Source organism: Winogradskyella pacifica, from assembly GCF_013403915.1.
GTDB lineage: Bacteria > Bacteroidota > Bacteroidia > Flavobacteriales > Flavobacteriaceae > Winogradskyella > Winogradskyella pacifica.
Window position 1 is genome coordinate 1 of record NZ_JABFDI010000003.1, and the last position, 57,671, is coordinate 57,671.

Consider the following 57,671-nt stretch of genomic DNA (forward strand, 5'->3'; position numbering starts at 1 on the left):
TTAAGATACGAAAATCAATGCTTCTTTGAAAATATAAAATATAAAAAAAGAGACTGCCTTTTTAGACAGCCTCTTTTAGTATTTGTAACTGACCTAAGTCAATAATTTATTTGTAGAGATAACATATCTACTACATCATGCCTGGCATACCGCCTCCGCCCATTGGCATAGCAGGTGCATCTTCTTTAATGTCTACTAAAGCACATTCGGTCGTTAAGATCATACCAGCTACAGAAGCTGCATTTTCTAAAGCGATACGAGTTACTTTCTTAGGATCAATAATTCCAGCTTTAAGCATATCTACATAAGTTTCAGATTTAGCATCATAACCAAAGTCTTTTTTGCCTTCTAATACTTTATTGATAACTACAGAACCTTCACCACCAGCATTTTCTACGATGGTTCTTAATGGAGATTCAATCGCTTTGTTTACGATTTGTACACCAGTTGTTTCATCTATATTCTCAGTAGTGATTTTTTCTAAACATTTCTTAGCTCTCACTAAAGCAACACCACCACCAGCAACAATACCTTCTTCTACTGCAGCTCTTGTTGCATGTAAAGCATCATCAACTCTGTCTTTCTTTTCTTTCATTTCTACTTCAGAAGCAGCACCAACATAAAGAACAGCAACTCCACCAGCTAACTTAGCTAAACGCTCTTGAAGCTTTTCTTTGTCGTAATCAGAAGTCGTCGTTTCAATCTGAGCCTTAATTTGGTTAACTCTCGCTTTAATATCATCAGCTTTACCTGCACCATTAACGATAGTTGTGTTGTCTTTATCAATAGTTACAGTTTCAGCTGTACCTAACATTGTAAGATCTGCATTCTCTAATGAGAAACCTCTTTCTTCAGAAATAACAACACCACCTGTAAGGATAGCGATGTCCTCTAACATTGCTTTACGTCTGTCTCCAAAACCTGGTGCTTTTACAGCAGCGATTTTAAGTCCACCACGTAATTTGTTAACTACTAACGTAGCTAGTGCTTGTCCGTCAACATCTTCTGCGATGATTAATAATGGACGTCCAGATTGTGCAACTGGTTCTAATATTGGAAGAATTTCTTGTAAGTTAGAAATTTTCTTATCAAATAATAAAATGTATGGATTCTCTAAATCAGCAATCATTTTATCAGCATCTGTAACGAAGTAAGGAGATAAGTAACCTCTGTCAAACTGCATACCTTCAACAACGTCAACGTAAGTTTCCATTCCTTTAGCTTCCTCAACAGTAATTACACCTTCTTTACCAACTTTAGCGAATGCTTTAGCGATTAAATCACCAATAGTATCGTCATTGTTTGCAGAAATTGCAGCAACTTGTTTGATTTTATCAGAATCGCTACCTACTTTTTGAGCTTGTTTTTCTAAATCTTTAACAATTGCCTCAACAGCTTTGTCAATACCACGTTTTAAATCCATAGGATTTGCACCAGCAGCAACGTTTTTAAGACCTTCTTTTACAATTGCTTGAGCCAATACGGTTGCAGTTGTTGTCCCATCACCAGCTAAATCGTTAGTTTTAGAAGCAACTTCTTTTACCATTTGCGCTCCCATGTTCTCAAGCTCGTCTTCTAACTCAATCTCTTTTGCTACAGAAACACCATCTTTAGTCACCTGTGGTGCACCAAATGATCTTCCGATAATTACATTACGACCTTTTGGTCCTAACGTTACTTTTACAGCGTTTGCTAATGCATCAACACCACGTTTTAGTCCGTCGCGTGCTTCAATATCAAATTTTATATGTTTTGCCATTTCTATTTTAGGTTTTAGCCATTAGCTTTTTAGCTTTTGGCTGCGTTTTAATTTTAAATTTTTGTGCTATAGCGAAAAGCCAATAGCGAAAAGCAATTTAAACAATCGCAAGAATATCACTCTCACGCATCATTAAATAATCTTTACCTTCTAACTTAAGTTCAGTTCCTCCGTATTTCCCATAAAGTACAGTGTCTCCAACTTTAACCGTTAAAGGTTCGTCTTTTGTACCATTACCGATGGCAACAACAGTTCCTCTTTGTGGTTTTTCTTTTGCATTATCTGGAATAATAATACCTGAAGCCGTTTTCGTTTCAGCTTCCTTTGGTTCTACAAGAACACGGTCTGCTAATGGTTTAATGTTTAAGCCCATTTGTTATATGTTTTTTTGTTATTTAATTAATAATATTACGCTTTAGCGTAGTTCGAAAATTATGCCAAGACACAAAATCTGACAAAGTTTCAGACCCATCTGCCGAAAAGTTTTTAAATAAAAAAAGCCAACTTAAAAAGTTGGCTTAATGTATTTGGTAATAATAAGTTTTGTATTATTCGCCAGATGTAGTATCTGTTGCAGGTGCAGTTGGTACTACAGGCATTTCAGTAGCATCATCAGCATCGTAAGCTTTAGATTCCGCAGAACCACCAGAACTGATAGTTAAATTAGAAGCTAAGATTAAAATAATTAATCCGGTAGCTAAGAACCATGTACTCTTATCTAAAAAGTCACCAGTTTTTTTAACACCTCCCATTTGTTGGGTGCCACCACCACCAAAAGATGATGATAACCCTCCACCTTTAGGGTTTTGTACCATAATTACTACAACAAGTAAAAAAGCTACGATTACGATTAGGACTAAAAATATTGAAAATGCACTCATTTTATATGGTATTATTATCTTTTAATTCTTTCACCAATTTTATTTGGTGTGCAAAGAAACTACTTTTTTCTGGATATTTCAAACTTAAAATTTTGTAAGATTGAATTGCTTTATCATAATTTTTTTGTTCGAGATAAATTCGTGCCAAAGTTTCAGTCATTAAACTATCAGAAACGGGGTTGTCATTGTTAACTAACTTTGGTTTTGGTGAATTGCTAGAAACGGGTTTTATCTTTGGATTTTCGCTTATAAACTTATCTATAATAGCAAGTTTTTTCTGAAGAGGAGATTGGCTTTCTTGTTCAGGCAGCTCTGTTTCAACGTTGTTTTTGGTTACAGGTTTAGCGTCTTTTTTAGTTTCGGCTTTAACGTCGTCGCGCACAATAGGTTTAAAACTGGTAATTTTTAACCATTCTGTAAATGAATGATTTTCAGTTTTATCAAATTCTAAAGGTGTACCAATTTTAAGCTCCTTTTCTGCGGTGATATTTTTAACATCAACAGCGATAATGGAATCTTCAATTTTAGCTTCTAACCTAGGTTTTGGCATTGGTTTTACCTCAAATAAACCTGGGTCTAAAACACCTTCTGTTGCTTTAATATGTTCTTTTAAAGCATCATCGATTGTAACACTTTTATTGACTGAAATATCATCTACAGCATTAACCTCAATAGATTTGATATACTCTGTGTTTTGTTTAATCTGTTCAGATATTTCATTTTGATTGAAAATGTCTGAAGTAATGTAATCAAACAACACGCTGCGATCTGTGGTGTGGGCAGCTGTGATTTTTAACGCGTTATTGTACTTGTAACTCTCCTTTTGTTTTAATCCTTTAAGGTATAAAGCTCTTAAGGATTGAAAATAAGGGTATTCTTTAATAGCAGAAGAGAGTAGTTCGGTTTGAGCTGCTGTAACCGCTTCTGGATGTTGTAATAAATATGTTATATCTTGAAGCTGCATAGTTTACCAGTCTGCTAAAGAAGCATTAAGAATATCTTGTGTTAAACGTTCTAATATTTCGTCGAAGGCGGTATCCTTTATACCACCTGAAAGTTGTTCGCTGGCACCATAATCATAAAAGAAGGAGAATGTGCGTTCAAAATCTTTTTCTTCATCTTTTGTGTTAATATAGCGCACTCTAACACCAATAGTTAATCGGTTTTGTGCAGCTGTATTTTCGGCCGTAGCGGTCATTGGTGCAATACGGTATTCTACAATCTCTCCTTCATAAATAACTTCACCCCCTGAATTTACTAATTGTGCACTGGTTTGATTTACAATAAGATCTTGAAGGGCATTTGTGAATAATTGATCCAAACCAGGTTCTACCAAATCCGCATTATTTTGAAAGAAATTAACTTGAAACGTTTCTGGTGTTTCTGTAATTCCTGTAAACGAATAATTAACCTTACAACCGTAGCATGCAAGGCAAATAGCAACGATGAAAATATATTTTAATGAATTCATTTAAATTGTGTTTGTTTCTTATTGATGAGGTTTTTGGCTCGTTAATCCGTTTTTAGTAAACGACTTATGGTTTAAGAATATTTCTATAGTTCTCCTAAATTTATCTTAAAGATCAAATTGTTTGATTTTTCTATAGAGTGTTCGCTCGCTTATACCTAATTCCGCTGCTGCTAATTTGCGTTTTCCACCATGACGTTCTAAGGATTTTTTAATCAATTCTAATTCTTTGTCATGTAAAGACAGCGTTTCCTCTTCTTCAATTTCTTCAGCAAAATGATATTTATCTTCGGTTTCTGAAGCCACACTCTCATTTACGTCAGAATGTTCAGCAAGAGATAACACCTCTAAATCTTCAACGGCTGCTTCAAATTCTTCATCTTTTTCCTCACCATAAATTTTCTGAATTAAATGTTCGTTGTCTTTTTGAACATCAGAATCACTTCCTTTTTTCATGAGTTCCATGGTCAGCTTTTTAAGATCGTTTAGATCGCTCTTCATGTCAAATAAGACTTTATATAAAATCTCACGCTCACTACTAAAATCACTTTCTGATTTAGAATTTTTAACTACAGCTGGTAAGTTGCTGCCTATACTTGGTAAATAGTTCTGAATTGTAATACCATCGATAGTACGGGTTTGCTCTAAAACGGAAACCTGTTCTGCAACATTTCGTAATTGTCTAATATTACCATTCCACCTATACTTTACTAACAAATTAACAGCATCGTCTGTTAATTTAATTGTTGGCATTTTATATTTTAAGGCGAAATCACTAGCAAATTTTCTGAATAATAGGTGAATATCTTCTTTTCGATCTCTTAAAGGTGGCAAGTTGATTTCTATAGTACTCAGTCTGTAATATAAATCTTCTCTGAACTTCTCTTTTTTAATAGCGTCAAACATATTAACGTTTGTAGCCGCTACAATCCTTACATTGGTTTTTTGAACTTTACTAGAACCGACTTTTATAAATTCACCATTTTCTAAAACACGAAGCAAGCGTACTTGCGTAGTTAATGGTAATTCTCCAACTTCATCTAAAAAAATAGTCCCTTCATCTGCAACTTCAAAATAGCCTGAACGCGTTGCTGTGGCTCCTGTAAAAGCGCCTTTTTCGTGCCCGAATAATTCACTGTCAATAGTACCTTCTGGTATAGCACCACAGTTAACAGCAATATATTTGCCGTGTTTTCTATGTGATAATTGATGAATAATCTTAGGAATACTTTCTTTACCGACACCGCTTTCTCCAGTCACTAAAACTGAAATATCCGTAGGCGATACTTGAATTGCTTTTTCTATGGAGCGATTAAGTTTTGTATCGTTTCCTATAATACCGAAACGTTGCTTTATAGCTTGAATTGATTCCATAATTAATTTACGTATGAAAATCTTTCGTTGAATTCAAATGATAACTCAGGTCCAAAATCATAAGCGATATCTCTACTTACTATTCGTCCTGCCGAATTATATTCTAAATCAAAATTGAATGCAGTACCACTGAAAGTGGCACCATTCCAATTATTTGTAGAAAGAAATTGTGCTATTTGTCCGCCGATTTCATCAGAATAATCATCCTTTAAGAAAGTTAAAATATAATTGTCTTCGTAAATGACTTGCAAAGGGTTTGTTTCGTTGTCAAACTGATAAGTGGTGTTGCTTTGTGTTTCTCCAGTTGTTGTGCTGCTTGTAATATTACCTGCTGCATTGTACGATACGGTTTCAACCTGAATAGAAAAATCACCATCAAAGGATTCTTTCTTAATAACACGGTCAGAACCATCAACGGTAAATTGCGTAGAAATAGTAGAACCAACTTCTGTTCTTGTAATAATGTTTCCGTCGTAAGTGAAATTGTAGTTATAATCGTCTTCGTCATCTCCGTAATACTCATAAGTGATATTAGATACTACGCCATTTATATAGGTTATTACAGTTTCGTTAGTAGTTGCCCCTGATGAATTCACAGATTTATCGTTAATAATTTGTCCAGAGCTATTACGCGTAATGATAAGATTTTCGGTTTCAAACGGACTGCCTTCTGCAGATAACGCATTAGTGCCAGATATAATTTTATCGTTAGCAATGTTGAAATCTGAATTGGTGATTGTTTCAATAGGAATACCAAAAAACACTAAATTAATCTGCGTGTCTAGCTCGTAAGTAGACATCGTTAAGTCTGCACTCTCGCTACCGTTGCCACCTCCTTGACTACCACCTCCTTGAGTGTAAGCAGGATCTAATGGTTCTACATCACAAGAGGTTATAAGAGTTAACGTGAATAATGCTAAGGCTAATTTCTTCATTTGTTTTTTTTATTAATTGTTCTTAGAATAGTCAATAGCTTTTCCAATAAGCGTTGCACTTGTGCAATCTGTTATAAGTACATTAACTAAATCACCCACTTTATAATGTTCTTTAGGGAAAACGGCCACTGTATTATCAGAGGTTCTTCCAGACCATTGCAAATCTGATTTTTTAGATGCTTTTTCTATTAAAATTTCTACTGTTTTATTGAGATGCGCTCGGGTATTAATTTCGCTATACTTTCGTTCTAATAGAATAATTTCCTTTAAACGACGCTTTTTAATATTTTCTGGGACATCATCTTCCATTTTACGACCAGCCAAGGTTCCAGGGCGTTCAGAATAGGTAAACATATAACCAAAGTTGTACTTTACATATTCCATTAAAGATAAGGTGTCTTGATGATCTTCTTCCGTTTCTGTTGGAAAACCAGCGATTAAATCGACACTTATAGAACATTCTGGGATGATACGTTTTATATTATCAATAATCTCAAAGTACTCTTCTCGTGTATGCAAACGATTCATTTCTTTTAAAATACGATCGCTTCCACTTTGTACTGGCAAGTGAATGTGATTACAAATGTTATCGTATTTCGCCATGGTTTCAATAACATCCATAGTAAAATCTTGCGGATTAGATGTCGAAAATCGAATACGCATTTTTGGTTGCGCTTTAGCGCATAACTCTAAGAGATTAGCAAAGTTTACAGCAGTTGCTTTCTGAAGTTCTGAAGCATTGTTAAAATCCTTTTTCAGGCCACCACCATACCATAGATAACTATCAACATTCTGTCCTAAAAGCGTAATTTCTTTAAAGCCTTTAGTCCATAGGTCGTTTACTTCTTCAATAATACTTTGTGGGTCTCTACTACGTTCTCTTCCGCGTGTAAATGGTACAACACAGAAGGTACACATGTTATCACAACCACGAGTAATAGAAACGAAAGCCGTAATGCCGTTGCTGTTTAATCTAACAGGTGAAATATCTCCGTAGGTTTCTTCTTTAGAAAGTATAACATTAATAGCGTCTCTTCCTTCTTCAACTTCGGCAAGAAGATTAGGTAAATCCTTGTAAGCATCAGGGCCAACAACTAAATCTACAATTTTTTCTTCCTCTAAGAATTTAGTTTTTAAGCGTTCTGCCATGCAACCTAAAACCCCAACTTTCATTTTTGGGTTTATGCGTTTTACGGCATTGTATTCTTGTAATCGTTTTCTAACAGTTTGTTCAGCTTTGTCCCTAATAGAACAGGTGTTTACTAAAACAAGATCTGCTTCTTCAAGGATTTTTGTAGTATTAAAACCTTGCTCAGACAGAATAGAGGCTACAATTTCGCTATCGCTAAAATTCATAGCGCAGCCATAACTCTCAATAAATAATTTGCGTTGGTTACCTTCTTTCTTGTCTATGATTAAGGTTTCCCCTTGTTTGTTTTCGTCTATAATTTTTTCCATCAGCTGTAGTGAATACTTCAATTCTCAATAAGTATGCAAAGGTAATATTATTTTATAGATTGTGACAAAGTGGCAGTCATAATGTTTAATTATAATTTAAAAGGTGTTTCGAGTAGTGTTTTTCTTGAATATCTAATAAAAATAGATTTCTTTTGGCGAACTAAATCATAAGACTAAAAATGAGCAGCACAGAAATTAAAAGCAAAATTCAAAATGCGAATGCACTAGATTTTGGAATTATCTTTAATCAATCCATAGAATTATTTAAAAAAGTTTGGGTACAAGGATTGGTAATGTTATTACTAAATATTGTTTTGGCGATACCAATAATAATGATTGTTTATATACCCTTGCTGTTTTTTGGTTTTGCTAATGCTTTAACTGTTGGTAGTAGTTATGACTCATATGGGTTTTATGGGGACTCCGGAATGGGGTTTGCTTTTGGGTTGGTGTTTTTTGTAGTTTATATTTTTCTCATTGTAGCTATGAGTGCAATTGGACTTGGTTTAAAAGCTGCCTTTTATAGAATATGTAAATTCAAAGATTTAGAGCAATCAGGGAAAGAAGACTATTTCTATTTCTTCAAAAAACCGTATTTAGGTAAAACGATTAAGTTGGGGGTTGCATTTACGGGGATTGCGCTTTTAGCAACGCTATTGTGTTTACTTCCTATAATATACGCAGTCGTTCCTTTGTCTTTTATTGTTGTTGTTTATGCTTTTAATCCTGATTTATCAGTTTCTGAAATTATTGGATTAGGTTTTGATCTTGGTAATAAAAAATGGTTAATTTCATTTGGGTTAATGTTTGTAACCGGATTTTTAGCCATGATAGTAGGATTCTTAATGTGTGGACTTGGGGTGTATGTTACTTCTTCATTTGGTTATTTGCCTTCGTATTTTATATATAAAGATGTTGTTGGCTTTGATGAAGAGGATGATCAAATGCGACGAATTGAACAATTGTCTACATTTTAACGCAACCCTTTAATCCGTTTTACATCTATACAATAAACATACTCTTATGAAACTTAGAAAAGTTATAATGTTTTCGTTGACCTCAATGTTATTGATGAATTTTCAATGCAATGAAGATGATGTAGTGCTATTACCATGTGGATTAGAAGTCGTAAGCAATAATGAAGCCTATGAAACAGCAGAGTCTGATAATTTTGATGTGTTAAATGTTGATTTGAGTGGTGATTGTTTAACAGTTGATGTGACCACTAGTGGTTGTGATAGTAACGATTGGGTGTTAACATTAATAGATTCAGGGAATATTGCCGAATCCATGCCGCCTCAGCGTTATTTAAAATTGACACTTTTTAATAATCAAGTTTGCTTAGTAGTGCTTGAGAAAGCTGAGACTTTTGATTTGTCTTCATTACGAGTCGATGGAACCAATGAGGTTTTGTTAAATATTGAAGGTTTACCAGAATCCGTTTTATATGCCTACTAATTAAGATTTAAAAATTTTTATAAATCGAAGAAGCCTTATAATTTGTAGGGCTTCTTCTGTTTTTTATAACATTTTAATCACGATAAAATGTATGGTATTTACGACCAAATTAGGATTGTAACTTAATTTTCATATACATTTGTAAACGCAAAAATTTAAGAATGTCAAAGAATCTCGTTATTGTTGAGTCACCTGCAAAGGCTAAAACTATTGAAAAATTTTTAGGAAAAGATTTTAAAGTGGAGTCCAGTTTTGGACACATTGCAGATCTACCTTCAAAAGAATTAGGAGTGGATGTAGAAGGAGACTTTATGCCTAAGTATCAGGTTTCTAAAGATAAGAAAGATGTCGTTAAGAAATTAAAAGAATTAGCAAAGAAAGCAGATATTGTTTGGTTAGCAAGTGATGAGGATCGCGAGGGAGAAGCAATTGCTTGGCATTTAGCCGAAACTTTAAAATTAGATAAAGAAAAGACGAAACGTATTGTATTCCATGAGATTACAAAAACGGCGATACAAAAAGCAATAGAGAATCCAAGAAGTATAGATTATAACTTAGTAGATGCCCAACAGGCAAGACGTGTTTTAGACCGTATTGTAGGTTATGAATTATCTCCTGTATTATGGAGAAAAGTAAAAGGTGGTTTATCTGCAGGTAGAGTACAATCGGTTTCAGTTCGTTTAATTGTAGAGCGCGAACGCGATGTGCAAGGGTTTAAAACAACCGCATCTTATAGAATAGATGCTGAATTTACAAACGAAGACGGAAATTCATTCAAAGCAAAACTGCCTAAGAATTTTGATTCTGAAAAGGAAGCATTAAAATTCTTAAATGATAATATGGGTGCTTCATACGAGGTGTCAGATCTTCAAAAGAAGCCTGCTAAAAAATCACCCGCTGCGCCATTTACAACATCAACACTTCAGCAAGAAGCGTCTCGTAAGCTAGGCTATTCTGTTAGTAGAACGATGACCAATGCTCAACGTTTGTACGAAGCTGGTTATATCACCTATATGAGAACAGATAGTGTAAACTTATCTGATGAAGCTAAAAAAGGAGCAGAAAACGAAATTACTTCGGCCTACGGTTCTAAATTTAGTAATCCAAAAAATTACAAAGGGAAATCTAAAGGAGCGCAAGAAGCTCACGAAGCTATACGACCAACAGATTTTTCAAATCACACCGTTAGTGCAGAACGCGACCAAGCACGGTTATACGATTTAATCTGGAAACGTGCTATTGCCTCTCAGATGAGTGATGCTAGATTAGAAAGAACCAATCTTAAAATTCAGATCAATTCTAAAAATAAAATTAGCGAACAATTCACAGCTAACGGGGAAATCATCACGTTTGAAGGGTTTCTAAAAGTATATTTAGAAGGAACAGATGATGAAGATGCAGAACAAGAAGGGATTTTACCAGATTTAAAAGTTGGTGAACCTCTTAAAAATAAATACATCACAGCAACTGAACGTTTCACAAGACCTCCTGCAAGATTCACAGAAGCTTCATTAGTGAAGCAATTGGAAGAGCTAGGAATTGGTCGTCCGTCTACTTACGCACCAACTATTTCTACAATTCAAAATAGAAACTACGTAGAAAAAGGAACGAATGAAGGTGATGAAAGAAGCTACAAACAATTAGTATTCGAAAATCAAACGATTAAAGATAACACGCTTTCAGAGCAAACAGGTTCTAATAAAGGGAAATTGGTACCTACAGATATTGGTATTATTGTTACCGATTTCTTAGTTAACCATTTTGAAAGTATTCTAGATTATAACTTTACAGCAAGAGTAGAAGATCGTTTTGATGATATTGCTGAAGGTAAGGAAGATTGGCGTGAAATGATGAAGGATTTCTACAAAGGCTTTCATCCTCAAGTCGAAGATGTACAGGAAAATGCAGAACGAGAATCTGGAGAACGGGAATTAGGTATCGATCCAAAAACAGGACGAACAGTTTTAGTACGACTTGGTAAATTTGGACCATTAGTACAGTTGGGTAAACCTGACGATGAAGAAGAGCCTCAGTATGCAAGTTTATCACCAGATCAACAATTAGGTTCTATAACTTTTGAAGAGGCTATGGACTTGTTTAAGCTTCCAAAAGCATTAGGTCATTATAAAGACGAGGAAGTTGAGGTTAATAACGGACGATTTGGACCATATGTAAAGTTTGGTAAAAAATTCGTGTCATTACCAAAAGGTGTTGATCCATTGAGTGTAGAGATGGACGAGGCTTTAATATATATTAAGGAGAAAGAAAAAGCAGATGCTCCTATATATATGTATAAAGATATAGAAGTTACAAAAGGAAAAGGGCGTTTTGGACCATTCATAAAATGGAACAATATGTTTATTAATGTGAATAAAAAATACGATTGGGATAATTTATCTGAAGATGATATCATTACTTTGATAGAAGAAAAAATTCAAAAGGAAATTGATAAGGTCATCCATAACTGGGAAGATGAAGGAGTAAGAGTAGAGAAAGCAAGATGGGGAAGGCACAACATTATAAAAGGCAAGCAAAAAGTAGAGTTGGCCAAAACGGTAGATGTGACTAAAATGACTTTAGAGAAAGCGCAAGAGATTCTCGAAAAAAACGCACCTAAAAAGAAGGTTGCAAAAAAGAAAGCCCCTAAGAAAACGGCGACGAAGAAAACTGCAACAAAGAAGAAAGCTACAACTAAAAAGAAATAATTGGATATGAATTTTAATTTCCTTACGCCTGTATCAGATGCGGTTTTAGCTCATAATGAACTAATAGCGCAACAAGCGCTAGGGAAAAAAATTAAGGTACATTCGCGTCAAAACGGTGTTCCAGATTTGGAAAACGTACAAATGGCGATTATTGGAGTTCAAGAAAATAGAAATGACGTCAATTTTATTGGTGCTCATGTTAATTTTGACTCTATTCGTAAAACACTCTACACGTTGTTTCCGGGTAACTGGCATACAACATTAGCGGATCTTGGTGATATTGAACCAGGCGAAACGGTTGAAGATACGTATTTTGCAATCCGTACGGCGATATCTGTTTTAGTAGAAAAAAGTATCATACCTATTGTTTTAGGAGGAAGTCAAGATTTAACTTATGCAAATTATCGTGCTTACGATTCACTCATGCCTATGGTGAATGTGGTAAGTGTGGATAGTAATTTCGATTTGGGTGATGCAAATCTTCCAATTAAGAATAATAGTTACGTAGGTAAAGTCATTGTAGAAGAGCCTTATAATCTATTCAATTATTCTACAATTGGCTACCAAACATATTTTAACTCCCAAGAAGAAATAGATCTTATAGAAAAGTTGTACTTTGAGGCCTACCGTTTAGGTGAAATATCTGGAGACATCAGTAGGGTAGAGCCATTAATGCGAGATGCCCATATTGTATCGGTAGATTTAAAGTCGGTTAGAGCTTCTGAAGTAAGTGAAAATCAGAAGTATTCGCCTAATGGTTTTTCAGGAAAAGAAATTTGTGCCATAAGTAGATATGCTGGTATTAGTAATAAAGTGTCATCATTTGGGATTTATGAATACCAAGGCTCTAAAAATGATAGCTCAACTTCAATGCTAATAGCGCAAATGATATGGTATTTTATTGAAGGTGTAAATTGTAGAGTTAAAGATGACGATTTTAACAATGAAAATCATTATCAAAAATATAATGTTTTGGTAGAAGATGATGAATTAATTTTTTACAAAAGCTTAAAAACAGGTCGTTGGTGGATTGAAATTCCTTTTTTACCAAACGTTAATAATAAATTAAAAAAGCATACGTTATTACCATGCATGCATTCCGATTATGTGCATGCAACTCAAGGTGAAATACCTGAGCGTTGGTATAAGGCTTACCGGAAGAATAGCTTTTAAAATGAACGTTTAATCCGATTTTAACACTTTTTTAATCGATGAAATGCTTATTTTCAGGGTAAAGTGCAAAAAAAAGATAAAAAAAGTTGTTTATTCGGAAATATATAAATATGTTTACGACCTCAAAAATAATAAGGACTAATTTAACCTAGAGTTACTATGAATATTAAGAAGTTTATTTTACTAACCGCAGTACTAGTTATGGTAGCCAGTTGTAATTCTGGAGATCGAGGACAATTGGTTGGTGTACAAGGTAAGAAATGGCATCCAGAAAAGCCCTATGGAATGACATTGGTGCCAGGTGGAGCTTTTATTATGGGTAAATCAGATGATGATTTAGCTGGAGTACAAGACGCGCCAACAAGAACAGCCACAGTTCGTGCATTCTATATGGATGAAACTGAAATTACAAATAGTGAGTACCGTCAGTTTGTAGAGTGGGTAAGAGATTCGACTCTAAGATTAAAATTAGCTGAGATGGCTGACTTAGAAGGGAAAACACCAGGAAGTGGAGATATTGGAGAATTTGCGTATTTAGATGCAAATCCAGAAGATCTTAACGCTTACGAAAGTTACATGGTGAATACCTATGGTAACGAACAAAGAAAAATTAATCGCGATGCAAAGTTGCATTTCAATACGGATGATTATCCAGATGAATTGTATGCGGAAGTGATGGATGGTATGTATTTACCATTAGAAGAATCATATAATGGCCAACGTACTTGGGATGTTAAGCAATTTAAATTCCAGTATACTTACATGGATATTCAAAAAGCAGCAAAGGATAGAGGTTTAAAACGTTCTGAGGTTGTAGTTCAACAAGAAGTTGAGATCTATCCAGATACAACGGCTTGGATTAGAGATTTTGCTTACTCATATAATGAGCCAATGCATAATGATTATTTCTGGCATGATGCTTATGGAGATTACCCAGTAGTTGGTGTATCTTGGAAGCAAGCGCAAGCTTTCTGTCAGTGGAGAACTTTATACCATAATGCAGATAGAAAGAAAAGAGGAAGACAACCTGTAAACTCTTACAGATTGCCATCTGAAGCAGAATGGGAATATGCAGCACGTGGTGGATTGCAAGGTGCAACGTATCCTTGGGGTGGACCTTATACTAAAAACGACAGAGGTTGTTTCATGGCTAACTTTAAACCTTTAAGAGGTGATTATGCAGCCGATCAAGCATTATATACAGTAGAAGCGGATTCTTATGATCCTAACGATTTCAACTTATATAATATGGCGGGTAACGTTTCAGAATGGGTAAACGGTTCTTACGATCCTGCATCTTATGAATTTGCGTCATCAATTAATCCAAATGTAAATGATCCTAATAACGCACGTAAAGTCGTTAGAGGTGGTTCTTGGAAAGATGTTGCTTATTTCTTGCAAGTAAGTTCTAGAGATTATGAATATGCTGATTCTGCAAGAAGCTATATCGGATTTAGAACAGTTCAAGATTACATGGGAACTGAAGTAACTAAAAACGCAGCAACAAATTAATTCAAACTTATTAAACTTAACTTAAACCTAATATTAATCCAAAATGAGTATTAACAACCAAGCTCATTTGAAAACAAAAACTTAAAATCATGGCACAAAAGAAATTATCAACAATGAATATGGTCTACGGACTTGGAGCTGCAATCGTAATTGTTGGAGCATTATTCAAAATTCAACACTGGCCTTATGGATCCCTTATCCTTACTATCGGTATGATTGTTGAAGCACTTGTATTTACACTATCAGCATTTGAGAAGCAAGGTGATGACTTAGATTGGTCATTAGTATATCCTGAATTAGCTGGTGGTCAAACATTAGGATCTAAAAAGAAAGCTTTAGAAGAGCCTAAAGATGCAGAAGGTATGTTATCTAAAAAATTAGATAACTTATTAAAAGATGCTAAAATTGATGGTGCGCTTATGGCAAGCTTAGGTGATAGCATTAAAAACTTCGAAGGAGCAGCAAAAGGAATTTCTCCTACAGTTGATTCTATGGCATCTCAAAAGAAATATAGCGAAGAAATGTCTTTAGCAGCAGCTCAAATGGCATCTTTAAATAGTCTTTATAAAGTACAAGTAGATAGCGCAAATCGTCAAGCTGCTATCAACGAAGAAGCTGTAGAAAATGCAACTAAATTAAAAGAACAAATGCAATCCTTAGCATCTAACCTATCATCTTTAAATGGTGTATATGGTGGTATGTTATCTGCAATGAACAAAAACTAATTGGTTTTTATAATCGAATTATTAATAATTAAAAACTAGTTAGAAATGGCAGGAGGAAAACAGTCCGCAAGGCAAAAAATGATTAACTTGATGTACTTGGTATTTATTGCTATGATGGCAATGAATATGTCTAAAGAAGTACTATCTGCTTTCGGATTAATGGAAGCAAAATTTGCTGATGCTAATGAAGCGACAGGAAATAGAAATGAAGCGATGCTTACAGATTTAAAAACTAAAGGTGAGGAAAAGCCTGAGGAATTTAAAATCCCAGCAGCAAGAGCACAACAAGTGCAAATTGCATCAGATAAATACTTCAAGTTTCTTGAAGGTGTAAAAGTAGATTTACTTAAAGCTGGAGAATATCAAGTTGATCCTAAAACAGGTAATTTACCTTTTGAAGCAATGGATAAAACCGATATTCTTGATGAGGCTTGGTTTACCGGTGATCGTTTAACAAAAGAAGGAGACAAAGTAATGGCTGCTCTTAACGATTATAAAACTGATATTAAGGCCATCTTATCTAAAGATGAAGCTTATAGAGGTGAAAGTGAAACTTTTGAAAAAACGTTTAGCACAGCACAAGAGGTTAATAAGGATGGAAAGAAAATTGATTGGTTAAATTATAACTTTCAAGGTTATCCAGCAATTGCATCTTATACGAAATTAACAGCAATGCAAAATGATGTTAGAGTAACAGAAGCTAACCTTTACAACTTGTTTTTAGGTAATACATTATCAGAAGCTACAACACTAAATAACTACAAAGCAATCGTTTTGGCTGATAAGTCTGCTTTTTTCGCAGGTGAAAAGTTTCAAGGACGTGTTGTTATTGGAAAATATGCAAATGTTCCTCCAACGAAATTAGTAGTACAGGGTAAAGAAGTTGATTTAAAAAATGCAATTGATTCAACAGGAGCAGCAACATTAGATTTTAATGTTGGTAATGTTGGTGAGCATTCAATTGAAGGTGAATTTACATTTATTGAAAATGGTAAAGAATTACCAATTCCAATCGTAGCTAACTATGTTGTAGTACCTAGACCAAACTCTGCAACTATTTCTGCAGATAAGATGAACGTTGTTTATCGTGGTGTTGCTAACCCAATGACAATTTCTTTTGCTGGTGTACCAGATAATAAAGTGTCAGCTAGTGGATCAGGTTTATCTAAAGGTTCTGGTGTTGGAAAATACACTATGAATCCAGGAACAGGTAGAGAGGTTACAATTAATGTATCTGCTACCTTAGATGATGGATCTAGAGTTAGTGATCAACAAACATTCAGAATTAAAGATATTCCAAAACCAACTGGTACTATTTCAGGTCAAGACGGTTTTGTTAAATTACCAAAACGTAACCTAGAAATAGGTACTGTTGGTGCTAAATTAGATGATTTTGTATTCGACTTACCAATTAACGTAACATCGTTCCAAGTAAAAGTACCTGGACAGCCTACTGTTAATGTTGCTGGTACTAAAATGAATGCACAAGCAAAATCTGCAATTGGTAGAGCACGTGCGGGTGATGTTGTTACTATTTTTAATATCAAAGCTAAGATTCAAGGAAATTCTAGCTACCAATTAAAAGGAGTTTCAACAATTACTATTGAGGTAAGTAACTAATAATAGATTGTTTATAGAACAATCATTATTAAAAGAAAATCCCAAATTATAATAAAAAATAAGATGAATTTAAAAAGCTTTTTATGTATAGGATTAGGTGTATTAGCTGCAAACAGTATGTTTGCTCAGGCTAATATCCTAAATGCAAAAATACCAGAAGAAATTGGTATGAAAACTGAAGCACAGTTACTTCTAGATAACGATAAGCCTTTAGAATACGGATATGTCGGAGATAGAGATATTTTATTTTCTAAAATGACTTGGGAAAAGATTGTTTTAGACGAACGTGCCAATTTTCCTTTATACTTTCCTATTGAAGACAATTTAGGTGATGATAGAAAATCATTGTATATGGTGCTAATGCAAAATATCAATGATGGTACTATTCCAAAAGTATATGCAGATGCATATTTTACTGAAGAACGTACTATGGAAGATTTAGCTCCTGCTTTAGTAATGGAACGAATCACAGATGTTGGAATTGATTGGATGAACGCTGAAGGTGTTACTGATACGGCATTAGTGCCAGAAGAATACAAGATTCGTAGAGAAATTGGTCCTGCGGATATTAATTCTTACTTAGTAAAAGGACTTTGGTATTTTGATAAGCGTCAAGGAGAATTAAAGTTTCGTATCTTAGGTATTGCGCCAGCAGCACCAGATGTAAACTTTATTGATTCTGACGATGAGTCAAATAAAGAACCTATCGGTTTATTTTGGGTGTTTTTCCCAGAAATCAGAGATATTCTTCATGAAGCGAAAGCTTTCAACAACAAGAATAGCGCTGTACCATTATCTTTCGATCATTTATTAAACAGTAGACGTTTTAGTGGTTCAATCTACAAAGAAGAAAATGTTTACGGTGATAGAGAAGTAAAGGAGTATGTTGCAGAAAATGCATTAATGCAGCTTTTAGAATCAGAACGTATCAAAGATAAGATTAGAAACTTTGAACAAGATATGTGGAGTTACTAGTTAGCTTTAGCATAAAATATATAGACGCTCACTTTTTAAGTGGGCGTTTTTTGTTGTTGTTATTCTTGCGAAATCAGGGATGCATTAATTAAAACTAAAATTAGATTCCTGCCTTCGCAGGAATGACAAACATTTATTTACTTTTGCTGTAATGAAAGACGTAGATTATATCATTGTAGGATGTGGCTTGGCAAGCATCGCTTTTTGCGAGCAATTAAGAGCCCACAATAAAACATTTGTAGTATTTAATGATGACTCTCAGAAGTCTTCTATAGTCGCTGCAGGATTGTATAATCCGGTTATACTAAAGCGTTTTTCAGAAGTATGGAACGCGAAAGAACAATTAGCACTAGCATTACCTCTATATTCTAAAATTGAAACCGAGTTAGATATAAAGATAGATTATAAACTACCAATATTAAGACGTTTCACTTCTATAGAAGAGCAGAATAAGTGGTTTACAGCATCAGACAAACCGTCTTTAGAATCGTATCTCTCACTTCAGCTTATTAAAAATGATAATCCTGAAATTGATGCTCCGTATGGATTTGGTGAAGTCTTACATGCCGGACGGTTAGATACAGAAACGCTAATAACTAATTATAAGAATCTTCTAAAAAAGGATGATTGTTTAAAGGAGCTATCGTTCGTTCATAATAATATTCAGTTTAAGGACGATGCTATTCATTATGAAAACTTCAAGACAAAACAAATTGTATTTGCTGAAGGTTTTGGCGTAAAGCACAATCCGTATTTCAATTCAATTCCGCTTACAGGCTCTAAAGGAGAAATATTAACTATTAAAGCTCCAAAGTTAAAGATTAAGTATGCTATAAAGTCTTCTGTATTTGTTATTCCATTAGGGGATGATTTGTACAATGTAGGTTCAACGTACAATAACGATGATAAATCTAATATACCAACAGAAGCAGCTAAGGAAGAATTGATTTCAAAATTAAAGACATTTATAAAGTGCGATTTCCAAGTTGTGAATCACATTGCAGGAGTTAGACCTACTGTAAAGGATAGACGACCGTTAGTTGGTAGACATCCAAAGCATCATCATCTTTATGTGCTCAATGGATTAGGAACACGTGGTGTAATGATTGCGCCTTACGTAGCGGATAGGCTATTTAAACTTATCGAAGATAATGAAAGTTTAGATGCTGAAATTGATGTAAATCGCTTTGGGTAATTAAGACTTAACCTTTTTTTACTTCCGGTTTTTCAGCTAGTTCTTTATCATAACTCATAAAGAGGTTTATCCAAATATTACGAGATAAACGCATAATTACAGGCATAAATCCAATTAAGGTAGCTATAATTGCAATAAAAGCAATTGTTAAAGACGATCCCAATATGTTGTAGCTAATAATAAATGCAGCTACAGAAAAAGCAATACCAACGGCATAACTTACATACATCGAGCCATAGAAAAAAGAGGGTTCTATTTCGTATTTCGTCTTACAATGAGAGCACGTTTCCTGCATTTTTATAACTTCAGAAAGTGCGTAAGGATTTGTGTTCTGATACATGGATTCTTGATGACATTTTGGACATACACCAAAAAGAATACTATAAAGTTTCATTCCTTTTCTAATCATAACTAAAACCTTTACTTTTGCGTTTTTCTAAGACACTGCGAAGATAAAATAATATAACTGATGCACTGTAACAATTGTAACGTAAAACACAATTGTAATATTCAAAAAACTTATGCTAAATATCCATAATCTTTCAATATCATTTCAAGGAGAATATCTTTTTGAAGAAATTACTTTTAAACTCGGTCTTGGTGATCGTATTGGCTTAATTGGTAAAAATGGAGCAGGGAAATCAACAATGCTTCGTATTTTATCTAAAGAGCAAGAAGCCGATTCTGGTCAGATTGCTGCCGATAAGGATATGAGAATCGGATTTTTAAAACAAGATATTGATTTCGATTTAGGTAAAACAGTATTAGAAGAATCTTACCAAGCTTTTAAAGAAATTAAAAAGTGTGAAGCGCAGCTAGAAGATATTAATACACAGTTAGCCGAACGAACGGATTATGAAAGTGAGACTTATCATCAGTTAATGGTTGATTTGAATGATATTCAGCACCAATACGAAATTTTAGGTGGGTATAATTATCAAGGTGAAACGGAGAAAATTCTTCAAGGTTTAGGTTTTAAACGCGAAGATTTTGATAAGCTAACCGATACCTTTTCTGGTGGTTGGAGAATGCGAATTGAATTAGCAAAACTGTTGCTTCAAAATAATGATTTATTACTTTTAGATGAGCCAACTAACCACTTAGATATTGAATCTATTATTTGGTTAGAGAACTTCTTAAAAGGCTACACGGGTGCCGTTGTTATTGTATCTCACGATAAAATGTTTTTAGATAATGTTACCAATCGTACGATTGAAATTTCATTAGGTAGAATCTACGACTACAATAAGCCTTATTCTCAGTTTTTGGTATTGCGTAAGGAAATGAAGATTCAACAATTGGCAGCTCAGAAGAATCAGGAGAAACAAATTCAGCAAACCGAAAAGCTTATTGAAAAATTTAGAGCTAAAGCGTCTAAAGCGACCATGGCACAATCGCTGATTAAAAAATTAGATAAGATAGATCGTATTGAAGTCGATGAAGATGACAATAGTGTAATGTCTTTAAAATTCCCCGTCTCTATTACGCCAGGTAAGGTAGTTGTAGAATTGGAAAATGTGTCTAAACGCTATGGAGACTTGCAAGTATTGCATAATGTGAATTTAGCAGTTCCTAGAGATATTAAAACGGCTTTTGTTGGACAAAACGGACAAGGGAAGTCAACTTTAGCTAAAATTATTGTTGGTGAAATTAAGCACGAAGGAAAATTAAATCTAGGACATAATGTTCAAATTGGCTATTTCGCGCAAAACCAAGCAGAGTATTTAGATGGTAATAAAACCGTTTTAGATACGATGATTGATGCAGCAAATGAAACCAATAGAAGTAAGGTTCGTGATATTTTAGGATCGTTCTTATTTAGAGGTGAGGAAGCAGAGAAATACGTAAGAGTACTTTCGGGAGGGGAACGAAACCGTTTAGCTTTAGCGAAGTTATTGTTGCAGCCATTAAACGTCCTTATTATGGATGAGCCAACAAATCACTTAGATATTAAATCTAAAAATGTATTAAAAGAAGCGTTAACGCAATTTGAAGGCACTTTAATTTTAGTATCTCACGATAGAGATTTTCTTCAAGGGTTGACAGACACGGTGTATGAATTTAAAGATCAGAATATCAAAGAATATTTAGGTGATATTGATTTTTACCTAGAACAACGTAATCTCGAAAATTTAAGAGAAGCTGAAAAAAGAACAGTTATAGCAGACAAACCTAAAGAAAGTAATAAACAGAGTTACGAGGATCAAAAGAAATTAAAGTCTTTAAATAATAAGTTGAGCAATATTGAATCTAAAATTAATCAACTTGAAAAAGACATTAAAGCTGATGATTTAAGATTGGCAACGGATTATGATAAAACTGCTTCAGACCCTAAATTTTTTGATGATTATCAGAAAAAGAAGAAGTCTTTGAGTAAATTAATGGAAGATTGGGAGTCCGTTCAGTTTGATCTAGATGCTATTTCTTAAGAATAATTAAGATTTTTTTAACGGCTTCAGTTGGCTTTAAAGTTAGCTTTGTAAATTATTGACGACCAACGTGCTTATGTTAAGAAAAATTATTTTATCCGTTTTAGGAGTTGCATTAATAATTGGTGCAATCATTTTTGCAAATTATCTTATAGATAATAAGCATAAACCGAAACCTGTAATACCAAAAGTTGTTAAAACAGTACTCGTAGATACTGTGAAAAACAGCACAATCCCCATAGTGATTGCTGCAAATGGAAACTTAACTGCTATGCAACGGGTGGAGTTGTACTCTGAAGTTCAGGGATTGTTTTTAACAGGTTCAAAGCTATTTAAGCCAGGTCAGAAATTCAACAAAGGGGAAACATTAATTCGCTTAGATGCATCAGAATATTATGCTAGTGTGCAATCTGCAAAAAGTGATTTGTATAATAGTATTGCAGCTATAATGCCAGATTTACGTTTAGATTTTCCTGATGTATTCCAAAAATGGCAAACCTATCTAAATGGATTTGATTTAAATAAAACCACTCCAAAATTACCTGAAATTTCAGGGGAAAAAGAAAACTACTTCATTACTGGTCGAGGCATTGTAAGCGCTTTCTACAATGTAAAGAACCTAGAGCAACGCTTAACAAAATATAGAATTATTGCACCATTCTCGGGGATATTAACAGAAGCCTTAGTTACAGAAGGGACGTTGGTCAGAAATGGTCAGAAGTTAGGTGAGTTTATAAATCCTTCAATTTACGAAATGGAAGTTGCTGTTAGCAAGTCTTTTGCTGATATACTAAAAGTGGGTGAGAACGTTGCTTTAACAAGCTTAGATAATACCAAGACTTATGAAGGTAAAGTGTCTCGTGTTAACGGAAGTATAGATGCAACCACACAAACCATAACGGCTTATATTGCCGTTGAACATTCGGATCTTAAGGAAGGAATGTATCTTGAAGCAAATTTGAATGCAGAAAAGGTTGAAAATGCTATTGAGATTGACAGAAACTTGTTATTAGATAGTCAAGAAATATATATAATTAAAGATAGTTTACTTGATGTTATTGCGGTAAAACCAGCCCATTTTTCTAATACAAGTGTCGTTTTAAGAGACGTTCCAAACGGAACTATAATTTTAAGAAAACCAGTTCCTGGTGCCTACGCAGGTATGCATGTGAAAGCTGCAAGTAATGGTGATAAAACCTCTGACTCTATTCAATAATGAGAAAAATAATTGAATATTTTATAAGGTATCATGTTGCAGTAAATGTATTAATTCTTGCATTTGTTATTTTTGGTATAATTGGGGCTTTGTCTTTAAAGTCATCTTTCTTTCCTCTTACTGAAACAAAAATTATTACTGTTAGTATTACCTATCCTGGTGCTTCACCTCAGGAAATAGAAGAAGGAATTGTACTTCAAATTGAAGATAACTTAAAAGGTTTAAAAGGTGTTGATAGAGTGACTTCTAAGTCGTTAGAAAACAGCGGATCCATAACCGTAGAGATTGATAAAGGAGAGAATATAGATTTCATGCTTCTAGAAGTTAAGAATGCGGTAGATCGTGTACCATCATTCCCTACAGGTATGGAGCCTTTAGTGGTTTCAAAACAAGAAATTGTAAGAGAAACCATTTCTTTTGCTATAAGCGGAGAGAATATTCCTTTGGTTACTTTAAAACAATTGGCTCGGCAAGTTGAAACCGATCTAAGAGGAATTGAAGGTATTTCTCAAATTGAATTGTCTGGTTTTCCTGAAGAGGAAATAGAAATAGCGGTTAATGAAATAGACTTATTGGCTTATAATCTAACTTTTGAGGAGGTGGCTTCGGCAGTGAGTAATGCTAATATTTTAGTGACAGGCGGAAATGTAAAAACCGTTGCCGAAGAGTATTTAATTAGAGCTAACAACAGACAGTATTATGGTAAAGAACTCTTAAATATTATTGTAAGAGCATCTTCTGATGGAAAAGTAATTCGATTAAAAGATGTGGCAATTGTTCGCGATCGTTTTTCTGAAACGCCAAACGCGACTTACTTTAATCAGAATTTATCTGTAAATATTGCAGTTACAAGTACTAATAATGAAGATTTAATTTCTTCTGCAGACAAGGTAAATGAATACATTGAAGGGTACAACCAAATGTATAACAACGTGCAATTAGAAGTTGTTAACGATAGATCAATTACCTTAAATCAGCGGACACAACTATTAGCCGAAAATGCCATTGCAGGTATGTTGTTGGTATTGCTGTTTTTATCTATATTTTTAAATACAAGATTAGCGCTATGGGTTGCTTTTGGTTTGCCTATTTCGTTCTTGGGTATGTTTATTTTTGCATCTCAATTTAATGTTACCATTAATGTTTTATCACTTTTTGGAATGATTATCGTTATTGGTATTTTGGTGGATGATGCCATTGTAATTGCAGAAAATATTTATCAGCATTACGAAAAAGGGAAATCACCAATTCAAGCTGCGATAGATGGTACTATGGAGGTAATACCACCTGTAGTATCCGCAATTATTACAACGGTTTTAGCATTTTCATTATTCTTCTTTTTAGATAGTAGAATAGGTGAGTTTTTTAGTGAGGTTGCTGTAATTGTAATTTTAACGCTTATTGTGTCTTTAATAGAAGCGCTTATAATTTTACCAGCGCATTTAGCACATTCTAAAGCGCTAAGAGCTCAGAAAGTAGACGCAAACCCTTCAAAAATAAAACAGTTTTTCTCTTTTATGAAAAACCTTAATAAGGCAGGAGATCGATTTATGTCTTATCTAAGGGATAGAGTTTATACTCCGACTTTAAACTTTGTCTTAAATTTTAAAATTTTATCACTAGGTATATTCGTTGCCTTATTAGTCTTAACACTTGGTTCGCTAGGCGGGGGTGTTATTGGAGTCACTATATTTCCGAGAATTGCGAGTGATTCTGCTAATATAGAATTGGTAATGCCAGCAGGTACGAATGTGGAAATTACAGATTCTATAATTTCTTTAATTGAAGAAAAATCATTCATCGTTAATGAAGAACTGACAGAGAAATATCTAAAAGGCACCGGAAAACAACTATTTGAAAACACAATCGTTGATATTAGTAATAGCTCTAATGCACGATTAAGAATTAACCTTTTACCAGGGGAAGAGCGACCAGACGAAATAAAAGCAGACTTAGTAACTAAGAGATTAGAAGAATTGGTTGGCCCAGTAATAGGAACAGAACGCCTTATCTATGGTTCTGGCGGTAATTTTGGGGGGAGTCCTGTGTCTGTATCGTTATTAAGTAATAATATTGAAGAGCTTAAAGCTTCTAAATTAGAACTGAAAAAATACTTGGAAACTAACCCATTACTTAAAGATATCGGAGATAATGATCCTGCTGGTATAAAAGAGATACGATTAGAACTCAAAGAAAGTGCTTATTTATTAGGTCTCGATTTAAGAACGGTAATGGCTCAAATTCGTTCAGGATTTTTTGGATCACAAGCACAACGTTTTCAACGTGGACAAGATGAAATTAAAGTTTGGGTACGTTACGACCGAGAAAATAGAAGTTCTATTAACGATTTAGATGACATGCGAATTGTAACTCCAACAGGAGAGCGTGTGACTCTAAAAGATATTGCTAGTTATAGTATTGCAAGAGGAGATGTTGCAATTAATCACTTAGAAGGTAAACGAGAGATTCAGGTTTATGCCGATTTAAAAGATCCAAGTACAAGTAATACAGATATTTTAGAGGATATTAAAACGGTTTTTATTCCACAATTGCAATCTAAATATCCAACTATTAATGCCTCTTTTGAAGGACAGAATAGAGAAAAAGACAAACTAGTTGGTTCTTTAGGTGTTGCTGGTCCTATTATTTTAATATTAATTTATATCACTATTGCATTTACATTTAGAAGTTACTCGCAACCGTTTTTACTCCTTTTGTTAATTCCATTTAGTTTAACAGCTGTAGCTTGGGGACATTGGTTGTTAGGTTTTCAGGTTAATATTTTATCACTTCTAGGGATTATTGCTTTGATTGGTATTATGGTGAATGATGGTTTGGTTCTAATAGGAAAGTTTAATAGTAATTTAAAAGAAGGGATGACTTTCGATTTGGCATTATCAGAAGCCGGAAAGTCACGTTTTAGAGCTATTTTCTTAACATCATTAACTACTGTTGCAGGTTTAGCGCCTTTACTATTAGAAAAAAGTAGACAAGCACAGTTTTTAAAGCCTATGGCAATTTCTATTTCTTTCGGAATTGCTTATGCTACTATTTTAACCTTGTTGGTACTGCCTTTATTTTTATCGTTTAGTAACAGTATTAAACAGAATAGTAAATGGTTGGCTACAGGAAATAAGATTACCAAAGAAGAAGTAGAACGTGCCATAAAAGAACAAAATGAAGCAAATGATCACTAAAAGCAAACTTACCATTTTGTTTTTTGCATGCTGTCTTGGTTTGCAAGCACAAGAGGTGTTAACAAAAGAGCAAGCCGTTGCTACTGCTTTAGATAATAATTACGGAGTAAAAATCGCAAAGAATGCGGTTACAGTTGCTGAGAATAATACCAGTATTCTTAATACAGGCTTTCTGCCAACCCTTACTGGTAACGCAGGCGCAAACTATAATTTAGATAATACAGAAGCTGAATTTTCAGACGGAAGACCAGATGCGGTCTTAAATAGAGCCGAAAGTTCAAATTATAATGCCAGTTTGAGTCTGAATTACACATTATTTGATGGCTTAGGTAGGCGTTATAATTATAAACGATTAAAGGAGCAATACCAATTATCAGAATTACAAGCTAGACAAACTATAGAAACGACCATACTTCAGTTATTTTCTGTGTATTATAATGTGGCTCAACTTTCGGATAATTTAAACGCTTTAGAAGAAACGTTGAATAATACAAAAGATAGATTGATAAGAGCTGAATATCAATTTGAATACGGCCAAAACACCAAATTAGAAGTTTTAAATGCGGAAGTTGATATTAACACCGACAGTATCAATATTATTAATACAAAGCAAGATATAAAAACGGCTAAACGCGACTTAAAATTAGTTTTAGGAGAAACATATTCTAATGATTTTAATGTTGAGACAGAAGTAGAGTTTACACTTCAGTTTCAAAAAGATAGTTTATTTGAAAAAGCAAAAACACGTAATGTCGCATTGCTTCAAACTGAAAAAAATATTTTAATTAGTGAGCTCGATATTAATTCGGGTAAATCAGCATATTTACCAACTATAGGTTTATCGGGTACTTATGGTTGGAATAAGAATGATAATAATGCCGTAGCACTTTTGGCAGTTTCTACAAATACAGGCTTGTCCGCAGGTTTAAACTTAAGTTGGAATTTGTTTGATGGTGGATCTACTATAACGAGAGTGAGGAATGCTAAGGTAAATCTTGAAACGCAAAAGCTTCAAAAAGAAAGTATCTTACTCAGTATAGAACGTGACTTTAATAATGCTTGGGATAACTACCAGAATAAATTAGAAATTTATAATATTCAGGAAAAGAATATTAAAACGGCTCAGAATAATTTTGACCGTACACAAGAAAAATTCAAAATAGGACAAGTTAATTCTATTGAATTTAGACAAGCGCAAGTCAACCTTCTTAATGCTGAATTAAGTCGGAATCAGGCTAAATTTTCTGCTAAACTATCTGAGTTAGAAGTGCTTCAAATTAGTGGGGAGTTATTGAATGTTGAACTGTAGATGTTATGGAAGAACATTTTTTTCAGTGCCCTTATTGTTGGGAGCAAATTTCAATGTTGATTGATTTATCTCAAAGCCGTCAAAGCTATATTGAAGATTGCGAAATTTGTTGTAATCCCATTCAACTTTCAATAGATATAAACAATCAAGAAATTGTAAGTTTTCAATATGAAAACATCGAACAATAAAAACTGTTAATGTGTTCTTTTTTAGTGCTTTGTGTTTTATGAGTGTGTAGTTCGTCGAAAAAATTTGCAGTTCGTGGTGATAGTAGTTATATTCGTGCTGTTATTGTGTCCCTCCACAAAAAATCAACCACTATGAAGACACTAAAAATAACATTACTATTCTGCTTGGTTTCAATATTCTCTTTTGCAGAGGTTTCTAAAGATCAAAAAACAGCGCTTGTAGATTTATACAACGCAACCAATGGAGATTCTTGGACTCAATCATGGGATTTAGACCAACCCGTTTCAAAATGGCATGGAATAACCATAGACAATGAAAATGTTGTAGCCATAAATTTAAGTTTTAATGGTTTGAATGGAACACTTCCAGAATCAATTTCAAAATTAACACATTTAAAATCTCTTAATTTATCGTTTAATAAAATAGGTGGTGAATTACCAAACACCCTAGTGAGTATGATTAACTTAGAAGAGTTAAAATTATTTTCTAATGTATTTAACGGTGAAATTCCTACTGATATCGGGGATTTAGGGAAATTAAAGTCACTAGAGTTATTTAATAATGACTTTGTAGGTGAGATTCCTTCATCAATAGGGAAGCTAACAAAATTAGAAAGTTTAATATTAAGTAGTAATCAATTAATAGGTCATCTTCCGTCTAATTTATCTAATTTAAAATCCTTAAAAGTTTTAAGCGTTTTCGATAACAGATTACTAGGAACAATACCTTCAACAATAGGAGGATTAGCACAATTAGAAGAATTAGTATTATCAAATAATGCATTTTATGGTGAGTTACCAAGCGAACTAGCACAATTGACTAATTTAAAAACATTACTATTAGGACAAAATCAATTTAAAGGCAATTTCGCAGCATTGAAGGCGAAGTTCCCAAATATTGTAGACTTTGACTTAGATGATGTCAATAGAAACAGTGCACTAGCGACATTAGATGCAGAGGAAGAAGACGAAAATTAAGCAATAGTTATAGATAATATTTAGTGACGCTCAAATTAATTTAATATTTGAGCGTTATTTTTTTGTTTATACTTTGGTATTCTAAAAAAAGTATTATCTTTGCAGTCCCAAAACGATATGTCGGCATTATGGACCGAAAGTTAAAAGCTAAGAAAATCGTTTTTTGATTAACATCGCGGGATAGAGCAGTAGGTAGCTCGTCGGGCTCATAACCCGAAGGTCACTGGTTCGAGTCCAGTTCCCGCTACTAAGTAAGACAAGGCTTTCGAGAAATCGAAAGCCTTTTTTTTGACTTCCTTTCACTTCTTCCTATAATTATACTATCATCAATAGCATCAATAATTAATTGTATTGCATTAATTAAGAATGCCTAATACGCCTAATTTTACAATAAGAAATTTAGAGATGGTTAAAGCTGTTTTGTTTTCATACTCTCTCTAAATAAATGTTTAACCAATAAATTTAAAATTATGAAAATTAGAAATTCTATAGTAACGATGGCATTAATGTTTGTAACCGTATTTGCATTTGCTCAGAATAAAGATGATAAACGTGTTATGAAGGATGCCGAAAAAGCAATCTCAACATTGAAGAGTTATGATGTTGGCTTAGAGAAATTTTTTAGTAATTCCTCTGGTTATGTTGTATTTCCAAATGTAGGGGAAGGAGCATTAATTATAGGGGCAGCTTCAGGTAATGGTGTTGTTTATGAAAATGGAGTTTCAGTAGGAATGGCTGATATGAAAAAATTAGATGTCGGTCTGCAAGCAGGAGGAGAAGCCTATATGCAAGTTATATTCTTTGAAACTGAAGATGCTTTAAACGAGTTTAAGCAAGGAAACTTTGAGTTTTCTGCTGAAGCAAAAGCTGTTATAGTAGATAAAGGAGCTAGTAAAAATGCCAATTATAATGATGGTGTTGTCATTTTTGCAAAATCTAAAGCTGGTGCAATGGCTGATGTTTCAATCGGTGGTCAAAAATTTAATTATTCAGAATTTTAATTGAGTAATTAAAATTTTATCACAAGAAAAGGCCGATTATCATAATCGGCTTTTTTGCATTCTTAAAAGGCTCTAGTTGTAGACCTAATTATTTATTCTTCATATTTTAATAATTCACAAAAATAACATAGTGAAATATGCGAATTTTAATATTAAATTTGAATAGTGATTAAAGCGTTCAACCTAAAGAACAATACTACAACATGAAATTATTACTGAAATTTGATTTTACTAAGGTTTGCAATACTATTTTAAAGCAAAAGTTAGAAGCACACCAATTCAATTATCAGCAAACTGCATTTGGTGAAATAGAATTGATGGCTAAGGTCTCTGAAGAACAATTAAAAAGATTTCATGATGATATAAATGATTTTGGGATAGAAATTATAGAAGATCCTAAAAAGATTGTGATTCAAAAAATTAAAGATGTTATTGTAGATATGGTCTTTAATGAAAGGGATGTAAATGTTAAGACTTCAGTTTATTTAGCAGAACAGTTAGAAGAGAATTACAATTATTTATCTAATCTGTTTTCGGAAGTGACGTATACGTCCATCGAAAATTTTATTATCTTACAGAAAATAGAATATACTAAGATATTATTGACAAATGAAGAACTTTCGCTCACCGAAATAGCCTTTAAACTCGACTATTCTAGTGTTGCGCATTTAAGTAAGCAGTTTAAAAATACAACAGGCATTACGCCGTCTGCTTTTCAGCGAATTATTGCTAAAAGAAAACAAATAAATTAAACTAACCTTAATTTTGAAGTATGAATAGCGATTATATTAATATAGCGTTGGCTGATGATGATGAAGACGACAGATTGTTTTTTACAGAGGCTTTTGATGAATTGAAACTTAAAAGTAAAGTTCTACTTTTTAAGGATGGTATAGAATTAATGGAGTATTTAAATGATGGAGACAATACACTTCCAAGCCTTTTGTTTCTCGATTTAAACATGCCAAAGAAATCAGGATTAGAATGTTTAAAAGACATCAAAGCTACCGAACGCTTACGAGAAATGGTAATTGCCATATACTCTACATCAGCTTCTGAAGAGGATATTGAAAATACCTTTGTTAAAGGAGCCAATGTGTACATTAAGAAACCCAATGATTTTGAAAAACTTAAAAAAGTTCTTTCAGAAGTCGTAACAACCAATTGGCAATATCAAACCAGTGGTTTAAATAAAGACAATTTTTTATTAAGATTATAATCTATGCCTACACCTTCTAGCAGATATCTAAGAACCGCGTTTATTGTTGGTCTTTTCGTTATTTTATGTATTGGTGGTTTTACATATAAACATATTAGTGAGCTCTCTCAAACATCAAAAGTTGTTAAAGATAATTATTCATTAAGAAGTGAGCTAGAACTCATTATTTCTAATCTTAAGGATGCCGAAATAGGACATAGAGGCTTTTTGCTCACACACGATTCTTTATTTCTGAATCCGTATGAAGAAAGTTTACAGAAAGTAACTAGCAACCTTCATAAATTAGATACACTGATTGTCTCTAATGGCGAGCAAGTAGAAAAACTGAAGGAGTTAAAGGAGGATATAAAGAAGCGATTCAATAATTTTGATAAATCATTTAGTCTTGCTAAGGATGATACAATTCTAACACAAGACTTATTATTTTTACTGCATGAAGGTGAAATAAGGATGGACAGAATTCGTGCAGATATCACTGCAATGTTAGATTTAGAGCAACGTCTGTTAACACACAATCAAGAGATAAATGAGAAAAAGATAGGGCTAACTCCCTTATTATTTTATGGCCTATTAATAGTTACGTTAGTTATTCTTTTATTGGCTTATTTTAAAATGAGTAAGGATTTAAAAGCTCTTAAAGAAAATAATATTGAATTAGAAATTTTTGAAAAATTAACCAAGCAATCTGAAATTGTGAGTAATACTAGTACTTGGGTCTGGTATATTGAAGACAATGAATTTGAATTTTCAGATAATTTATACCGTTTGGTAGGTGAAGAACCACAAAGTTTTGAGCCGACTTTAGAGAATTTTTATAAATACGTACACGAAGAAGATATTAATCATTTGGGGCAGCAAGTTAATATGATGATGCGAGAAGAGGAATTGCCTTTTACAACGTATCGTGTAGTTCATAAAGATGGAACCATAAGACACTTAAAGGCTTATTCTAAAATGATGGATGATACAGAAGGTGATAAAAAAATGTTTGGTGTCACTATTGATGTTACAAATGAATTAGAAAATTATCGAATCATTGAGCAGCGCAACCAAGAATTAGAACGTACTAATAAAGAACTGTCTGCATTTAACTATGTTGCGAGTCATGATTTACAAGAGCCGCTAAGAAAAATTCAGACCTTTATGTCGCGATTAGAGGCTAAAGAAAAGGATCATATTTCCGAAAGTGGGCAACTTTATATTCAAAGAATGAAATCTGCATCTGCCAGAATGCGAATGCTTATAGAGGATTTGTTACAATATTCTCGAACAAACACATCAGAAAAAGAGTATTTAAGAACAAATATGAATATGCTATTAGAGCATGCTAAAACAGAGCTTTTAGATAGCATTGAAGAAAAACAAGCTACAATTATTTGTGATGATTTACCGACAATGGATGTGATTTCATTTCAAATTCAACAATTATTTATTAATATAATAAGTAATTCATTAAAGTATAGTCGTGAAGGAGTTCCGCCAATAATCGAAATTACACACCAAGAGGTGCTATCTAAGGATGTAGAAGAGATTAAAGACTCGTTATATAAGTTTCACCATAAGATTACCTTTAAGGACAATGGTATTGGGTTTGAGCAAACGTATGCCGATAAGATTTTCTTACTATTTAATAGGTTACACGGTAAATCTGAATATTCTGGTACCGGTATCGGTTTAGCAATTTGCAAAAAGATTGTAGAAAACCACAAGGGAGTTATTTTGGCGGAAAGTATGCCCAATGCTGGTGCCTCATTTATTATTTACTTGCCGTTTTTAAAATAGTATAAACATTTTCTGAAATTGTATAACATGCTCTATTTCTAATTGAGCATATTTGCTAAGAACTGACCGTTATTTTATAATTGCTTAAAAGTTTGTTTTAAAATTGTTTGAAGCAAATTTCCCTATAAAGTTGATGCCCTTAATTAAATCGTTTTTCTACCATGAAGACTTTTATTTATGCTTTTTTAGTATTACTAGTTATCCTTTGGGCTATTGGATTTTTTGTCTATGCATTATCGGCCGTCATTCACTTATTGCTAATATTGGCTATTATTTTACTTGTAGTGGTTAATAGAAATAATTCTAAGGAGTAACAGAAACCTTATTCAAGGTTATCTCAATTCAAATTTTTATTTAAGTACATTTTTCTATTTCTCAACGATGTCTATTTACGCTATGTTATAAGTGTAGCTTCAACTTTTGATAGGCTGATGTCTAACTTTTTGGGCATCTCATTAGCGCTTTTTTAAGTATTGTTTAACAGTAATTCGGAATAATATAACAAAGCTAGGGAATTGTATAACACAGTAAGCCTAAAGAGTTCGTTACTTTGACATAAGAAAATTAACCTAATCCATCACACCATGAAAATATCATCTAAACACTTACAAAAGCAATTTGCTAGAGTTGGAAGAATTTTTCCAAAACGCAAAATTGAAGTTGCATATTCAGAACTGGAGTATTCAAAATTGAATGCTATAGTAAGCTCCAAAAAGACCTTTTAAACTTACAAGATTACCATCCTACTTAAGACTAATAAAATTACTGTCTAACCAAAAAACAAACACATATGAAAACTATAGAGATTAAAGCAAATAATTTACAATTTATGTTTCACGCTTTAAATAATGAAGTTGGTGGAACTTTTACAACAAACCGAAGAGAGGTTGAGTTAAAAATTGATAATGAGTTAGGCGTAGGGATAATTAGAGGTATAGAATTAGAGAGACATACAGTTTTTATAGAGTTTGATGTAAAATTTAAAGAAGACGTAACGTTCGTAGTTGAAAGCTCAAAACGATCAGTTGTAAACTTTTTATATTGTTCGGAAGGAAAATTAAAACATTCTTTCAATAATGATAGGAATTCAAACATTGTGGAGACATTTCAAACAGGTATTTCCGCTAATATTGAAACTAGTGAAAACCATATCAGCTTCTTTAAAGATATCTATGTTAACTCTACCATTATTTCGGTTAACACGTCTGAGAAGAGTTCAGCTAAACACCATATAAATAATATGGTTTCAGAACTTTTCATTTCAGGGAACACAGCAGATTATAGTTATGTAGGCTCATATAACTTAAAAATTGCAGAAAACATTAAGCAATTAAAGGCTATAAAACAAGATGGTGTTGTAAGAACATTACTAATCCAAGGTTTAGTAAACTTTATATTAGCAATGGAAATAGAACAACACTCAATGGATGTAAAAAGTTCTCAAAACCCTACAGGATCATTAACTAGTTTTGAATTAAAACAAGTAAAAGAATTATCAGATTTCATTAATAATTTTCCTGAAACCAATTTGAGTGTTACAGAATTAGCAGCAAAGATTTCAATAAGTCCGGCTAAAGTTCAAGAAGGATTTAAACTGATGCATGGTAAAACGTTAAATAATTTTATCAGATCGGTGAGAGTTAAAAAATCTGAAGAGCTAATTAAAAACACAGATTTAAATATTTCGGAGATTGTATATTCTCTTGGGTTTTCTAGTAGAAGTTATTTCTCTAAAATATTTAAAGCGCAATATAATTGCTCGCCAATTGAGTATAAACAAAACATTAAGTTAGCTGCAACAGCATAATATATACTAATAAAATTGACTATTTGAAAAAGAATGAAGAGAGAAAGGTCACATTGAGCGCAGTCGAAAACTTATAGGGATTTAATTCTTCGACTGCACTCAAGCTGACATAAGTTAGAAATGTATTATACTAAATGTATGTAAAATATTATAAAGATTAAGTTAGCTGTAACAGCATAATATATATCAGATGGAGGTTGTATAAATATTAATTAAAATATTTATACAACCTCTTTTTTTTATGATTTTGAATCAAAAAATAATTCAAATTTTTATTTTTGAGTCATGAATGATAATTTTACAAATGAATTCTTCGGAATTGGAATTCAGAATGGAAAAACACCAGAAAATCTTGGGGTGCTTTGGAGATCTGCTCAAAATTTAGGGGCGAGTTTTATTTTTACAATAGGAAATCGTTATGCTAAACAGGCGTGCGATACGCACAATGCAGTGAAGTCCATGCCTTATTTTCATTATGAGACCTTTGAAGAGTTTTTTAATAATATCCCTAAAGGAGCAAGGCTTGTTGGTGTAGAATTAACGGAAGAAGCTGTGCCTTTAGAAACGTTTAAACATCCTAGACGTTGTGTTTATTTATTAGGAGCAGAAGATCATGGTTTGTCTAACCAGGCGATTGAAAAAAGTCATTTTTTAATAAAATTCCAATCCCAACTAAGTCTTAATGTGTCGGTAGCAGGTAGTATAGTGATGTACGATAGAGGTATTGATAAACCTAGGGTTTAATTCAAATAAAAAAAAAGCATAAAAAAACCTTGAAAGCTAATTTCAAGGTTTTTTTAGTTTTATATATTCAGGCTATTAGCCATTCATAGAAATTAAGAACTCTTCATTGTTTCTTGTTTGCTTAAAACGGTCATTAATGAATTCCATAGCTTCAACTGGGTTCATATCTGCAAGATACTTACGCATCACCCACATTCTTTGTATTGTAGTTGCATCTAATAAAATATCATCGCGTCTTGTGCTTGATGAAGTTAAATCGATAGCAGGGAAAATACGACGGTTAGAAATCTTACGATCTAATTGTAGTTCCATGTTACCCGTTCCTTTAAATTCTTCAAAGATAACTTCGTCCATTTTAGAACCAGTTTCTGTTAATGCTGTAGCAATAATAGTTAAAGAACCACCATTTTCAATGTTACGTGCAGCTCCAAAGAAACGTTTTGGTTTGTGTAAAGCATTAGCATCAACACCACCAGAAAGAATTTTACCAGATGCTGGTTGTACAGAGTTATAAGCTCTTGCCAAACGCGTAATAGAATCTAATAAGATCACAACATCGTGTCCACATTCTACTAAACGTTTTGCTTTTTCTAAAACGATATTTGCAATTTTTACATGCTCGTGTGCTTCTTTATCAAAAGTAGAAGCGATAACTTCTCCACTAACATTACGTTGCATATCTGTAACTTCTTCAGGACGTTCGTCAATTAATAAAATCATTTGATAAACCTCAGGATGATTCGCTGCAATAGCATTGGCAACATCCTTAAGTAACATTGTTTTACCTGTTTTTGGTTGCGATACAATCATACCACGTTGTCCTTTACCAATTGGTGCGAACAAATCCATAATACGCGTAGAAATTGTTGCTTGCTTTTCGGCAATATTAAATTTCTCTTGTGGAAATAGTGGTGTTAAATGTTCAAAAGCAACTCTATCTCTTACCACATTAGGCAATTGACCGTTAATTTTGCTAACTTTAATTAAAGGGAAATATTTTTCACCTTCTTTTGGTGGACGTACATTTCCTAGTACAGTATCACCAACTTTAAGACCAAATAAACGAATTTGAGATTGAGATACATAAATATCATCAGGAGACGATAGATAGTTATAATCTGAGGATCTTAAAAATCCATAACCATCTTGCATAACATCTAAAACACCTTCACTTTCAATAATAGCATCGAATTCAAAATCTGGCTCACGATAGCGATTTCTGCTATCTTTATTACCATTGCTTTTTGAATTATTACCATGAGTATTACCATCTTTAGAACGTGGTTGCCTATCGTTTTGTGGACGACGTTTATCATCTTTACGAGGATTAGGTTTCTTTTGTTCTTGTGGTTTGTTCTGAGGCTTCTCTTTTACAGGTTTTTCTGTATTAGATTTTTCCTCTTTATTCTTAGTATCCTGCGGTTTATTTTCCTGTGGCTTACGCTCTTGGGGTTTACGAGGATTTGGTTTATTTTGTACTTGAGGCTTTGCTTTAGAGTCTTCTTTCTTGTCAGCAAACTCTATAGATTTTTGCTCTTCACTCTCTTTAGGTTTTTGTGGAACTCTAGCGCGTTTTGGAGCTGGTTTAGTCTCCTTTGCTTCAGTTGCTACTGATGTCTCAGTTGCTACCTTTGCCTTTACAGCACTAGGGTTAGCTGCTTGGTAATCTAAAATTTGATAAACCAAGTCTAGCTTTTTTTGTGTACGGTATTTAGGTACGTTTAGTTGTTTTGCTATCTCCTGTAATTCAGGAAGTTTTTTAGCCTTTAACTGAGAAATTTCAAACATTCTATATGTTGTATATGTATTATAATTTTGATATTATTAATTCAATATTTTCTAGATGAAATAAAAAGAAAAAAAGTGAGATTAATTTGGAAGATTAGGAGGATGCAACTCAGTACGTTACTTCTTCCTATTGCAATAATACAATTTTATTTTAAAATAATTTCTATCTTTTTAAAAAATAAACTCCTAATTTTGCAGAGCTTTTTCAATAAAAGATATGATTCAACGCATTCAAACTCTATATTTACTTTTAGCTGTTATCATTTCAGCAGGCTTAATCTTTGTCTTTCATTTATGGACGGACAGTGAAGGAGTAAAAGTATATGCTTTAGATAATTATTTGTATTTAGGTTTGTTTTTAGGCTCAGCTTTATTAGCTTTGACATCAATATTTAGATTTAAAGACAGGAAATCTCAATTTGTTTTGGGACGACTTAATATCATATTAAACTTTATTTTACTAGGAATCTTTGTATATCAATCGCTAAGCTTATCTGGAGAAATTAACATTTCTGAGAAAGGTATTGGGATTCTTCTTCCTATTTTTTCTATTGTGTGTTTAGTCTTGGCTAACAAGGCTATTAAAAAGGATGAAGATCTCGTGAAATCTGTAGATCGATTACGATAGACCTAAAATCTTAGTAGTATTAGTGTGAAAACCCAGACGCTGCCGTCTGGGTTTTTTTTGTCTTTTAGTGAAAAATATATTTGTTTTAGAAAATTTTGTAATTTAGTTGAAGGCTGTAAATGCCTTCAATTAACAAACGATATAAATGAGAAAACAAGTTATTTTACATGTATTAGCCGCTTTAGTTTTAAGTTTCTTACTATATAAATTGGCTTCATTTACTATGGGAACGTCACTATTTATAGGTGTAGGAACCGCTCTTTTGGGATTGATATATAGTGCAAGGGGGGCTAAAAAGTAATTTAATCTCAAAATTACCTAGTTTCAAACTCTATAACTTCTAAGTCCTTAATTGCTGCACCGTCAATTTTAAACCGCAACATCGTCCGCACGTTATGAAACCCATGCTTTCCAGCTGCCCCAGGATTCATATGAATTAAATTTAGTTTTTTATCTGGCATCACTTTTAAGATGTGAGAATGCCCTGTGATAAATAATTTTGGTGGATTCGCAACTAATGCATCACGAACATTGCTGTTATATTTTGGAGGATAACCACCAATATGAGTTATCCAAACGTCAACATCTTCGCACATAAATCGGTTATGAAGCGGGAATTCAGTTCGTGCTTTAGCATCGTCTATATTACCGTAAACAGCTCGTAAAGGTTTTAAATTTTTAATTTGATCAGTAACCTCTAAATCTCCGATGTCGCCTGCGTGCCATACTTCATCAGCCTGTTTTACATGTTTAAGAATGGCGTCGTCGATGTAACTGTGTGTGTCTGATAAAAGGAGTATTTTTTTCATTATAACGCTGAACTTAATTCAGTATGTTTTCCTGTATTCTTTCCTGAAAAAAGAAGGTTTATATCTCTAATGTTTTGTTAAGGAGATTCCTGCCTTCGCAGGAATAAAGTTATCTTTGTAGATTCCGAAGCAAAAATAATGTAATCTTTTGAGATATTTTTTAGAGTTATCATATAATGGTAAAGCATATCATGGTTGGCAAAATCAGCCCAATGCTATTTCTGTACAAGAAGTAATAGAAAAAGCGCTTTCTACCATTTTGAATACTAAAATATCTATAATGGGAGCAGGTAGAACAGATACTGGGGTGCATGCTTCACAAATGTTTGCGCATTTTGATTATGAAGGAGATTTTAAGTCTATAGATATCGTCTATAAACTGAATTCATTTTTACCAAAAGATGTGGCAATCACTTCTGTTTTTGAAGTGAAGCCAGAGATACATGCTAGGTTTTATGCGGAAAGTAGAACGTATAACTATAAAATCTCGACGTCTAAAAATGTATTTAATTACGATTTTGCCTACCAAATACAATCACCTTTAGATCTTGAAGCGATGAATGAAGCTTGTAAAATCTTATTTCAGTATAAAAATTTTCAATGCTTTTCAAAAACGAATACTGATGTAAAAACGTATAATTGTGATATAAAAGAGGCACATTGGACAAAAATCAATGAGCAACTTGTTTTTACAATTACTGCGGATCGGTTTTTAAGAAATATGGTTAGAGCCATTGTTGGTACAATGGTTAATATTGGTTTAGGAAAAATGAAACCTGAAGAATTGCATGCTATTATTGCTTCAAAGAATAGGAGTGAAGCCGGGTTTTCAGTTCCTGCACATGGCCTGTATTTAGTAAATATAGTGTATCCTAAAACGATAAGAATAGAAAATTAAATTGAAGAGGTTCCCCGTTTTTAGGGAAATAAGTATGACAGATAAAAAGAAAAAAATATTTGATGTATCGTTGTTTACACGATTGTTGAAATACATAAAACCGTACCGTACGGTTTTTGTTATTTCATTATTTTGTGTTGTTGGCTTGGCGGTATTCGGTGCTTTTAGACCTTATGTTTTAAAAGAGGCTATTGACGTTAAAATTGCAAATAAGGAGTATAATGGCTTTGTAATTTACATGGTTATAATGCTTGCATTATTAATTTTTGAAGTTGTATCGCAGTTGCTTTTTATCTATTATGCAAGTTGGTTAGGACAATCTGTGGTTAGGGATATTAGGGTGAAATTATTTAAGCACATGCTTAAGTTTAAAATGACCTATTTCGATAAATCCTCAGTTGGTGTTTTAATAACAAGAGCTGTCACGGATATGGAGCGTATTGCTGATATTTTTGGTGAAGGTTTATTCATGATTTTTAGTGACATTTTAAAAATGATTGTAGTCGCAGGATTTATGTCATTTATAAATTTAAAATTGAGCCTTATTGTTTTTGTTACAATGCCAATAGTTTTATTCGCCACTAAGATTTTTCAGAAGTATATGAAAATTGCTTTTGAAGACGTGCGTACGGAAGTTTCAAATTTGAATTCTTTTGTTCAAGAACGTGTTACAGGTATGAAAATATTACAATTGTTTACACGTGAAACTACTGAATATAAAAAGTTTAAAGCTATTAATGAACGTCATAAAAAAGGATGGTTAAAAACGGTTTGGTATAATTCTATTTTCTTTCCTATTGCAGAATTTTTAGCGTCATTAACAATGGCGATGGTTATTTTGGTAGGTGGTTTTAATGCTATTTCTGAAAATGCAGGTACAACATTGGGAGATTTAATTGCTTTTACGATGTTTATACCAATGTTGTTTAGACCTTTAAACCAAATCGCAAATAAGTTCAATACGCTTCAAATGGGAATGGTCGCTGCAGATCGTGTTTTTAAAGTGTTAGATACAACCTCTAATATTGATGATTCTGGTACTATTGAAGCCAGTCATTTTAAAGGACATATTTCATTTGAAGATGTACGATTCTCTTATATTAAAGATGAAGAAGTTCTTAAAGGTATTTCGTTTAATGTTAAAGCTGGTGAAACCGTTGCTATAGTTGGGGCAACAGGAGCTGGAAAATCTACTATTATTAATTTATTGAATCGTTTTTATGAAATCAATTCAGGAACTATAAAAGTTGATGCTATCGATATTAAGGACATGACCTTAAGCTCGCTTAGAAGCCAAATTGCAGTAGTGTTACAAGATGTGTTTTTATTTGCGGATACTATTTTAAATAATATCTCGCTTAATAATCCTAACATTACAGAAGCCGATGTTGTAAACGCTGCTAAAGCCATAGGAATTCATGAGTTTATTTCTAGTCTTCCTAATGGGTATCATTATAATGTAAAAGAACGTGGTGTCATGTTATCTTCTGGTCAACGTCAATTAATTTCTTTCTTAAGAGCTTATGTGACTAATCCGAGTATATTAATTTTAGATGAAGCCACATCTTCTGTAGATTCCTATTCTGAGCAACTTATACAAGATGCAACCGATAAAATCACAAAAGGAAGAACCTCAATTGTAATTGCTCACCGATTAGCTACGATACAGCAGGCTGATAAAATTATTGTGATGGATGCAGGAGAAATTGTTGAAATTGGCACGCACAAATCACTTCTGGCAAAAGAATCAGGGTATTACAAAAACCTTTATGAAGTTCAGTTTTTAAAGGTTGAAGTGGCTTAATTTGCTTTAGAAGCTTCTTCTCCTATTTTTTTGCCAGCTTCAAAGGCTGGTCCAAATGTTTCTTGTAAATCACCTGTGAAGAACAATACAACAAACACAATTATTGTAATAATAACGAAGGTTATTCCTAACACAACAAAAAACAATAATGTTCTAACTATAATATCAGAAGTGCTAAGTTCTAATAGTCGTTTAAGAACGTATGCTGAATAGATGATCATTAATGGCACCATAAGCATTCCAACAATGCTTGAGCTTATTCCTAAGACTCCTAAAGTAATTATGACTATTGCACTGGCTATTGATATTTGTGCTTGTATATACATAAAAACAACAAGCAACTCTGTGTAGTTGTATTTTTTGATATTGAAGAATGTAATCCGAGCCATTAAAGCATACAAAGGCACATATAGCATCATTAGTATGGATTGATACTCTTCAATAAATGACATATTCTTTTTCTGAAACTCTTCTTGACCAGAAATAGTCATTTGAGAAAAATCGAAGGTTTCGGGAAAGAATTTTTTAACTATTATAAGGTAAAACCCAGATATGGTTATGGCTAATGCAAAATAGCTAATGACATTAACGTATTTTTTTCGTGTACCATTTACGTAACCATCTATAACATCTTCCGGTTGTTTAAAAAGTTGAACAAAAGTTCGCAATAACTTGTTATCATAATTGAAAAACGTTTCACTAATATGCTCAAAAAGATTTCTAAAAGTCAAACGATTTCTAATCACTTTACCACCACAGCATTTACAATAATCATCTTTTGTTGATAGCTCTGTGTGGCAGTTTTTACAATTCATAATTTAAATTTTAAAATAACCATTAAAAAATAAAACTATAGCCGCGATTATAATTAGGATAAAATAGATAACCATATAAAAAACCATCACAATTAAAAATTTAGCAACTGTATTCCAAAAATCTTCTTTAAATACTTTTTTTAATACGTATGCTAAATAGATAAAAGTAGGTAAGCCAAGAATAGTTGATACGATTAGATAATTCATACCAATAACTAAGAACAATATGCTAAATACAGCTGTTATTATGATGATTTGAGCTGAATAATAAAGATTTATAACGAGGTGTTCTGTAAAATTAAAGCGCTTATCTCCAATAATAAAATAGACTAGCCAAGTTGCTAATGAAGAAACCGGAACACCCAAAATATATATTAAACCTTGATGCTTTGTGAAGAAATCGGGATTAAAACCTGCCATAGAATTGATGTTTTTCTCTGGCATGTTTTCTATTGCTTTAGCAAACTCTGGCGTAAAATCTAAGGCGTCTCTAAAAAATGTAGTAAGTAAAAAGACCTGAATACCAGCTAATGTTAAAGCAATTGCAAAATATTGAAGGACATCAATATACTTTTTTCGAGTACCATTAATATAACCCACGATTACAGTTTCTGGTTGTTTAAAAAGATCAATGAATGTGCGAAGAAATTTATTGTCTATAGAAATAAACTGCTCATTAACTTGTTGTGCTAATACTTGTGGTTTTAAGCGATTTTGAATGATTTTCGCGCCACATTCATCACAAAACTTCTGTGATGCTTTAAGCGTGTTATTACAATTTTTACAGTTCACTAACCTAAATCGTGTTTGATTTTATCTCTAAGTTCGTCCGTGTTTTTAAACATTTCAAATTCTCCATTTTTAATATAAGAAATCTGACCTGTTTCTTCACTCACACAAAGTGCAATGGCATCTGTTTTTTCTGTAATACCAATGGCTGCTCTATGACGTAAACCAAAACGTTCCGGAATATTCTTCTCGTTATTAACAGGAAGAATAACACGTGTGGCTTTTACCACGTTTTTATCGATAATAATGGCGCCATCATGTAATGGGCTATTTTTAAAAAAGATACTTTCTATAATGGGCTGAGACACTAAAATATTCATCTCATCTCCGGTGTTTGTTAAGAAATCTAAATTGTTGTTACGCTCAATAACAATTAAAGCTCCGGTGTTAGACGCTCCCATTTTATTACAAGCATTAATAATAGAATCCACATCGGTTGTGGTTTGATCGTCGTTTTTAAGAAACTTAAAGTTTTTAAACAGATTTCGCTTTCCGCTAATATTCGTAGAACCCACCATTAAAAGAAACTTTCTAATTTCGGGTTGAAATACGACGATTAAAGCGATAATACCAACTTTCATAAAACCATCAAAAATGCTGTAAAGCATGTGCATATTGAGGTAATCTGTTAATCGCCAAGCAAAATAAATGATTAGAATACCAATAAAAATATTGATGGCAACCGTACCTTTTACAAGCTTGTAGATGTAATAGAGTAGGATAGCCACAAGGAAGACATCCACAAAGTCTATAAATCTAAAATCCCAAAGTTGTAAGTTTTCCAAAAGGCTGGTGTTTCTGCTAATTTAGTAATTTATGTTAAGTACGTAAGTAAAAATAATAATTGTTAGCTCATTTACTTTTTCGATATTAAAATATTTACACCCCTAAAGTCCCCTCAAGGGGACAATCCAAGAACGTTTAATTTGTCCGTTGTCCCCTTGAGGGGACTTTAGGGGTGTTTTTTCAAAACGTATAAATCTTTTTTTTATTTAATAAATGAATTCGTTAAAATCCACCGAAATTAAATCTGAATTAAGAGAATTAATTTTTCTTCTAATTGTTATATAATCTTGAAATGATAAATTCTCATCGAAGTAGAGTTGTAAATGAATTCCGATAAAATTAATTTCCGTCAACTTGTCGAGTTTATTTTTTAACTCATAGATTTTTGATTCTTGTTCACCAATTTCGAAGTGATTACTGTCTTTAAAGATTAATGGAATTGTTGAGCAGGCATGGAAACCTGCAACTCTTTTCAAGTTTTCTTCGGTAGGTATGTTGTATTTATGATAGACCGTATCAATTTTGATATTTTCTTTAAATACCACATCCGTAAACTCAATAAACCCCAAACTCCCGATACTCGTATCATTACAAGTAAAATAATTTTTGGCATTCTCGTTTTTGTGCATTTTAGCATTTCGCTTTTTTTCTTGCATCAATATAATCTTAGGAATCGCTTGTTTTAAGGTTAAGCGCTTATCTACATTCACTAACCAATTGGTTGTGCTAATTAAATTTTTGCGATTCAATAATGTAGAATCGGGCGCTGTTTCATCATAAAAAATATAAGCAGGTGACACGTCTAAGACTTCGGTGATTTCGGCATTTTCGATTTCAGGCAAGTATAAAAGGCGTTCGTTATTGCAACTAAAACAGCATAAAATAATAAGTAAATAAATGTAACGCATAGGTTAATTAGATTTCAATTGGTTATAAATTGTTACACATTCCATCGCTTCTTTGACGTCGTGTGCACGTAAAATTTTCGCGCCTTTTTGTAACGCCACCATATGTAACGCAGTGGTGCCGTTGAGGGCCTTTTCAGACGTTGAATTTAGCGTTTTGTAAATCATAGATTTTCGAGATACACCAGCTAAAATAGGTTTGTCGGTAAGTTGAAGCAATTCGAGTTGATTGAGTAATTCAAAATTTTGGTCTACTGTTTTTGCGAAACCAAATCCAGGATCAATAATAATATCATTAATTTTTTCTTGGTGTGCCGCTGCGATACGTTCTGCAAAATAAGCAATCACCTCTTTAGTTAAATCAGTATATGTTGTATGCTGTTGCATGGTTTTGGGATTCCCTTTCATATGCATCATTATATAAGGGGCGCCTAATTTTCCAACGGTAGAAAGCATATTGTCATCAAGTTTTCCTGCTGAAATGTCATTAACTAGTGCACCTCCTGCTTCAATACTTTGTTTAGCAACCTCACTTCTAAAGGTGTCAATAGAAATTAAAGTATCCGAAAAATGTTTCAAGATTAATTTAATGATAGGAATGACGCGGTTTAATTCTTCTTCCTCACTAATAGCATCAGCATTTGGTCTAGAACTATAACCACCAATATCAATAAAAGTAGCTCCATGGTTTAGCATGGTTTCAACTTGATTTAAAATAGCAGTTTCATCTTTATATTTTCCACCATCAAAAAACGAATCTGGCGTAACATTCAATATACCCATCACTTTTGGTGTGGATAAATTGATTAATTTTCCTTTACAATTTATATTCATGTTTACTCTAAAAAAGGCGTTAAGAAAACTTTAAACCCCAAACTTTGAACTTCTAATTTATTTATGCGAAATTTACGGAAATTATAACGTAATAGATGCAAGATACTTCAAAACAATACGATGCTGTTATCGCTAAATGTAGAGCGCTTTTTGTAAATAAAATGAGTGATTATGGGAGTGCATGGCGCATTTTAAGATTGCCATCTTTAACCGATCAAATTTTTATAAAAGCACAGCGCATTAGAGGATTGCAACAAAATGCGGTTAGAAAAGTAGATGAAGGAGAGGTAAGTGAATTTATCGGTATTATTAATTATTGTTTAATGGCTTTAATTCAGTTAGAAAAAGGTGTTGTTGAACAACCCGATTTAAACACTGAAGAAGCGGCTAAACTTTACGATGAAAAAATTGCACTCACCAAACAATTAATGCTCGATAAAAATCACGATTATGGTGAGGCTTGGAGAGATATGCGTGTAAGTTCGTTAACGGATTTAATCTTACAGAAATTATTACGTGTAAAGCAGATTGAAGACAATGCAGGAAAAACACTAGTAAGTGAAGGTATTGATGCTAATTATCAAGACATGATTAATTATGCGATTTTTGCTTTAATTCACTTAGGTGAATCAAAGCAATGATCAAAATAGAATTCCGATAGTTATCGGAACTAAATTCCAAGAGATTTGGGAAAAGATAAAATTTACAATTTAGAAGATAGAACCTTTGCGTTTGCTAGAGACTGTCGTTTTTTGGTTCGGAATTTAAAAAAGACAATTTCGAATTTAGAAGATTGTAAACAATTGGTGAGATCGTCCGGTTCAGTTGGGGCAAATTATATTGAAGCTAATGAAAAGTTAGGGGATAAAGATTTAAAGTTTCGATTAAGAATTTCTAGAAAAGAGGCAAAAGAAAGTGAGTATTGGCTGAAGCTTTTAAAGGAATTAAACGAAACTCATAAAGACAGAATTGAAGAATTAATTTTAGAAGCGAGCGAACATAAGAAAATTCTCTCTGCCATTATAAACAAATTGAAGTAGAACAATAAAGTTGAATGTTAGGTTTTTTGGAATTTAGTTTTTGATTTTTGGAATTAAAATATTTATGAAATACATTGTACATCTTAGCAGAATTTTTACAGGAATATTATTTATTATTTCAGGGTTTATAAAACTGAATGATCCGCTTGGTTTTTCATACAAACTAGAAGAATATTTTGGGTCTGATGTTTTAAATTTAGAATTCCTAATTCCGTATGCCCTTGGTATTTCAGTTATTGTTGTGGTTTTTGAAGTCGTTTTAGGAGTCTTCTTATTAATTGGCTATAAACCTAAATTCACAGTTTGGAGTTTGTTATTGATGATTGTCTTTTTTACGTTCCTAACGTTTTATTCGGCGTATTTCGATAAAGTAAAAGACTGTGGTTGCTTCGGTGATGCCTTAAAATTAACACCATGGGAAAGCTTTACCAAAGATGTGGTGCTATTAGTGCTTACTTTAATTTTGTTTTTCGGTGTAAAACATATCAAACCTATATTTTCTAAATTGCCAACAACAGTGATTGCACTATTGAGTTTTGTTGTGTCGCTTTGGTTTGGGTATCATGTATTAATGCATTTGCCATCTATAGATTTTAGAGCCTATGCGATTGATAAAAACTTATCTGAAGAAATGGCTATTCCAGAAGATGCTCAAAAACCAATTTTAGAATACACATGGACATTTAATGTCAATGGAGAAGAGCAAGAGTTTGTGACCAATGGAAGTTATCCTAGTGTAGATGGTGAGTATGTTGGAGTAGAAACTAAGACTATAGACGAAGGGTATATTCCTGCCATTCAAGATTTTTCTATTGAATCTGATGAAGAAGATTTAACAGGGTATTTCTTAGAACAAGAAAAATTAGTAATGGTAACCATGTACAACGTCACCAAAGGCGAAGCAGAAGGTATGGCAAAGTTGAAATCGTTTACAGATGAGGCTATTAAAAAAGGCTATACTGTAATTGGTTTATCGTCATCTGGTGCTGCGGATAAAGCGCAAGCAAAAGCAGAATATAATTTTAATTTCGATATTTATCTCTGTGACGAAAAAGTAGTTAAAACCATTGTGCGTGCAAATCCTGGAATCATCATATTAAACAAAGGAACTGTTGTAAACAAGGCGCATTGGAATGATATTGAAGATATTGAGTTATAGTTTATAACGTAGTATTTTAGTGTCAATTTTTAATTAAATGATGTTTTAACGGAGTTTTATAACAACCTATTTTTTTGATAAGATATTTAATCAATAAAATCTTCTATGCCTTTATCACCTTACTAGGTGTTATAACCGTCATTTTCTTTTTATTTAATAAACTTGGTGACCCTGCAAAAATGATGCTCGGACAAAACCAATCAGAAGAACAAGTCGCTGCGGTAAAGAAGAAATACGGATTTGATAAGCCTATCGGAACGCAGTTTTTATATTACCTGAATGATTTGTCACCAATTTCGTTTCACTCTAAAACGGAAAATGATTATACCTATTTAAGCCCAAATAAGTATACAGCAACAGAACTATTCAGCTTTGGGAATACCACTACGGTTATAAAAGCGCCGTATTTACGAGAGTCCTTTGCTAAACAAGGAAAGAAAGTAAGTCATATTATTGGTGAAACCATTCCAAATACGTTTGTTTTAGCAATTTCTGCTATTATTATCGCCATTGCCTTAGGTATTGTTTTCGGTATTATTTCGGCTTTATATAAGGACACTTGGATCGATAAAACAATTCAGATTTTAAGTACGTTTGGTATGAGTGTACCGTCCTTTTTTAGTGCCATTTTATTTGCATGGTTATTTGGTTTTGTATTACATAAATACACCAATTTAGAAATGACAGGTAGTTTATACGAACTCGATGACTTTGGCGAAAAGATGCGTATTCAATGGAAAAACTTAATCCTTCCAGCAATCGTTTTAGGGATTAGACCATTAGCCGTTGTGATTCAGTTAATGCGAAACTCGCTATTAGAAGTTTTAAACCAAGATTATATAAGAACGGCGCGAGCTAAAGGCTTGAGTGAGTTTCAGGTGATTAAAAATCATGCGGTTAAAAATGCTTTAAACCCTGTAGTTACTGCAATTTCAGGTTGGTTTGCATCGATGTTAGCAGGAGCTGTTTTTGTGGAATATATTTTTGGGTGGAACGGCTTAGGGAAAGAAATTGTAAATGCACTTAATACTTTAGATTTACCAGTAATAATGGGAGCTGTTTTAGTGATAGCGATTATATTTATTACGATTAATATTTTTGTAGATATCATTTATGCTTGGTTAGATCCAAGAGTGAAGTTATCATAATGAAATACTGACAATTGTCAATTTACTTTCATCTTTATTATGTTATTTTTGTGTACTGAAATTAAAAATTTAATATACTTATATTATGAGAAAACATATCGTAGCCGGAAACTGGAAAATGAATAATGATTTACCGCAATCGGAACTTCTGATAACAGATTTGTTAAAACAAAATCAAACATCAGATGCTGAGGTTATGATTGCACCAACGTTTACCAACTTATGGCAAGCGTTTGAATCTTTAAGACAAGAGTCTATAGAGGTTATTGCTCAGAACATGCACTTTGCTGAAAACGGAGCATATACTGGTGAAATTAGCGCTAGTATGTTAAAAAGTATCGGAGTTAAAACGGTTATTTTAGGTCATAGTGAGCGTCGTGCGTATTATAATGAAACGGACGAATCGTTAGCTAAAAAAGTGGATGCCGCTTTAGCAAATGATATGAGAACAATCTTCTGTTTTGGTGAAGAATTACAAGATAGAAAATCTGAAAATCATGAAGCTGTTGTAGAAGGTCAGATTAAAAATGCATTATTTCATTTAGAAGCTGATGCCTTTAAAAATATCGTATTAGCTTATGAGCCAGTTTGGGCCATCGGAACAGGCGAAACTGCTAGTCCAGAGCAAGCACAAGATATGCATGCCTTTATCAGAAAAACACTAGCTGATAAATATGGTAACGATGTTGCTGATTCTGTTTCTATCCTTTATGGTGGAAGTGTAAAGCCAGGAAACGCTAAAGAGATCTTTGGAAAACCAGATGTAGATGGTGGTTTAATTGGAGGAGCCGCACTTAACGCAGAAGATTTCTATGCGATTGTAAATGCATTCTAAAAAATCTTAACTTAGAAACTAAGTTTATAATAAATTAAAAAGTCCTTAAACCCTTGGAGATATCCAATGTGTTTAAGGACTTTTTTTTGCTTGAAATCTAAGTTGTTTTCTAGATTTCAATAAGTGTGAATTAGACTATATCCCTATTTCAACCTGAAATCTTAAATACCAATTGCTAGTAGTGCTAGAATCTAAATAGTTTAACTCTGTATTTGTAACTTCGGCTTGTAATTTTAAAGCATGTTCCCAAATATACTTCGTAACACCAAGACTGTATTGATTGGTTTGTGGTGTTAATGCTTCAATATCTTTGTGTGGTTCTTGGTAAGAATAACGGCCAATAACTTCGTAGTTATTGTCAAAAATATAACTCAATTGGGTGTCAAATCCATTTCCTGTAAAAACGTATTGAGAATCTAAAGCATCATCCGGATTAAACGTTATGGGATCATCAGCAGTTCTCTGCATATAAGCCGTTTGAAACGCCCAGCCATTATATTTTACAATAGCATCTAAAAATAAGGATTGTATGTCGCGTTGCGCAAACAACTCATCACCAATAGTACCACGTGTTCTTCGGGCATTATTATTGTAATGGTAAACACCAGAGAGCATTAATTTTGGTCTTTTTTCACGTTTTATATCTCCTTCAAATAACATGCCGTTACTTTTAAAAGCACCAAAAGGAAAGAGTTCTAAACGCCCTGTAAACGCTAATCCGTTATCTGGTTCCTTCGTCCAGTTTCGACCTTCACCAGTACTAATCGCTGTTTTTACATTATAAGAAAACTTGTCTTGTAAATCATTTAGATAGTAGACTTGTAAACCAAAATCTCTGTCGATATTAAAACGTGCATTGTTTATAGAGCGATCCGTAAGTTGTAAAGCTCCAGAGGAATTAATACGTTGCCTATTTCCAGGAAGTTTGGTTTGTCCGAATCCAATATTCCAATGCTCATCGGGTCTATAAAATACAATCGCATCTCTAATAATGTTAAGATTGTCACCGTCCTCAATAGCACCAACATCATTTGGTGAAAACGATAATTGAATAACATAAATAATGCTTGGGTCACCAACATAACCATCAAAACGCAAACGCAAACGTCTAATCATGGCTTCATATCCATCTTCCTCATCTTCATTATATAGAGATGTGAATCGATTTTGCATTCTAAAACGAATGTTGAGTTTAAAAATACTATCCGGTGATGTAATGCCTAGACCTTTACCATAGCTATAATACGGTAATGCAGATAGTTTAATGTCGTTGTCATCTTGAGCAATGGTTACTTGAGATAGAGCCAAAAATAGAATGCCTATAATATATTTATTCATATCATTTTAATTTGAAGCAAAAATACTAGTAACTAAATTAATGATTAGTAAATTTGCAAAAAAAAAAGATTAATGTCCGAAATATATATAGGTTACACGTTTAAAGTAAGTCCTTTACAGCCAGCAGTTGAGATTTTAATTGCAGAATTAGGTTATGCTGGTTTTGAAAGCTTTGTAGAAAATGAAGAAGGCGTCATAGCGTATATTCAAAAAGAGGAATGGAATGAAAACATTCTCGATGCTATTTATATTTTGAGTTCAGATGAATTTAAGATTGATTATACGTTTGAAGACATAGAACAAACCAACTGGAATGAAGAATGGGAGAAGAATTTTAATCCGATCGTCGTTGATGATTTGGTTTCTGTACGTGCGCCATTTCATGAGAAACGAGATGATGTAAAATATGATTTAATTATTGAGCCAAAAATGAGTTTTGGTACAGGGCATCATGAAACCACGCACATGATGATTCAACATATATTACAAAACGATTTTAAAGATAAGTCGGTTTTAGATATGGGTTGTGGAACTGGAGTTTTAGCCATATTAGCAGAAAAAGTAGGTGCTACTAAATTAGATGCTATTGATATAGATAATTGGTGTTATTTAAACAGTTTAGAAAACGTAGAACGAAATGATTGTAAAAACATTTCGGTTTATGAAGGTGATGTAACGTTATTAAATGGCAAAACATACGACAGTATTATTGCGAACATCAATAGAAATATATTATTGGCTGATATATCAGAATATGCCAAATGTTTAAATGAAAACGGATCTTTATTTTTGAGTGGTTTTTACGAGCAAGATATTCCAATTATTGAAGCAGAGTGTAATAAGCAGATGTTAAAGTTGACTAAAACTCTGCAAAAAGGACAATGGGTGTCGTTAAAATTTATAAATTAGTAGTAATTAAAAATAGAGTCTGTCACACTAAGCACTGTAGATGATGTGCTTAAAAAGATATCCACTATGACAAAAGAAAAATATTCAGAAGAACTACTTCTAGAAGAAGAAGTATTAAAACAAAACGAAATCGTATTATTTAATGACGAAGTCAATACGTTTGACCATGTTATTGATACGCTTATTTATGCCTGCGATCACATGCCAGAACAAGCAGAGCAATGTGCACTGTTAGTGCATTATAAAGGTAAGTGTACCGTAAAAACAGGTTCTTATGACGATTTAGAACCACGCTGCTCTAAGCTTTTACAAGCAGGACTTAGCGCTGAAATAGTTTAAATAAAAAATCCCACATCATGTGGGATTTTTTATTTTAGAATTGATCCGTTTAACTTTTTACAACGTTGACGGACAAACAAAATCCGTCATTTTTAAATCGGTGTCTTTAATTGCGCCAAATCCACCAGCAATATCAACAAGCTTATCAAATCCTCTTGCTTTTAAAATAGAGGCTGCAATGACAGAACGGTAACCACCTGCACAATGTACATAGTACGTTTTGTCTTTATCAACCTGATTCATGTTTTCATTAATAAGATCTAGTGAAAAATGTTGAACGCCTTCTAGATGAGTAGATTGGTATTCTCCATCTTTTCGTACATCTAATACATTAAGTTGATTTGCTTTTGCTCTATCTGCAAATTCTTCTGCAGAGATAGAATCTAAAGTTTCAATATCTTTTCCTGCTTTTTTCCAAGCGTCTAATCCGCCTTCAAGATAGCCCAAGGTGTTATCATAACCAACACGAGATAATCTTGTAACAGCTTCTTTAGATTTACCCTCAGGAACCACTAATACAATAGGTTGTTTGATGTCTTTAATTAAAGCTCCAACCCATGGTGCAAAACCACCATTCAGCCCAATAAATATAGAATTTGGAATATGACTTTTTATAAAATCAGCTTGTGTTCTAACATCTAGTACTAAAGCAGATTCATGATTTGCCATCGCTTCAAACGCTTCTGGACTAAGAGGAACGTTTCCTGTTTTTAAAACCGTATCAAACGCATCATAACCCATCTTGTTCATCATGGCATTTTTCGCAAAGTATTGTGGAGGTGGTGCAATACCATCTAAAACTTCTTTTACAAATTCAGCTTTCGTCATGTCTGCTCTTAACGCATAATTTGTTTTTTTCTGTTCACCTAAAACACCGACAGTTTCTTTACTTAAGTTTTTTCCACAAGCAGAACCAGCACCATGTGCGGGATAAACGATAACATCATCTGCTAAAGGCATAATTTTATTTCGAAGTGAATCGAATAACATTGCGGCTAAATCTTCTTTTGTTAAATCAGATTTAATGGCTAAATCTGGCCGTCCAACATCACCTAAAAATAAAGTGTCACCAGAAAAAATGGCGTGATCTTTTCCATTTTCGTCAATTAGTAAATAAGTAGCGGATTCCAAAGTATGGCCAGGTGTATGTAAAACCTTTATAGTCACATTTCCTAGTTTCAATTCTTCACCGTCAGTAGCTGTATGGATGTCGTATTCTGTAGTTGCGCCTGGGCCAAATACAATCGTTGCACCTGTTTCTTTAGCTAAATCCACATGTCCAGAAACAAAATCAGCATGAAAATGAGTTTCTAAAATATATTTAATTTTTGAGTTATTCGCTTTTGCTTTATCAAGATATTGCTGAATTTCCCTAAGTGGATCAATTATAGCAACTTCTCCTTCCGATTCAATATAGTAAGCACCTTGTGCTAAACAGCCTGTGTATAATTGTTCTATTTTCATTATTAATTTATATGTATTACAAATTTACAAAACTTCATTTTTTTGAACTGTGATAATTGTCACAAAGAGTGTTAAAACAATTCTTTGAAAATTATATAGATTGCCATGACTATGGTAAAATAGCCAAATCCACGTTTTAATTTTTTAGGACTAATTTTTTTCGACAATGCTAATCCGATAAAAATCCCAACTATTGAGATCACGGTAAACGTAATTAGAAAGCGCCAATCGATAGTTAATGTTTTTAAATCACCTAAAAATCCTATTAGGGATTGAATGGCAATTATAAACAACGATGTGCTAATGGCTTTTTTTATAGGAAGTTTTACTAATAATACTAATGCTGGTACTATTAAAAAGCCTCCTCCAGCTCCAACCAAGCCTGCCAATGCACCAATTCCTATAGCTTGCGTACCAATGGCGAAATAGTGAGTGTTATCAAATTTTGTTACGACATTTTCCCGATTGACAACTTTAGACTTAATCATTGACCAACCTGCTAAAAGCATAATAATAGCAAATAGCAACATAATAAAAAGTGAATTTGTCAACTTGAAATTACCCACAGAAAATAAAACCTCTGGTAAATTAGGGATTACTAAACTTCTTACCGTAAATACAGTAAGTATTGATGGAATTGCAAATATAATAGCCGTTTTAAAGTCTATTGTTTTTTTCTTAATGTTGCGTACAGTACCAACTAGAGCGGTGCTGCCTACAATAAAAAGAGAATAGCCAGTTGCAATTATGGGACTGAAGCCTAAAAAATAGACTAAAATTGGAACCGTTAAAATAGAACCACCTCCACCTATTAGACCTAATACAAGTCCAACGATTAAAGCGCCTATATAACCTACAATTTCAATAAAATCCATTTTAATGTGGTAGTTTATCTTTTAATAACCCATAAACATAAGTGCCTAATAAGGCCGCAGCAATAACAATTATAATTGAGAAAGCGCCTGTGCCAATTAAAATATACATAGGTCCTGGGCAAGCTCCTGATAGCGCCCAACCCAAACCAAAGATTGTTCCTCCAAGGATATAGCGTGTAAAGCCACGGTCTTTTAAAGGAACTCTTAAGGTGGTGCCTTCTGTTGTTTGTATATTTTTCTGCTTAGATATTAATAATAGAATCACACCGGTACCAACGGCAGTGCCAATAATACCATACATATGAAACGATTGAAATTTAAACATTTCAAAAATGCGATACCATGATACTGCTTCGGACTTTACTAAAACAATTCCGAAGAAAATACCGACTATAAAAAACTTTATATACTTGCCCATAATTAAAAGAGTATTGGAAAAATAAGATGAATCATTATGAGGCCTCCTAAAAAGAAACCAATAACAGCAATTAATGATGGTAATTGTAAACTACTTAATCCTGTTATAGCATGGCCAGAAGTACAACCACCTGCGTAACGTGTACCGAAGCCAACAAGAAAACCGCCTACAATAAGAAGAGACATACCCTTGATGCTAAATACAGCATCCCAACTAAATAACTCTGGAGGTAATAAACTTTGGCCAACATCGTTAAACCCAAGTTCAGTTAAGTCTTTAACCGTAGCTTCGCTGAGATCCATATTAATAGGGTTAGATAATAAATAGTGCGCTATAAAGCCACCAACGATAGCCCCTAATACAACAATGAGATTCCATTTTTGACTTTTCCAATCAAAATTAAAAAAGGCGACACGTTTACCTGCGCCTCCTATAGCGCATAGCGTTCTAAGATTAGAAGACATTCCGAAAGTTCTACCAAAATAGAGTAGTAGATACATTATGATTGCAATACATGGACCCGAAACATACCAAGGCCATGGTTGTAAAATAAATTCCATACGTTTAATTTGATACAAAAATAGCTTTATGATTTTAAGACTATGTGATAAATGTTACTAAAAGTCTAAAACCTGGATTTTGTTTCTACCGAGTTCAATTTTATTTTCTCGTTCTAATTGTTTTAATAATCGTGAAATTACAACACGTGAAGTATTTAAATCTTCGGCAATTTCTTGGTGGGTGACTTCTAAATTAGTTGAGGCCGATAATTTAACTTGGTCAGTGAGGTGTTTAAACAAGCGCTCATCCATTTTCATAAAAGCGAGCGTGTCAATTGTTTCTAGCATCTCATCGAAACGGACTTGGTAACTTTGTAATATGAAGTTACGCCAGCTTTCATTAGAATTAAACCACAGTTTCATATTGGCAATAGGAATCATTATAACCGTAACGCCTTCATCTGCAATGGCTCTAATTTTACTGGTTGATTTTGACATACAACATGTTAAAGACATCGCACAAGTATCTCCTGTCTCTAAAACATAGAGTAAAAGTTCGTCACCATCAGTGTCTTCTCGTAAAACTTTAATATTTCCTTTAATTAAAAGGGGAATAAAATTTAAGTCTTGACCTATGTCTATAATAATATCAGCCTTCTGAAAAGTTTTAAGAAACGCAACATTGGCGATGCTATCGATTAGTTCTGAGTCGAATAGGTAATTAAATGGTTGAAGTAATTCTTTAGAAATCATACTTCAAAAATAGTAATTTAAAAATTTGAAATAAATAGTTTGGCTATCATTTAATAAATGTATTATATTTGCACCCACTTAAAAAAATACCATTAGGTATTATTAAAGTGAAAATAATGGCCTCGTGGCGCAACTGAATAGCGCACTTGATTACGGCTCAAGAGGTTACTGGTTTGAATCCAGTCGAGGTCACTACTAAAACCAATACTTTCAAGCAATTTTGAAAGTGTTGGTTTTTTTGATTTATAGAATGTTTGCCTGTTTTATACAATAAAACCACGATGATCATAAAGATATACGTGGTTCTATTAATTATTTTTTAATAAATTTATTAGATCGGAATCTTATTCATCAAGTAATAAATTTAAAGTTACTGTAATATTATCGCGTGTTGCTTTACTAAAAGGACAGGCTTCATGTGCTTTTTCTACGAGGTCTTCACCTGTTTTTAAATCGACTCCTGGGATATAACAATCCAAAGTGGCTTCTAAGCAAAAGCCATCGTCATCTTTACAAAACCCAATAATAGCAGTTACACTTAATGCGTCATTATCTATTGCGATGCCTTCATTTTTAGCGACAGATTGTAAGGCTCCACCAAAACATGCTGCGTAGGCGGCACCAAAAAGTTGTTCTGGGTTTGTGCCGTCTCCACCTTTGCCTCCCATAGATTTAGGGACAGAAAGATTGTGATCTAAAGGTCCATCTTCTGATGTGATATGTCCTGTTCTTCCTCCTTCTGCTATTGTGGTTGCTTCATATAATGTTTTCATGGTCTTTTTGTTTTTAATGTTAGTATATTAAATATAATACGTTACAACTATCTAATAAAATCTTCGGTCTTAAATTTCTCATAAATTTAGATAATGATAAAAGAAAACTTTAGTTATTGATTTGTCTTGGTAGGAACGAAAGATAGAATACACCAAAAAAATTAATTAGCCTAGCGCATTCTTAGTCACATAAACACGCCAACCTATTATAGCAAGTTGAAGCTTAGAAGCTTTGCTAAGGTCTAATTGTTTTTTAGTGTAAGAAGGAAGTATGGCTTTGTTCAGTTTAGCCAGAATTTTAAAGATTTTAGTTTTCATAGTAAATTGAATAATAAATCTTTAACAAAAATAGTAAAACTTATTCTAGAACTAAGCTTTACTTTTTTTGGTTGGTAATTTAATTGGTTTTCATTTAGATTGAAGAAATAATAATTTCAATAATCAATTTAGTTAATGTCATCATAGTTTTTAAGTTTAGAGGTTAATAAATTACTTCGTTTGTTTGATTGAGATTTCAATATATAATCTAAACAATGTTCCGCCAAATGATTTGGAATAAATCGATGAATTTGGATTCTAATTTACAACTAAAAAGACCATTTGTGTTTCAATATATTGTGACTTGTCTATGATTGTGTTTCATTTTATTGTTTTAATAGTGGTTTGTGGCTTCGTTTTGATACTTTTATAGGGGTGTTTTTGAATAGGTGTCTAAATCGTAGGGGGCTTTCGTCCTGAAAATGACTAAATCTCTACGTTTGGTTATTGTTCTACATATTTTTCATGATAATTTTCACGTTTTATTTGAAGTGTTTTTCGTATTTAATACTACCGTAACAGATAGACATAATAATAGAACTATCTTTGTGAAAAAGAAAGCGATGAATAAAATTACTATTGTAGTATTACTATTAATTTCAGGATTTAGTTGGTCTCAAGTTTTAGTGATTAATGAA

General features: G+C 33.1%; 57 protein-coding genes and 2 tRNA genes (1 of these 59 running past the window's edge). 35 read left to right on the forward strand and 24 right to left on the reverse strand.

Going from position 1 to position 57,671, the window contains the following annotated elements; all coding sequences use genetic code 11:
- Positions 1–130 precede the first annotated feature (130 nt).
- From groL to miaB, 8 genes are all read right to left on the reverse strand, one after another.
- Positions 131–1,759 carry a chaperonin GroEL gene (gene groL / locus HM984_RS03385; protein ID WP_179348130.1) on the reverse strand — a complete coding sequence of 543 codons (1,629 nt, stop codon included), beginning with the start codon at positions 1,757–1,759 and terminating at the stop codon, positions 131–133.
- Positions 1,760–1,856: 97 nt separating this feature from the next.
- On the reverse strand, positions 1,857–2,132 hold the full coding sequence (locus HM984_RS03390) for a co-chaperone GroES (RefSeq protein ID WP_115807684.1): 276 nt from the start codon (positions 2,130–2,132) through the stop codon (positions 1,857–1,859).
- A gap of 175 nt (positions 2,133–2,307) precedes the next feature.
- Positions 2,308–2,640 carry a preprotein translocase subunit SecG gene (gene secG / locus HM984_RS03395; protein WP_115807683.1) on the reverse strand — a complete coding sequence of 111 codons (333 nt, stop codon included), beginning with the start codon at positions 2,638–2,640 and terminating at the stop codon, positions 2,308–2,310.
- A gap of 1 nt (position 2,641) precedes the next feature.
- Complete coding sequence (locus HM984_RS03400; protein WP_179348131.1) at positions 2,642–3,604, reverse strand: DUF8458 domain-containing protein; 963 nt, start codon at positions 3,602–3,604, stop codon at positions 2,642–2,644.
- A gap of 3 nt (positions 3,605–3,607) precedes the next feature.
- A complete protein-coding gene (locus HM984_RS03405; RefSeq protein WP_115807681.1) occupies positions 3,608–4,111 on the reverse strand; it encodes an LptE family protein in 504 nt (167 codons plus the stop codon).
- Between the two features lie 105 nt (positions 4,112–4,216).
- Positions 4,217–5,482, reverse strand: a complete 1,266-nt coding sequence (locus HM984_RS03410; RefSeq protein ID WP_115807680.1) for a sigma 54-interacting transcriptional regulator — start codon at positions 5,480–5,482, stop codon at positions 4,217–4,219.
- Positions 5,483–5,484: 2 nt separating this feature from the next.
- Positions 5,485–6,417: a hypothetical protein gene (locus tag HM984_RS03415; protein ID WP_179348132.1), complete on the reverse strand. Its 933-nt coding sequence runs from the start codon at positions 6,415–6,417 to the stop codon at positions 5,485–5,487.
- A 12-nt stretch (positions 6,418–6,429) separates the two neighbouring features.
- Positions 6,430–7,875, reverse strand: a complete 1,446-nt coding sequence (gene miaB, locus HM984_RS03420) for a tRNA (N6-isopentenyl adenosine(37)-C2)-methylthiotransferase MiaB (protein WP_179348133.1) — start codon at positions 7,873–7,875, stop codon at positions 6,430–6,432.
- A gap of 179 nt (positions 7,876–8,054) precedes the next feature.
- Here miaB and HM984_RS03425 point away from each other — a divergent pair, with 179 nt between their 5' ends.
- The 9 genes from HM984_RS03425 to HM984_RS03465 all read left to right on the forward strand — a co-directional run bounded on the left by HM984_RS03425 (position 8,055) and on the right by HM984_RS03465 (position 19,238).
- Positions 8,055–8,852, forward strand: coding sequence for a hypothetical protein (locus HM984_RS03425; protein WP_179348134.1), 798 nt, complete (start codon positions 8,055–8,057; stop codon positions 8,850–8,852).
- Positions 8,853–8,898: 46 nt separating this feature from the next.
- Positions 8,899–9,333 carry a hypothetical protein gene (locus HM984_RS03430; protein WP_179348135.1) on the forward strand — a complete coding sequence of 145 codons (435 nt, stop codon included), beginning with the start codon at positions 8,899–8,901 and terminating at the stop codon, positions 9,331–9,333.
- A 161-nt stretch (positions 9,334–9,494) separates the two neighbouring features.
- Entirely contained in the window at positions 9,495–12,038 is a 2,544-nt protein-coding gene (gene topA / locus HM984_RS03435) for a type I DNA topoisomerase (RefSeq protein WP_179348136.1), read from the forward strand.
- 6 nt (positions 12,039–12,044) lie between these two features.
- A complete protein-coding gene (locus HM984_RS03440; protein ID WP_179348137.1) occupies positions 12,045–13,211 on the forward strand; it encodes a formimidoylglutamase in 1,167 nt (388 codons plus the stop codon).
- Between the two features lie 165 nt (positions 13,212–13,376).
- Entirely contained in the window at positions 13,377–14,723 is a 1,347-nt protein-coding gene (porK, locus tag HM984_RS03445) for a T9SS ring complex lipoprotein PorK/GldK (protein WP_449489481.1), read from the forward strand.
- Positions 14,724–14,812: 89 nt separating this feature from the next.
- Positions 14,813–15,448, forward strand: coding sequence for a type IX secretion system motor protein PorL/GldL (porL, locus tag HM984_RS03450; protein WP_040757182.1), 636 nt, complete (start codon positions 14,813–14,815; stop codon positions 15,446–15,448).
- A 45-nt stretch (positions 15,449–15,493) separates the two neighbouring features.
- Positions 15,494–17,068: a type IX secretion system motor protein PorM/GldM gene (porM, locus tag HM984_RS03455; RefSeq protein WP_115807672.1), complete on the forward strand. Its 1,575-nt coding sequence runs from the start codon at positions 15,494–15,496 to the stop codon at positions 17,066–17,068.
- Positions 17,069–17,131: 63 nt separating this feature from the next.
- Positions 17,132–18,043, forward strand: coding sequence for a type IX secretion system ring subunit PorN/GldN (gene porN, locus HM984_RS03460; RefSeq protein ID WP_115807671.1), 912 nt, complete (start codon positions 17,132–17,134; stop codon positions 18,041–18,043).
- A gap of 151 nt (positions 18,044–18,194) precedes the next feature.
- On the forward strand, positions 18,195–19,238 hold the full coding sequence (locus HM984_RS03465) for an NAD(P)/FAD-dependent oxidoreductase (RefSeq protein ID WP_179348138.1): 1,044 nt from the start codon (positions 18,195–18,197) through the stop codon (positions 19,236–19,238).
- A gap of 7 nt (positions 19,239–19,245) precedes the next feature.
- Here HM984_RS03465 and HM984_RS03470 read toward each other — a convergent pair whose 3' ends face one another.
- Positions 19,246–19,647 carry a DUF983 domain-containing protein gene (locus tag HM984_RS03470; RefSeq protein WP_179348139.1) on the reverse strand — a complete coding sequence of 134 codons (402 nt, stop codon included), beginning with the start codon at positions 19,645–19,647 and terminating at the stop codon, positions 19,246–19,248.
- Between the two features lie 112 nt (positions 19,648–19,759).
- Between HM984_RS03470 and HM984_RS03475 the strand changes: the two genes are divergently transcribed.
- The 14 genes from HM984_RS03475 to HM984_RS03535 all read left to right on the forward strand — a co-directional run bounded on the left by HM984_RS03475 (position 19,760) and on the right by HM984_RS03535 (position 35,108).
- Entirely contained in the window at positions 19,760–21,667 is a 1,908-nt protein-coding gene (locus tag HM984_RS03475; RefSeq protein WP_115807668.1) for an ABC-F family ATP-binding cassette domain-containing protein, read from the forward strand.
- Between the two features lie 76 nt (positions 21,668–21,743).
- On the forward strand, positions 21,744–22,883 hold the full coding sequence (locus HM984_RS03480; protein ID WP_179348140.1) for an efflux RND transporter periplasmic adaptor subunit: 1,140 nt from the start codon (positions 21,744–21,746) through the stop codon (positions 22,881–22,883).
- Entirely contained in the window at positions 22,883–26,080 is a 3,198-nt protein-coding gene (locus HM984_RS03485) for an efflux RND transporter permease subunit (protein ID WP_179348141.1), read from the forward strand. Before HM984_RS03480 ends, HM984_RS03485 begins: the two co-directional genes overlap by 1 nt.
- Positions 26,070–27,389, forward strand: coding sequence for a TolC family protein (locus HM984_RS03490; RefSeq protein WP_179348142.1), 1,320 nt, complete (start codon positions 26,070–26,072; stop codon positions 27,387–27,389). The genes HM984_RS03485 and HM984_RS03490 overlap by 11 nt, the downstream gene beginning before the upstream one ends.
- Before the next feature lie 5 nt (positions 27,390–27,394).
- The gene (locus tag HM984_RS03495) at positions 27,395–27,577 is read left to right on the forward strand and encodes a CPXCG motif-containing cysteine-rich protein (RefSeq protein ID WP_115807665.1); all 183 of its coding nucleotides are present in this window, start codon (positions 27,395–27,397) and stop codon (positions 27,575–27,577) included.
- A gap of 132 nt (positions 27,578–27,709) precedes the next feature.
- Positions 27,710–28,555, forward strand: a complete 846-nt coding sequence (locus tag HM984_RS03500) for a leucine-rich repeat domain-containing protein (RefSeq protein ID WP_257018444.1) — start codon at positions 27,710–27,712, stop codon at positions 28,553–28,555.
- Positions 28,556–28,729: 174 nt separating this feature from the next.
- A tRNA-Met gene (locus HM984_RS03505) sits at positions 28,730–28,802 on the forward strand.
- Between the two features lie 223 nt (positions 28,803–29,025).
- Complete coding sequence (locus HM984_RS03510; protein WP_179348143.1) at positions 29,026–29,556, forward strand: lipid-binding SYLF domain-containing protein; 531 nt, start codon at positions 29,026–29,028, stop codon at positions 29,554–29,556.
- A 203-nt stretch (positions 29,557–29,759) separates the two neighbouring features.
- Positions 29,760–30,308, forward strand: coding sequence for a helix-turn-helix domain-containing protein (locus HM984_RS03515; protein WP_179348144.1), 549 nt, complete (start codon positions 29,760–29,762; stop codon positions 30,306–30,308).
- 20 nt (positions 30,309–30,328) lie between these two features.
- Positions 30,329–30,775: a response regulator gene (locus HM984_RS03520; protein WP_115807662.1), complete on the forward strand. Its 447-nt coding sequence runs from the start codon at positions 30,329–30,331 to the stop codon at positions 30,773–30,775.
- Positions 30,776–30,778: 3 nt separating this feature from the next.
- Complete coding sequence (locus HM984_RS03525; RefSeq protein ID WP_179348145.1) at positions 30,779–32,557, forward strand: CHASE3 domain-containing protein; 1,779 nt, start codon at positions 30,779–30,781, stop codon at positions 32,555–32,557.
- A 161-nt stretch (positions 32,558–32,718) separates the two neighbouring features.
- On the forward strand, positions 32,719–32,871 hold the full coding sequence (locus HM984_RS17635) for a lmo0937 family membrane protein (protein ID WP_115807660.1): 153 nt from the start codon (positions 32,719–32,721) through the stop codon (positions 32,869–32,871).
- A gap of 476 nt (positions 32,872–33,347) precedes the next feature.
- Positions 33,348–34,364: a helix-turn-helix domain-containing protein gene (locus tag HM984_RS03530; protein WP_115807659.1), complete on the forward strand. Its 1,017-nt coding sequence runs from the start codon at positions 33,348–33,350 to the stop codon at positions 34,362–34,364.
- A 285-nt stretch (positions 34,365–34,649) separates the two neighbouring features.
- Positions 34,650–35,108: an RNA methyltransferase gene (locus HM984_RS03535; RefSeq protein WP_179348146.1), complete on the forward strand. Its 459-nt coding sequence runs from the start codon at positions 34,650–34,652 to the stop codon at positions 35,106–35,108.
- Positions 35,109–35,183: 75 nt separating this feature from the next.
- On the opposite strand, the gene rho is transcribed toward HM984_RS03535, so the two are convergent.
- Positions 35,184–36,896 carry a transcription termination factor Rho gene (rho, locus tag HM984_RS03540; protein ID WP_115807657.1) on the reverse strand — a complete coding sequence of 571 codons (1,713 nt, stop codon included), beginning with the start codon at positions 36,894–36,896 and terminating at the stop codon, positions 35,184–35,186.
- Between the two features lie 217 nt (positions 36,897–37,113).
- Between rho and HM984_RS03545 the strand changes: the two genes are divergently transcribed.
- Positions 37,114–37,524, forward strand: coding sequence for a DUF4293 domain-containing protein (locus HM984_RS03545; RefSeq protein ID WP_179348147.1), 411 nt, complete (start codon positions 37,114–37,116; stop codon positions 37,522–37,524).
- 314 nt (positions 37,525–37,838) lie between these two features.
- On the opposite strand, the gene HM984_RS03550 is transcribed toward HM984_RS03545, so the two are convergent.
- Positions 37,839–38,333 (reverse strand): metallophosphoesterase family protein, encoded by a 495-nt coding sequence (locus HM984_RS03550; protein WP_115807655.1) that lies wholly within the window; start codon positions 38,331–38,333, stop codon positions 37,839–37,841.
- Positions 38,334–38,481: 148 nt separating this feature from the next.
- On the opposite strand from HM984_RS03550, the gene truA reads away from it, so the two are divergent.
- Positions 38,482–39,231 (forward strand): tRNA pseudouridine(38-40) synthase TruA, encoded by a 750-nt coding sequence (truA, locus tag HM984_RS03555; protein WP_179348148.1) that lies wholly within the window; start codon positions 38,482–38,484, stop codon positions 39,229–39,231.
- Positions 39,232–39,265: 34 nt separating this feature from the next.
- The gene (locus tag HM984_RS03560) at positions 39,266–41,035 is read left to right on the forward strand and encodes an ABC transporter ATP-binding protein (RefSeq protein ID WP_179348149.1); all 1,770 of its coding nucleotides are present in this window, start codon (positions 39,266–39,268) and stop codon (positions 41,033–41,035) included.
- Here HM984_RS03560 and HM984_RS03565 read toward each other — a convergent pair.
- The 5 genes from HM984_RS03565 to folP all read right to left on the reverse strand — a co-directional run bounded on the left by HM984_RS03565 (position 41,032) and on the right by folP (position 45,164).
- Positions 41,032–41,850 carry a DUF3667 domain-containing protein gene (locus HM984_RS03565; protein WP_179348150.1) on the reverse strand — a complete coding sequence of 273 codons (819 nt, stop codon included), beginning with the start codon at positions 41,848–41,850 and terminating at the stop codon, positions 41,032–41,034. The two genes, HM984_RS03560 and HM984_RS03565, sit on opposite strands and share 4 nt — an antisense overlap.
- Positions 41,851–41,853: 3 nt before the next feature.
- Positions 41,854–42,642, reverse strand: a complete 789-nt coding sequence (locus HM984_RS03570; protein WP_179348151.1) for a DUF3667 domain-containing protein — start codon at positions 42,640–42,642, stop codon at positions 41,854–41,856.
- Complete coding sequence (cdaA, locus tag HM984_RS03575; protein WP_020896432.1) at positions 42,642–43,424, reverse strand: diadenylate cyclase CdaA; 783 nt, start codon at positions 43,422–43,424, stop codon at positions 42,642–42,644. Before cdaA ends, HM984_RS03570 begins: the two co-directional genes overlap by 1 nt.
- A 207-nt stretch (positions 43,425–43,631) precedes the next feature.
- Positions 43,632–44,333, reverse strand: coding sequence for a hypothetical protein (locus HM984_RS03580; protein ID WP_179348152.1), 702 nt, complete (start codon positions 44,331–44,333; stop codon positions 43,632–43,634).
- Between the two features lie 3 nt (positions 44,334–44,336).
- Entirely contained in the window at positions 44,337–45,164 is an 828-nt protein-coding gene (gene folP / locus HM984_RS03585) for a dihydropteroate synthase (protein WP_179348153.1), read from the reverse strand.
- Positions 45,165–45,259: 95 nt separating this feature from the next.
- On the opposite strand from folP, the gene HM984_RS03590 reads away from it, so the two are divergent.
- The 5 genes from HM984_RS03590 (at position 45,260) to tpiA (ending at position 49,346) form a co-directional block, all read left to right on the forward strand.
- Complete coding sequence (locus HM984_RS03590; protein WP_115807647.1) at positions 45,260–45,805, forward strand: DUF1599 domain-containing protein; 546 nt, start codon at positions 45,260–45,262, stop codon at positions 45,803–45,805.
- A gap of 45 nt (positions 45,806–45,850) precedes the next feature.
- The gene (locus HM984_RS03595) at positions 45,851–46,204 is read left to right on the forward strand and encodes a four helix bundle protein (protein WP_179348154.1); all 354 of its coding nucleotides are present in this window, start codon (positions 45,851–45,853) and stop codon (positions 46,202–46,204) included.
- A gap of 64 nt (positions 46,205–46,268) precedes the next feature.
- Positions 46,269–47,363 (forward strand): BT_3928 family protein, encoded by a 1,095-nt coding sequence (locus tag HM984_RS03600; protein ID WP_179348155.1) that lies wholly within the window; start codon positions 46,269–46,271, stop codon positions 47,361–47,363.
- 74 nt (positions 47,364–47,437) lie between these two features.
- Entirely contained in the window at positions 47,438–48,511 is a 1,074-nt protein-coding gene (locus HM984_RS03605; protein ID WP_115807644.1) for an ABC transporter permease, read from the forward strand.
- Positions 48,512–48,596: 85 nt separating this feature from the next.
- Positions 48,597–49,346 carry a triose-phosphate isomerase gene (gene tpiA / locus HM984_RS03610; protein WP_179348156.1) on the forward strand — a complete coding sequence of 250 codons (750 nt, stop codon included), beginning with the start codon at positions 48,597–48,599 and terminating at the stop codon, positions 49,344–49,346.
- Positions 49,347–49,481: 135 nt separating this feature from the next.
- Here tpiA and HM984_RS03615 read toward each other — a convergent pair whose 3' ends face one another.
- On the reverse strand, positions 49,482–50,684 hold the full coding sequence (locus HM984_RS03615; protein ID WP_179348157.1) for a porin: 1,203 nt from the start codon (positions 50,682–50,684) through the stop codon (positions 49,482–49,484).
- A 72-nt stretch (positions 50,685–50,756) separates the two neighbouring features.
- Between HM984_RS03615 and prmA the strand changes: the two genes are divergently transcribed.
- Together prmA and HM984_RS03625 are read left to right on the forward strand one after the other, a co-directional pair.
- Entirely contained in the window at positions 50,757–51,593 is an 837-nt protein-coding gene (gene prmA, locus HM984_RS03620) for a 50S ribosomal protein L11 methyltransferase (protein ID WP_179348158.1), read from the forward strand.
- Positions 51,594–51,659: 66 nt separating this feature from the next.
- On the forward strand, positions 51,660–51,932 hold the full coding sequence (locus tag HM984_RS03625) for an ATP-dependent Clp protease adaptor ClpS (RefSeq protein WP_092468387.1): 273 nt from the start codon (positions 51,660–51,662) through the stop codon (positions 51,930–51,932).
- Positions 51,933–51,989: 57 nt separating this feature from the next.
- Here HM984_RS03625 and HM984_RS03630 read toward each other — a convergent pair whose 3' ends face one another.
- The 5 genes from HM984_RS03630 to HM984_RS03650 form a co-directional block, all read right to left on the reverse strand.
- Positions 51,990–53,396, reverse strand: a complete 1,407-nt coding sequence (locus tag HM984_RS03630; protein ID WP_179348159.1) for an MBL fold metallo-hydrolase — start codon at positions 53,394–53,396, stop codon at positions 51,990–51,992.
- Positions 53,397–53,467: 71 nt separating this feature from the next.
- Positions 53,468–54,271 (reverse strand): sulfite exporter TauE/SafE family protein, encoded by an 804-nt coding sequence (locus tag HM984_RS03635; RefSeq protein ID WP_179348160.1) that lies wholly within the window; start codon positions 54,269–54,271, stop codon positions 53,468–53,470.
- A 1-nt stretch (position 54,272) separates the two neighbouring features.
- Positions 54,273–54,689: a DUF6691 family protein gene (locus tag HM984_RS03640; protein WP_179348161.1), complete on the reverse strand. Its 417-nt coding sequence runs from the start codon at positions 54,687–54,689 to the stop codon at positions 54,273–54,275.
- Between the two features lie 2 nt (positions 54,690–54,691).
- Positions 54,692–55,249 carry a YeeE/YedE family protein gene (locus HM984_RS03645; protein WP_179348162.1) on the reverse strand — a complete coding sequence of 186 codons (558 nt, stop codon included), beginning with the start codon at positions 55,247–55,249 and terminating at the stop codon, positions 54,692–54,694.
- Between the two features lie 57 nt (positions 55,250–55,306).
- Positions 55,307–55,942, reverse strand: coding sequence for a Crp/Fnr family transcriptional regulator (locus tag HM984_RS03650; protein WP_179348163.1), 636 nt, complete (start codon positions 55,940–55,942; stop codon positions 55,307–55,309).
- 118 nt (positions 55,943–56,060) lie between these two features.
- Between HM984_RS03650 and HM984_RS03655 the strand changes: the two genes are divergently transcribed.
- Positions 56,061–56,134: transfer RNA gene (locus HM984_RS03655), tRNA-Arg, on the forward strand.
- Positions 56,135–56,286: 152 nt separating this feature from the next.
- Here HM984_RS03655 and HM984_RS03660 read toward each other — a convergent pair.
- Positions 56,287–56,715 carry an organic hydroperoxide resistance protein gene (locus HM984_RS03660; protein ID WP_179348164.1) on the reverse strand — a complete coding sequence of 143 codons (429 nt, stop codon included), beginning with the start codon at positions 56,713–56,715 and terminating at the stop codon, positions 56,287–56,289.
- 165 nt (positions 56,716–56,880) lie between these two features.
- Positions 56,881–57,033 carry an SsrA-binding protein gene (locus HM984_RS03665; RefSeq protein ID WP_115807616.1) on the reverse strand — a complete coding sequence of 51 codons (153 nt, stop codon included), beginning with the start codon at positions 57,031–57,033 and terminating at the stop codon, positions 56,881–56,883.
- 422 nt (positions 57,034–57,455) lie between these two features.
- Between HM984_RS03665 and HM984_RS03670 the strand changes: the two genes are divergently transcribed.
- Positions 57,456–57,671, forward strand: the 5' end (the start) of a protein-coding gene (locus HM984_RS03670) for an endonuclease (RefSeq protein WP_306455283.1). Its footprint extends 1,887 nt past the window's final position; only the first 216 of its 2,103 coding nucleotides appear in the window; the start codon lies at positions 57,456–57,458; its stop codon lies beyond the right edge, outside the window.

What these genes read in the sequence shown, in the direction of transcription:
- groL (WP_179348130.1), bottom strand. Translation starts at nt 1,759, where the DNA reads ATGGCAAAACATATAAAATTTGATATTGAAGCACGCGACGGACTAAAA.
- HM984_RS03390 (WP_115807684.1), bottom strand. Translation starts at nt 2,132, where the DNA reads ATGGGCTTAAACATTAAACCATTAGCAGACCGTGTTCTTGTAGAACCA.
- secG (WP_115807683.1), bottom strand. Translation starts at nt 2,640, where the DNA reads ATGAGTGCATTTTCAATATTTTTAGTCCTAATCGTAATCGTAGCTTTT.
- HM984_RS03400 (WP_179348131.1), bottom strand. Translation starts at nt 3,604, where the DNA reads ATGCAGCTTCAAGATATAACATATTTATTACAACATCCAGAAGCGGTT.
- HM984_RS03405 (WP_115807681.1), bottom strand. Translation starts at nt 4,111, where the DNA reads ATGAATTCATTAAAATATATTTTCATCGTTGCTATTTGCCTTGCATGC.
- HM984_RS03410 (WP_115807680.1), bottom strand. Translation starts at nt 5,482, where the DNA reads ATGGAATCAATTCAAGCTATAAAGCAACGTTTCGGTATTATAGGAAAC.
- HM984_RS03415 (WP_179348132.1), bottom strand. Translation starts at nt 6,417, where the DNA reads ATGAAGAAATTAGCCTTAGCATTATTCACGTTAACTCTTATAACCTCT.
- miaB (WP_179348133.1), bottom strand. Translation starts at nt 7,875, where the DNA reads ATGGAAAAAATTATAGACGAAAACAAACAAGGGGAAACCTTAATCATA.
- HM984_RS03425 (WP_179348134.1), top strand. Translation starts at nt 8,055, where the DNA reads ATGAGCAGCACAGAAATTAAAAGCAAAATTCAAAATGCGAATGCACTA.
- HM984_RS03430 (WP_179348135.1), top strand. Translation starts at nt 8,899, where the DNA reads ATGAAACTTAGAAAAGTTATAATGTTTTCGTTGACCTCAATGTTATTG.
- topA (WP_179348136.1), top strand. Translation starts at nt 9,495, where the DNA reads ATGTCAAAGAATCTCGTTATTGTTGAGTCACCTGCAAAGGCTAAAACT.
- HM984_RS03440 (WP_179348137.1), top strand. Translation starts at nt 12,045, where the DNA reads ATGAATTTTAATTTCCTTACGCCTGTATCAGATGCGGTTTTAGCTCAT.
- porL (WP_040757182.1), top strand. Translation starts at nt 14,813, where the DNA reads ATGGCACAAAAGAAATTATCAACAATGAATATGGTCTACGGACTTGGA.
- porM (WP_115807672.1), top strand. Translation starts at nt 15,494, where the DNA reads ATGGCAGGAGGAAAACAGTCCGCAAGGCAAAAAATGATTAACTTGATG.
- porN (WP_115807671.1), top strand. Translation starts at nt 17,132, where the DNA reads ATGAATTTAAAAAGCTTTTTATGTATAGGATTAGGTGTATTAGCTGCA.
- HM984_RS03465 (WP_179348138.1), top strand. Translation starts at nt 18,195, where the DNA reads ATGAAAGACGTAGATTATATCATTGTAGGATGTGGCTTGGCAAGCATC.
- HM984_RS03470 (WP_179348139.1), bottom strand. Translation starts at nt 19,647, where the DNA reads ATGATTAGAAAAGGAATGAAACTTTATAGTATTCTTTTTGGTGTATGT.
- HM984_RS03475 (WP_115807668.1), top strand. Translation starts at nt 19,760, where the DNA reads ATGCTAAATATCCATAATCTTTCAATATCATTTCAAGGAGAATATCTT.
- HM984_RS03480 (WP_179348140.1), top strand. Translation starts at nt 21,744, where the DNA reads ATGTTAAGAAAAATTATTTTATCCGTTTTAGGAGTTGCATTAATAATT.
- HM984_RS03485 (WP_179348141.1), top strand. Translation starts at nt 22,883, where the DNA reads ATGAGAAAAATAATTGAATATTTTATAAGGTATCATGTTGCAGTAAAT.
- HM984_RS03490 (WP_179348142.1), top strand. Translation starts at nt 26,070, where the DNA reads ATGATCACTAAAAGCAAACTTACCATTTTGTTTTTTGCATGCTGTCTT.
- HM984_RS03495 (WP_115807665.1), top strand. Translation starts at nt 27,395, where the DNA reads ATGGAAGAACATTTTTTTCAGTGCCCTTATTGTTGGGAGCAAATTTCA.
- HM984_RS03500 (WP_257018444.1), top strand. Translation starts at nt 27,710, where the DNA reads ATGAAGACACTAAAAATAACATTACTATTCTGCTTGGTTTCAATATTC.
- HM984_RS03510 (WP_179348143.1), top strand. Translation starts at nt 29,026, where the DNA reads ATGAAAATTAGAAATTCTATAGTAACGATGGCATTAATGTTTGTAACC.
- HM984_RS03515 (WP_179348144.1), top strand. Translation starts at nt 29,760, where the DNA reads ATGAAATTATTACTGAAATTTGATTTTACTAAGGTTTGCAATACTATT.
- HM984_RS03520 (WP_115807662.1), top strand. Translation starts at nt 30,329, where the DNA reads ATGAATAGCGATTATATTAATATAGCGTTGGCTGATGATGATGAAGAC.
- HM984_RS03525 (WP_179348145.1), top strand. Translation starts at nt 30,779, where the DNA reads ATGCCTACACCTTCTAGCAGATATCTAAGAACCGCGTTTATTGTTGGT.
- HM984_RS17635 (WP_115807660.1), top strand. Translation starts at nt 32,719, where the DNA reads ATGAAGACTTTTATTTATGCTTTTTTAGTATTACTAGTTATCCTTTGG.
- HM984_RS03530 (WP_115807659.1), top strand. Translation starts at nt 33,348, where the DNA reads ATGAAAACTATAGAGATTAAAGCAAATAATTTACAATTTATGTTTCAC.
- HM984_RS03535 (WP_179348146.1), top strand. Translation starts at nt 34,650, where the DNA reads ATGAATGATAATTTTACAAATGAATTCTTCGGAATTGGAATTCAGAAT.
- rho (WP_115807657.1), bottom strand. Translation starts at nt 36,896, where the DNA reads ATGTTTGAAATTTCTCAGTTAAAGGCTAAAAAACTTCCTGAATTACAG.
- HM984_RS03545 (WP_179348147.1), top strand. Translation starts at nt 37,114, where the DNA reads ATGATTCAACGCATTCAAACTCTATATTTACTTTTAGCTGTTATCATT.
- HM984_RS03550 (WP_115807655.1), bottom strand. Translation starts at nt 38,333, where the DNA reads ATGAAAAAAATACTCCTTTTATCAGACACACACAGTTACATCGACGAC.
- HM984_RS03560 (WP_179348149.1), top strand. Translation starts at nt 39,266, where the DNA reads ATGACAGATAAAAAGAAAAAAATATTTGATGTATCGTTGTTTACACGA.
- HM984_RS03565 (WP_179348150.1), bottom strand. Translation starts at nt 41,850, where the DNA reads ATGAATTGTAAAAACTGCCACACAGAGCTATCAACAAAAGATGATTAT.
- HM984_RS03580 (WP_179348152.1), bottom strand. Translation starts at nt 44,333, where the DNA reads ATGCGTTACATTTATTTACTTATTATTTTATGCTGTTTTAGTTGCAAT.
- folP (WP_179348153.1), bottom strand. Translation starts at nt 45,164, where the DNA reads ATGAATATAAATTGTAAAGGAAAATTAATCAATTTATCCACACCAAAA.
- HM984_RS03590 (WP_115807647.1), top strand. Translation starts at nt 45,260, where the DNA reads ATGCAAGATACTTCAAAACAATACGATGCTGTTATCGCTAAATGTAGA.
- HM984_RS03600 (WP_179348155.1), top strand. Translation starts at nt 46,269, where the DNA reads ATGAAATACATTGTACATCTTAGCAGAATTTTTACAGGAATATTATTT.
- tpiA (WP_179348156.1), top strand. Translation starts at nt 48,597, where the DNA reads ATGAGAAAACATATCGTAGCCGGAAACTGGAAAATGAATAATGATTTA.
- HM984_RS03615 (WP_179348157.1), bottom strand. Translation starts at nt 50,684, where the DNA reads ATGAATAAATATATTATAGGCATTCTATTTTTGGCTCTATCTCAAGTA.
- prmA (WP_179348158.1), top strand. Translation starts at nt 50,757, where the DNA reads ATGTCCGAAATATATATAGGTTACACGTTTAAAGTAAGTCCTTTACAG.
- HM984_RS03625 (WP_092468387.1), top strand. Translation starts at nt 51,660, where the DNA reads ATGACAAAAGAAAAATATTCAGAAGAACTACTTCTAGAAGAAGAAGTA.
- HM984_RS03630 (WP_179348159.1), bottom strand. Translation starts at nt 53,396, where the DNA reads ATGAAAATAGAACAATTATACACAGGCTGTTTAGCACAAGGTGCTTAC.
- HM984_RS03635 (WP_179348160.1), bottom strand. Translation starts at nt 54,271, where the DNA reads ATGGATTTTATTGAAATTGTAGGTTATATAGGCGCTTTAATCGTTGGA.
- HM984_RS03640 (WP_179348161.1), bottom strand. Translation starts at nt 54,689, where the DNA reads ATGGGCAAGTATATAAAGTTTTTTATAGTCGGTATTTTCTTCGGAATT.
- HM984_RS03645 (WP_179348162.1), bottom strand. Translation starts at nt 55,249, where the DNA reads ATGGAATTTATTTTACAACCATGGCCTTGGTATGTTTCGGGTCCATGT.
- HM984_RS03650 (WP_179348163.1), bottom strand. Translation starts at nt 55,942, where the DNA reads ATGATTTCTAAAGAATTACTTCAACCATTTAATTACCTATTCGACTCA.
- HM984_RS03660 (WP_179348164.1), bottom strand. Translation starts at nt 56,715, where the DNA reads ATGAAAACATTATATGAAGCAACCACAATAGCAGAAGGAGGAAGAACA.
- HM984_RS03665 (WP_115807616.1), bottom strand. Translation starts at nt 57,033, where the DNA reads ATGAAAACTAAAATCTTTAAAATTCTGGCTAAACTGAACAAAGCCATA.